This window comes from uncultured Tenacibaculum sp. (genome assembly GCF_947498805.1).
Taxonomy (GTDB): domain Bacteria; phylum Bacteroidota; class Bacteroidia; order Flavobacteriales; family Flavobacteriaceae; genus Polaribacter.
In genome coordinates this window covers 230,687-288,357 of record NZ_CANMLT010000001.1, presented here as the reverse complement: position 1 = coordinate 288,357, position 57,671 = coordinate 230,687, and the positions used below count along the sequence as shown (strand labels likewise).

Sequence of the window (57,671 nt, the reverse complement as noted above, 5' to 3'; positions counted from 1 at the left end):
AGTGACACTATAAACAAATTATTTGGATAAATTTTAATTTTGTACAACATACATTTTGTATTAAAAAAAGGTTTACATTTGAATTCTTATGAATAGGCAAAATGTTAAGTTTTACTTATTTCGTTTCCAACTTTTTATGGAAGTCTAAAAGTTGTGAGGTGTTTCAGAAGCACAACGAAAAAATTACGATTACTTCATTATCATTAGACCAATTACAAAACCTTAGATTAAGGGGAGTATACTTAGAATTACGAGTTTAGTTTATTATTTCAATTAGGATTATATAAACCTAGTTATTAGATAACTGTTGGGTTTTCAATTATAATTTTATTGAAATAAAATGAATACTAAATACAAAGACTTAATAGAACAAACTTTTGATTTCCCACAAGAGGAATTTCAAACAAAAGACAACAACCTATTGTTCCATGATATAGATATGATGCAATTGGTTGAAGAATATGGTACGCCATTAAAATTCACATACCTCCCTAAAATTTCAGAAAATATAAATAGAGCTAAAGGCTGGTTTAAAAAAGCCATGTCAAAGCTTAACTATGAAGGAGAATATCATTATTCTTACTGTACTAAAAGCTCACATTTCAGGTATGTTTTAGAAGAAGCTCTTAAAAACAATATACATATTGAAACATCATCTGCCTTTGATATTGATATTGTAAAATCCTTAAAGAAAGAAGGTAAACTAGATAATGACTCCTATGTTTTATGTAACGGTTTTAAAAGAGATCAATACATAGCAAACATCGTAAGTTTAATTGATAGTGGACACACAAATTGCATTCCTATAATAGATAATTACGAAGAACTTAATTTGATTTTAGAGGAAACTAAGAGCAAGATTAAAGTAGGGATTCGAATAGCATCAGAAGAAGAACCTAAATTTGAATTTTATACAAGTAGGTTAGGAATTGGCTATAAAAACATTGTTTCTTTTTATGAAAGAGAAATTGCCAACAACCCGCAGGTTGAACTTAAAATGCTTCACTTCTTTATCAATACAGGTATTAAAGACAATGCCTACTACTGGAATGAGCTCTTAAAATGTATAAGTGTATATATCAAATTAAAAAAGATATGTCCTACACTAAACAGTCTTAATATTGGTGGTGGTTTTCCTATTAAAAATTCATTAGCTTTTGATTATGATTATGAATACATGATTGAAGAAATAATCAATCAAATAAAAATAGCTTGTAATGAAGCTCAAGTAGATGTACCAGATATTTTTACTGAATTTGGAACGTTTACTGTAGGTGAAGCTGGAGGAGCGATTTATGAAGTATTATATCAAAAAAAGCAGAATGACCGAGAAAAATGGAATATGATTAATTCATCTTTCATTACCACACTTCCTGATTCTTGGGCTATTAACAAGCGATTTATAATGCTTCCTATTAATAAATGGAATGAAAACTACGAGAGAGTTTTATTAGGTGGATTGACTTGTGATAGTGATGATTATTATAATTCTGAACAACACATTAATGCAATTTACTTACCAGTATATGAAAAAGATAAACCTTTATATATAGGTTTTTTTAATACAGGAGCTTACCAAGAAACCATCGGAGGTTTTGGAGGATTACAGCATTGTTTAATTCCGCATCCCAAACATATTTTAATAGATAGAGATGAGAATTGGGAAATAACAACAAGATTATTTAAAGAACAACAAAAGAGTAGTGAATTACTTTCAATTTTAGGATATGAAAACGAATAGAACTTACGCAGGTATTCCTGAACAATTTGGAAAATTAGAAACATCAAAAGTAGTATTGATACCTGTTCCTTATGATGGTACAAGTACATGGCAAAAAGGAGCTGACAAAGGTGTAGATGCTTTTTTAGAAGCTTCTGAAAACATGGAACTATATGATATAGAAACAAACACAGAAGTATATAAAGAAGGAATTCACTTAACTGATTTTGTTACAGAAAATTCTTCTCCTGAGAGTATGGTTGAAGCTGTTCATTCAGTAACTAAAAAATACATTAACAAAAATAAGTTTGTTACCATTTTAGGAGGTGAACATTCTATTTCTATAGGTACGATTAGAGCTTTTAATGAATGCTATAATAACTTAACTGTTTTGCATATTGATGCTCATGCCGATTTAAGAAAAGAATATGAAGGCAGTACTTGTAATCATGCTTGTGCAGTTTACGAAGCAAATCAAAATACAAATTTGGTTCAAGTAGGTATCCGCAGTATGGATATCTCTGAAACTAGAGTAATGAATAGAGATAAAGTATTCTTTGCACATGAAATGGCAACTAATGAATATTGGATGGATGATGTTATTGACCAATTAACAGACAATGTTTTTATAACATTTGATTTAGATGCTTTTGACCCATCAATTATGCCAAGTACAGGAACACCTGAACCAGGTGGGTTGTTTTGGTATGAGACTTTAAATTTTCTTAAAAAAGTGTTTTCTCAAAAAAACGTAGTAGGATTTGACTTGGTAGAATTATGCCCAAATTCTAATGATAAATCACCTGATTTTTTAGCAGCAAAATTATACTACAAAATGCTTAGCTATAAGTTCTTCTCAAATGAAGACGAAGAGTATGTGGATGAAGAAAATGATGATACTTCTCCATTTAGTAAACTTTCAAAATTTAAGAACAACGAAGAAGATTAAATGTTAAGAGAAACAATTATAGAACCTAATAACTTTTCGTACCAAAACCATTGGTATGAAAAGGTTATTAATGCAACTATTCACCCAATAGTAAAGCATTTTTTAAAGATGACACAAGAACAAGTAATTACTCGTTACTGCCATTTAAACCCTAAAGCAGACAAAAATAAATTAAGAGAATTATTAAACTATAAGAGCAAATACTTTCTATGGGGAGGGGCAGATTTGGTTAATGTAACCTCAAGTTCTGGAAAAAGACAAATGGTTGTTATTGAAAATAACTCTTGCCCTTCTGGGCAAAAATCAATGCCTTTATTACATGAATATAGTGAAGAAACAACATATCATCAACTAATAGAAAGCACCTTTAAAAACAACCTTAAAAATGTTCGTGTTAAAGGAATTCTTGCGGTAGTATATGATAAAAACGAAATGGAAGCTTCTGGCTATGCTTCAGCTATTGCAGATATTTTTAAAGAAAAAGTATACCTAATTCCTTTTAAAAACAATGAGAACATATCTAAAGTGAAGTTTGAGAACGATGTTATGCATGTAAACTTTAATGATGAATGGTTAAGAGTAAGAGCTTGTTTTAGGTACTTAACACAAAAACCTTGGAATCGAATCCCAGTTGTATCTAAAACAAAAATTGTAAATCCAATTATAAGCTGTCTAGCTGGAGGTAGAAATAAGTTAGTTGCTGCCAAGGCATACGAAGTATTCAATACCGAACTTAAAGAGTTTGGACTTAAAATAAATATACCTAATACTATTTGGGAAGTTCGAAAAAATGAAGTTCCACTATGGGTTAAACAAATGGGTGGTCACGCCGTAATTAAAGTTCCTTATTCAAACGCTGGTCAAGGAGTGTACACTATTGTTACTGATGATGATTTAGATAAATTCATGGAAACAGAATTCACCTATGACATGTTTATTGTTCAAAGTTTAATAGGTAATTCAAATTGGAGCAGCACATTTAAAAATCAAAAGTTATATCATGTAGGTACTATTCCTAATAAAAAGAATGAGACTTATGTATGCGATATAAGAATGATGGTAAGCTCTACCTCTAAAGGACTTAAACCTGTTTGTACTTATGCAAGAAGGTCAGAGAAACCTCTTACAAACGAGTTAAATTCAATAACAAATAGCTGGGAAATTTTGGGTACTAATTTATCTTATAAAGATACTCAAGGAAACTGGAAAAGTGATACTAGTAGACTTTTACTAATGGACACCAAAGACTTTAATACATTAGGAATTGGTATAGATGATTTAATTGATGGATTTATTCAATCTGCTTTATCCATGATTGCAATTGATAAAATGAGTCAAATGCTAATAAGTTCTAAAGGAACATTGAAAAAGAAACTCTTTAAGAGTTTAAATAATGACAAAAACCTAATTAACGAAATTCTATGATTAATATAAATAGACAGCCTATATCAGAATTTATTGAAAAATATTTTCTACACTTTAATGCTGCTTCATTAGTAGATGCAGCGAAAGGATATGAAGCCCAATTAGAACAAGGCTCAAAAATGTTGGTATCATTAGCAGGAGCTATGAGTACAGCAGAATTAGGTAAAATATTCTCTGAGATGATACGACAAGAAAAAGTTCATATCATTTCTTGTACAGGAGCTAACTTAGAGGAAGATATTATGAATTTAGTAGCTCATTCTCATTATAAACGAGTACCAAATTATCGTAATTTAACCCCTTCTGATGAATGGGATTTATTATTAAAAGGTTTAAATCGTGTAACAGATACTTGCATCCCAGAAGAAGAAGCCTTTAGACGTCTTCAAAAACATATTTATAAAATCTGGAAAGATGCTGAAAACGAAGGAGAACGCTTTTTTCCTCATGAATTTATGTACAAACTCTTACTATCAGGAGTGCTGGAAGAATATTATGAGATTGACATTGAAGATTCTTGGATGTATGCCGCAGCCGAAAAAAATTTACCTATGGTTGTCCCAGGGTGGGAAGACTCAACAATGGGAAATATTTTTGCTTCTTATGTTTTAAAAGGAGACTTAAAAGCATCAACTATGAAGTCAGGAATTGAATATATGACTTTTTTAGCTGATTGGTATACTGATAATTCTATTGATGGTATTGGGTTCTTTCAAATAGGAGGAGGAATTGCGGGTGATTTTCCTATATGTGTAGTTCCAATGCTATACCAAGATATGGAAAGAACAGACACTCCTTTTTGGAGTTACTTCTGTCAAATTTCTGACTCTACGACTAGTTATGGTTCTTATTCAGGAGCAGTACCTAATGAAAAAATAACTTGGGGTAAACTAGATATTGAAACCCCAAAGTTTATTATCGAAAGTGATGCAACCATTGTTGCTCCTTTAATATTCGCTTATCTTTTAAATATGTAAATTATGAAAAGAGTTATTGTTGATTATGAAAAATTAACCTCTAAAGTATTAAACTTATTAGTTGAAAAGTTTCCAGACGGTTATGATTATGAAGATATTATTTCATTTAATACTAATGATGGAAGCTATGTAAAAGCCGTTGAAGTTAGAACTGATGACACTATTTACTTAGTAAAAATAAGTTCTCAATTAGTAAAGACTATGGAAAGATATTTTCTAGATGAAGAGAACAACTCTTTGGACATCATTGATGATTAAAACCAAAATATGAAAGGAACATTTCACATTTCTTTGCCTTGTATAAATTTAGAAGACACTGTGTCTTACTATAAAAATGACCTTGGTTTAACAATTGGAAGAAGCTCTTCAAATTGGGTAGATGTAAATTTATTTGGTAGCCAATTAACTTTTGTTACTATTGAAGAATTTAAATTTGAATGTCCAATGTATCTTTTAGACAAAGAAGAATTGCCGTCATTTCATTTTGGAGTGGTGTTAAACAATGATGAATGGGATGATGTTTATGATAGAATTAATAGATGGTCTATAGACACCATTATTAAAAGAACTTTCTTTAAGGATAAAAGCGGTGAACATAACTCATTTTTCGTTAAAGACCCTAATGGGTATTATTTAGAATTTAAAACCTTTAAGCTACATGATGAAATATTCATGTAACTATTAACCAAAAAAACAAAAATTATGAACTATTATAGCGCTAAACAAAACATTACAATTACAGGTACTTTTATTGGTTTTATAAATGGTACATATACATTTCATTTAGAAAATAACGATATCATAGATTTTGATGAAATCAATACTAAAATCTTTGAAAAGTTTGATTTAAAATCAGCGTCATTAAAAAACAAAGTTTTTGAAATTACGTATTCAGAAAACTTCGATGATTTAGATGATGAAGATATTGTGTTATTCAAATTAGAACAGATTAAATCATTATAAAATTTTGATTTAGGAATATCTTCTATGAATGTAATCCTTAAATCTAATTTTGTTATGATTACTATAAGCCTTACTATGACAGGTAGGGCTTTTTTATTATGACAAAAAACTATAGTTTATTGACTATCTTCAATAAAAGAGCTGCAGTTGTAGTAACGGTAAATCAACAATGCTGCAACAATTTTACAAAAACTAAAATTGGACTATATAGAGACAAAACTCCTGTTTTACTTGCGTGTAGAGGTGTTATAATAGGTTTGTAACAAAACTGCAACTGAAAATCAACAGCTTAGTGTTAAACTATGGCTATTATAGTTATCTTTAATAAAAATTCATGTATGGTATTTTTTATATCGGGTATTTTATAAGCAATCAGATATACCGTAAAACAAATTTATTTTTAATTTAAAGAATCACTAATGAAATTATACATAAAATATATGGTAACTGAGCGTTGTAAGGTGTTAGTGAAAAAAGAGTTAAAAAAAATGAATTTAGCTCATTTTACAATAGAACTTGGTGTAATTGAGTTATATGAAGAAATTTCAAGAAATAAAAAAACACAACTGAAGAAAATACTGCTTAAACATGGATTAGAAATATTAGATGATAAAAAAAGTATTTTAATAGAAAAAATTAAAATCGTAATTATTGATATGATTCATTATTCGGAAGAAATTCCTAAAATAAATTATTCTGGTTATATAAGTCAAGAATTAGGTTATGATTACAACTATTTAGCTAATATATTTACCGAAGTAAAAGGTATTACTATTCAGCAATATATTATAAGCCACAAAATAGAAAAAGTCAAAGAGCTTTTATTATATAATGAATTACAGATCAAAGAAATTGCAAATAAACTTCATTACAGTAGTACTGCTCATTTGTCTAATCAATTTAAAAAGATTACTGGAGTTTCGCCTTCTTTCTATAAAAAAATGCAGTTACAAAGAAGAAAAAATTTAGAAAACCTGTGATATATGTAACTATTATATAACTACATGTAACTTATTAAGGATGGTCATTATATATCTTTATGTTCTCTAATTATTTGAGAAATTATGGCAAATGAAATCTATAGGTGTTGTAGTTTAAATAAAAGATATAAATATGGGAAATAAATTTAAAAAAGGAGATTTTGTATGTGCTAAAGTTAAGCCTTTAGAAGAATTAATTGTAAGAATATTTGCAAGGAAAATTTATTACTGCATAATTGTAGAAACTGGTAAAGAGGTAGTCTATTTTGAAAAAGAGTTGGAATTATACAATAAGTAAGTAGCAAAATTTAAAACAGAGAAAAAATGAAACTTGATGCATTAGTATATTGTGAGAATGAGTTTGGTAAAATAGATGGAAAGACTGCTAATGGTTTGGTTCGTAAATCTGACAAGTATAATATAGTAGGAATTATAGATAGCACCAAAGAAGGCTTAGACGCAGGTGAATATCTTGATAATAAGATTAATGAGATTCCTATATTTAAAAGTATAGATCATGCTTTAGAAAATTTAAATAATGTGCCTAACTATTTTATTTATGGTATTGCTCCCCTTATACCTTTTTTGAATAAAAAACAAAGGGAGGTGATTTTTTTAGCTATGAAACGAGGAATGAATATAATAAATGGTTTGCCAGAATATTTTAATGATAACCCATTATATACTGATATAGCAGTTAAATATGGGGTTACCATACAAGATGTAAGAAAACCACCTAAATTAAAGAAACTTCATAATTTTACTGGAGAAATTAGAGATGTTAACACCCCTGTAGTACTAATACAAGGCACAGATTGTGCTGTAGGTAAAAGAACAACCTCTTTACTTTTGGTAGATGCCTTAAAAAAAGAGGGAATTAAAGCTGTTTTTGTAGCTACAGGTCAAACAGGACTATTACAAGGTGCTAAATATGGAATAGCCGTAGACGTATTAACATCAGGTTATGCAGCTGGTGAAGTTGAAAATGCAATTTTAAATGCTTATAAGAAGGAGAAACCAGATATTATAATTGTTGAAGGACAAGGGGCTTTAGGACATCCTGCTTTTACATCATCCGCAGCAATTCTTAGAGGAGCTATGCCAGATGCAGTAATTTTACAGCATTCACCGCATAGAAATAGATATAGTGATTATCTCAATATTCCAATTCTATCATTAGAAAAAGAAATAGAAATGATACAAATATTTTCCACCTCAGAAGTTATTGCTATTACTATTAATCATGAATATATGACTAATGTAGAATTAAAAAGAACTATAGATAATTACGAATTAGAGTATGATATTCCTACTACAGATGTTTTAAAGTATGGGTGTGATAAGTTAGAAATAGCATTATATGAGAAATTTCCTAAACTAAGAAAAGAAATAGAATTAGTTTGAAGTTTCCTAGATTAGATATCAGTTTAAAAAAAATCTCACATAATGTACGTAGCTTAAAAAAGTTGTATGGTTCTAAAAAGCTTGAAATTATCGGAGTAACCAAACTTATTTGTGGAGACCCTGTATTGGCTTCTGTTTTGATTGACAATGGGATTAAAATATTGGCAGATTCAAGAATTGCAAACATAAAAAGAATGAAAGAATCTGGTATAAAAGCAAAATTTATGCTTCTTAGGTCGCCAGCTTGAAGTGAAATTAATGAAGTTATTAGAAACGTAGATATTAGTTTAAATACTGAAATTATAGTTTTAAAGGAATTATCAAAAGTTGCAATCAAAAATAATGTAATCCATAAAGTAATTTTAATGTTAGAAATGGGTGACTTAAGGGAAGGTATTATGCCTGTTGATATTGACAGAATTGTTAAAAAAGTAATTAAACTGAAAGGGTTGTTTTTAATTGGCATAGGAACAAATTTAGCTTGCTTTAATGGAGCGATTCCTAATACAAAAAAAATGAATGAACTATCATTAATAGTTTCAAAATTAGAAATAAAATTTAATATAAATCTTGAAATTATTTCTGGTGGAAACTCTGCTAATTATTATTGGTTTATATTTTCAAAAAACATAGGAAGGATTAACAATTTAAGGATTGGAGAGTCATTTTTTTTAGGAACTGAGCCCATTATGTGTAGTTCAATATCTAATCTCTATACAGATGCTTTTGTATTGGTAGTTGAAGTAATTGAATCAAAAATGAAGCTTATTAAAAAAAAATTAACAAAAAGAATTATAGTTGCAATAGGAGAGCAAGATGTTTTGGTGTCCGGAATTTCTCCAATAAAAAATTTAATGATTATTGGAGCTAGTAGTGATCACCTTGTTTTAAGTTGTGATAATTGTAACTTAAATATTGGTGATACCGTAAGTTTTAACTTGAATTATAAAGCACTATTAAGAGTGTTTAATTCAAAATATGTTATAAAAGAATATAATTAGTTAATATGAGTGTGGATATAAAGTATGGAAAAAATGATTATAACATATAATACAATATCAACAGATATATTAGATTTACTAATAAAGATGTATCCTAATAGCTATGATTACGAAGATATTTATTCATTTCAAAATTTTGAAGGAAAAACCATAAGTGTTATAGAAGTTATATCATTTAGAATTATCTATCTAGTAGAAATTAGTTCTCAATTAGAAGAGATAATAAATAAACATATAGAGAACAAATCTAGAGTTAATAAATTAAGAAGGTCTAATTAGTTGTGCATCAATATTAAAACATTGGTTTTGTCATAATCTAGTATGTAGCTGATTTCATGTTATTTAGAAAGTGTAAACAATACAATTTTTATATAACGAAATTTTAATAATGAACCTTGATTTTACTGTATTAAAAAACTTGGGAATTGCACTTATTGGTAATATGTCAATGGACTTTTATATACTAGGTTAATCAGGTCACACACACACGCAAGAACCGTAAATTATTAGTTATGAATCAGTTAAAAATAAAAAAACAAATAACTAATAGAGACTCAAAATCTTTAGATAAGTATTTACAAGATATTGGTAAAATAGATTTAATTACTGCTGAAGAAGAAGTTGATTTAGCTCAAAAAATTAGAAAAGGGGATAAATTAGCATTAGAAAAATTGGTAAGTGCCAATTTACTCTTTGTAGTATCAGTAGCAAAACAATATCAAAATCAGGGGTTAACTCTTTCAGATTTAATAAGTGAAGGTAATCTTGGATTAGTTAAATCTGCACACCGTTTTGATGAAACTCGCGGTTTTAAATTTATTTCATATGCAGTGTGGTGGATTCGTCAAGGAATATTACAAGCATTAGCTGAGCATTCTAGAATAGTAAGATTACCTTTAAACAAAATTGGTAACATTAATAAAATTAATAAAGCAGTAGCACGATTAGAGCAAGAAACAGAACGAAATCCATCTGCTCAGGAAATCTCAGTCGAATTGGATATGACTATTAATGTTGTTAAAAATTCTTTGGAGATTTCTGGCAGGCATCTTTCTATGGATGCCCCTTTAATTAATGGAGAAAAGTCTAGTTTATATGATGTTTATAGTTCGGTAGTGTTACCAAACTCAGATCAAAAATTATTACTTGAGTCTTTACAAATAGAAATAGACAGTATATTAAAAACTTTAGCAACTAGAGAAGCGAAGGTTATAAAATTATTTTATGGGTTGGGAAAACAGGACGCGATGAGTTTAACAGAAATTGGAGAAACTTTTGATTTAACTAGAGAAAGAGTAAGACAAATAAAGGTGAAAGCAATTAAAAAAATAAAAAATAAATCAAATACTTTAAAATCTTTTTTAGGATAGAATTATGATGATGTCGGGGGACATCATTCAATATGTCATGTATTGATGAAAAAAGCACAGGTATTTCACCTGCGCTTTTTAAATTATTTTAAATATAAAACTACAGGTTTATTTATTTAATTACATAGTGCAACCCATTTTATTACACTTATATTTGCATTACTTAGGAGACTTCTTGAGCTCTTATTCATTGCAATCTTCTTACTCAATCTCTGAGTGGGCTTTTTTTTATTACTGATTCTAAAGGTTTTTATTATTTATTCATTTTCAAGATGTAACCCATTTTTATTAACCGTACCTTAAAAGAACATATAAAATAAAAGTTTGTCCGTGCTTAATTTTATATTATAAGTTCAATGTGGGAGTTCTGTGGTGAGCTGCTTTTTCTATAGTTTCTTTATTAGAAAAAGAAAATGTTCTTTTATCAAAAACATCAACCATTTAAATGGTATATTTGATTGGATATAACTAATTGCAATCCATAAACCCCAAAATACATTATCGTGTTATGAAAAATTTCTTTTTTATATTCTTTTTATTGTCGATCTATACAAAATGTTCAAGCCAATCCAAGACAGATGCCCTTCTATCTTTGGGTAAAAAAATAGATATACATAAGTTAATTGATCACAAAAAAAACTACAACTACTTACTTGAAGAAGTTAACTTTAATAACAAGAAAACTATTAAGTTTATACAATTCTGTACAGATGGAAAACTTTGTTCAACAGCATATTATTTGACTGCAAAAGAATTTTCAGAAATAACAATCAAGCAAACAGAGAAAAGTAAATTCATTCAAATATTTTTTCCAAATAACTCTATTGAGACTAAAAAAATCAACATAAAAACCGAAGAACATTTCAGTGGAAAAACCACATCTAGTATAACAGTTTTTTTAGAAAAGAATACACCACAAACTGAAGTGAATAAAATAAAAAAGGGATTTGTTGATGTTTTAGAAATGTATAATATTGAAAACAATAGCGGTTTGAACTAAAATTCAATTGTTAATTACTTCTATAAAAACTATAGTTTTTCTTTACTTATTTTACGGGTTTCTTTACTAATAATAACTCCTAAATTTATATGTTGCAGCTCAGACTATAGCTTTTTGATAAAGAAAGACAAGGTGTTCTGTTATCCAGAGCTATTAACCTGATAAACAACATGTTTATTTTTACATAACTAGTTGTAACCAATATGAAGAGAGTATCGTCTAAAATTGAAAACGATACTAAAATGACAAAAACCAAATTTTTAACTATTGCATTAGTAATAAGCACCTTTTCTCTTTTTAGCCAACAATTATCTCAAAAACTACATAATATTCATCGGGACTCTTTATACAAGCAATCGTATGTTTTAAAGGACATAAACCAATCTATTGACTCTTTATTTAAGCTTTACCTGAATAAGGAAGAACACATTCAAGGTGCTGTGATCAGTATTGTTTCATCCGATTCAGTTTTACTGTCAAAAGGGTATGGATTTGCTAACATTAAATCAAAAACAGTTTTTGACCCAGCTCAAACAAATGTCATGGTGGCATCTGTTTCAAAACTATTGACCACTACAGCAATTCTTCAACTTGTAGAGCGAAGTAAGATTCGCGTAGATCAGCCTGTATCAGAATTAATTGGAGATTTAGAAATAAAAAATCCTTTTAATCAACCCGTTTTAATTAGACACCTATTAACACATACTGCTGGTTTCGATGACACTACCATAGGAAGTGAAGTAATGACCGTTGATGAGTTAGGAACGCTAAAAGATCATCTTAAAAGACGACTTACACCAGTAGTGTGGGAACCAGGAAAGTACTTTAACTATTCTAATATTGGAATGGTTTTGTTAGCATATGTTGTTGAGACTGTTTCAGGATTGACTTTTGATGAGTATTTAAATAAAAATGTGTACGCTCCATTAGATATGGGTAGCTCTGGTTTTAGTTATAAAGAGGCTTCTATTAAGAATATGATGACTCGATACAAATGGAAGGAAGATGAAAATGATGTTTTGTTTTTAGATGATAGCTATGGAATTAAATATACCAATCAAACAGGAGCTGGAGGATTTCAAACTACTGCTAGTGACATGAATAATTTCATGCAGATGTATTTAAAAAATGGAAAATTTAAGAATCGCCAAATTCTAAAATCCGAAACGATTCAAGCTGCTTTTGATCCTCATTTTTATTATCATAAACTAATGAATAGGAAACAAGGACTAGGCTGGAAAGTAAGAAAAAGTAAAGGTGTTACCTATAGTTATCATAGTGGTGACGATACTGGCATAGAAAGTATTGTAGTGCTATTTCCAGATTCAGACATTGGCTATTTCTTCGCCTCAAACAACAATGAGGCTAGTGATCTGAAATTTCAGATTAGAAATTTAATTATTGATAAAATAAAAGATAAAGAAAATAAAGAATCATTGAACCCTTTTCAATCGGAAACCGACTTAGAAGCTTTGGCGGGAACTTATCAGTATATGAATGACGGACAATCAACTATTGAACGCCTCTTTTCCTATCTATTTGGTGATGTCTATAAAATCACAACGGATAATAATATGCTTTCAATAAATGGTATTAAGTATAATGAAATTGACAGCCTACTTTTTCAAAGAGAAGAAGGAGGTGATTTGTTTGTAAACTTTATTATCGATGAAAATGGAAGTCATTATTCTACCGGGTATTCAACGTATACAAAAATATCACTTCTAGAAAAACCTTCGTTACACTTAATATTATTGATTGCCTGCTTTGTGATTTTTCTTATTAGCATGGTTATTTGGATTATAAAATACGTTAAAACAAAGAAAATATTTATGCCGAGGTTATACCTTGGACTTTCGATGTTTTCGTTAGTTTTTTTCTTTGGTTTATTAGCTATAGCAACAACTGGAGGATCTGCAAAATATGGCGTACCTCAAATTTTCTACTTTATTTTCACCTTTCCATTAATAAGTATCTTATTTGGTATTTTAGGGTTATTAAGAATACCAAAAGTTATTTACAATAGCTCAATTAGTCGTTTTAATAAATTACATTTTGTGGCAGGTTTAATGGCAATAATAACATGCCTTTTAATTTATAATTACTATAATATCATTGGGTATAAATTTTAAAAGAAAACTAAAAATACTGGTTACAACACGGTATATAAAAAATAGTAGTTAAGGGCTAAATTTAAAGCTTAGCTCTTCTCTGCTATCTTTGTTTGATAATCGAAGAATTAGTACATCAAGGCCCGCTACTTTTCATACACAAAACAGTTAACTATAGTTAAAATGAGATTTTCAACTCAGGATATCTGGTTAGTTACTAACAATTCTTTTAAAGATTAATACCCTATAGTTTTTTGATTAAGAAAGATAAGATGTTCTGTTATCCAGAACTATCAACTAGATAAATAATATATTTGTTTTTATATAACTAGTTGGCTATAATTTCAGAATGAAAAGGAGGTACTACATAATAATTTTGGTTTTTAGTTTATTTTCCTGTGTAAAAGGCGAATTGTTTGATCCTAAAAAATCAAAATCTTATTTTATTAAGAATAATAATATTTATTATTCGCCTAACGGAAATTGGTTTGAATTAGGGTATAATAAGTCTGAAGCAGATGCTAAAACATTTGAAATTCTATCAGAAAAAATATCTAAAGATTCTAAATCAATATATTTAGGTTATACAAAGCAAAATCAAATAGATTATTCATCTTTTAAGTTAGATTCTAATGGTATTCCTAAAGACAAAAATAATGTTTATGAGTATGGAATTAATCATCTTGAACCTGTTGAAATAAATGGTATTGATGTTGAAACATTTGAATATCTACGTAAAAATAAATCAAGTCAATATTCTTGGACAAAAGATAAAAACAACTATTATTTCAAAGGAAAAAAACTGAATGTCAATTATAAAACCTTAAAATTTCTAAATGATGATTTTTTTTATGACAACGAACATCTTTATTCTGATTTAAAAGGTTGGAAAATAATTACAATTTCTAAAACAGAAAATTATCCTAAAAAAATCAATGAAAAATATATTTTATCTAACAATACTTTATACTATGTTGGGGAAAACGAAGAACGTAGAACTTCTTTATTTTCAGAAAAAATAGAAAAATATGAAAAATTTATTTCTATTTCTAAAAATGTAGTTTTGATAGACTCAATAATTTTCTCATTTGGAACAAAATACGAACCTTTAAATCCTAAAACATTTGAAAAAATTAAAATAGATTATAATAGTTTCGAAACTATATACGAATCTCACTCCAAAATAAGTTTTAATTATTATAAAGATATTAGAAATATCTATTTCAATAATTTTATAATTAAAAAAGCCAATCCAAAAACATTCGAAGTATTAGATTTAGGTTTTTCGAAAGATGACAAATATGTATTTTATAATACAGAAATATTAAAAGGTGTTGATTCTAAATCATTTAGGAAAAATAAAATTGGGCTTACTTGGAAAGATGATTTTGGAAATGAATTTGATTACAAAGGAAATAGAATTAATTAAAAAACCTATAGTTAAAATGAGATTTTCAACTCATGATAATCAACCCAATTTATGATATCTGGTCGATTACTTTCAACCATTTTAAAGACACCCTAAAGGACTAAAAAGCCCTACACTCAGTTTTTCTGAAAGAAAAATAGTTGTATTTGATAAATGATGTAGGGAGCCATAGCAATCCAAATGAGTACAAAAACCCAAACTTTTCCTTCTAAAATATTGTAATCACTTAGTAATTTATTCCAAGAATTCCCCATAGCATAATACCCAAATAAGAATTCAAAAATTACGGTAAACAATAACCAAATTAGTCCAATTAATATGGATTGATTGGCAGAAGTTGGGAAAAAAACCTTGAATACAAACCAGATATACATACCCAACAACATAATCATGGATACAGATGATAATTGATGTGCTTGAAGGCTATTAAAATAGTTTGCTAAAAATTTCTCACGAAAAAAACCATTTATTATCGCTATCATAATCATTGGAAACCATGCCAATATATACTTCAACATTTCAATTATTTTTTAATGAAACCACTTAACTCAATTGCTTATAAAAGTAATACACCAATAGTTCTACTTTTATGATTTTTATCACTAAATAATTTTGATAAAACTCATTATATTTGAAGTAAAACAAAAGTAATTAGTAACATTTCTACCAAGTTTTCTACTAATAGATAAACGCTATGCTATGAAACCAAAAAAAGAAAAAAGGATTTCAGATTATGATACTACTGGGCAGTTAGGGTTTAATGAAATGTTAGGTGCTATCTTTTACCAAGTATTAGACAGATGCAAAAAAGAGTACAATCATTATCATCAGCTAAAATTTCAACGAAAAAATATCATAACAGGATACTTTTTGAATATCATATTAACTTTTGGTTTCGTTATTTTAGTCTTTTATTTACTTACTGTTTTATCTTAAATAGTGAATATTTTCAGTTTGTTTTTTAAATAAAGTCAACTATCTTCACTTTTATTTTTTGCTAATGGAATTCCTAGACTATATCCCTTTCATTATTATCCTAGTTATATTTATTATCATTATCTCTATTAAAGGAGATTCAGATGGTGTTGACATTGATTTTGGTTGGGATGACGATCATGATACCGATTCATTTTCCGATTGTGATTCTTCAGATACAGATTCTTTTGATGATGATTAATAATGAAAAAACAAGAATATGATTGGGAAAATATTAGTTTTAGTATTCACTTTTTTTATTTCAAAGCTATATGGAATAAAGTAAAAAAAATAACCTTAAACATATAGGTACTCCAAAATATAATACCTACAAAATACCTTAAAAATTTCTGTAACCTTTAAAGGGTTAACACAATAAATAAATTACTTTGTTCAGAAAACTACTCTTTAATGAATACAATACTCATTTATTACCTGTAAACATTAAAGAATTGTTAGCTAATATGTTTCTATTATCAATATTTTTTAACAACTAAAAAAGCTCTTTCTTTTAACCTATAATTCGTAACTGTATCTTTAACAACCTTATAACTCTTAGCTAACACATCTGAACCTTTTAAACATAAAGAGTCTCTTAAATATACAAGCCAGTCTTTCCTTTCTACTTCAACACTATCTATTGATTTTAAATCTTTTAATTTTGCTTCTTTTAAAATAGCATCTCTTAAACTCGCTCCTGTTAAATCAGCTCCAGTCAAATCAGCTCCGGTCAAATCAGCTTTATATAGATTTGCCCTTGTTAAATTAGCATTTTTTAAATGTGAATATTTAAGATTAGAATGTTTTAAAGATGCTCGACTTAAATATGCTTCATCCAATTTAACTCCTCTTAAATATGCATCTGTAAATACTGCTTCCTTTAAGTAAGCTTTATTAAATAATGTTTCATTTAAAAGGCTCCACATCGAATTTTCATTTATTCCTATATTCACCAAAGATGAAAGTAACAAGCCTCTTTCAGGACTATATAGATCAGTTAATACTAAACTATCGCTATTTTTCAAATGCATAGGTTCGTAATTAATAAGTTTGTATGGTTCAAAACCTTGCCCTAAAGAACGTATTCTAGCCAATAATGCACCATCCAATTCACCAAGATTATTCTTATTTAAATTTTCCCCTACCTTATTTAAAACATTATCCATTAACATTACTAAGTTATTTCTCCTATTTGAATCTTCTAAAAAAACTTGAACTTTAATCTTTTGATTTTGCTCTGTAATTAATCTATTCTGCTTTTCTATTTTACCGTTTTGTATACTCAATAGTACTGTTTGAGCGATTAAAATAAAAGCGGGAATCACAGCTATTAGAAAAGTAAAAACACCGATTCTGGTAAACCGTTTTATCAAATTCGTTGAAAGATCTACAAGCGTATCCTTCGAAACCTTACCATTCTGACTAAACTCATTTAAAGTATTTCTAATACTTTGTTTTAAATTTATTCCTAAAAAAAGTCCTATTCCTTTTTTAAATATCCAAGCTCTCCTTTTCGATTTATTCTTATTTTGTTTTTCATGGTCTTCCAGTCTAGCTCTTAAAACTTTATTCTCCAACTCGAGTTCTTTTACTTTTTTATCCATTTTTTCAATATTACTTTTATAAAATACATGAATCCGAATCTCTTTTAAAATTACCCCATAGATGAAAATTTTAATCATCCATATAATTCAAGATCTTCTTTTTTCACAAAATACTAATTACCAGATCATTAAAATTACTGAAACCCGTATATCAAAATCATATTTTAAATATTTATCCTTTCGTATTCATTAAAAACTATATTTTTTATTACAATAAATAATGATATTTTACATTTAAAAAAATGAAACATCCACTAAGACAACATATAGAAGAACTTATTGAACTCACAAATGAGGAATTTGCTTTTATCTTAAGTCATTTTGAAAGTACTACCAAACGTAAGCATCAATATATTTTACAGGAAGGTGAAGTTGCAAGCAAAGAATATTGGGTGGTTAAAGGGTGTTTAAAAAGCTATTTTTTTGATGAAAATGGAAAAGAGCATATTCTACAATTCGGAATGGAAAATTGGTGGATAACGGATTACGAGTCTTTTGTAAAACAAACCACTTCTAAAATAAATATTGACTGTTTAGAAGATTGTGAATTGCTCTATATCACCTATGAAAACAGAGAAAAACTCACCAAAGAAATGCACAAAATGGAACGTTTTTGGGCTAAAAAAAGTAAGTATGGTAGAATTGCACTTCAAAACAGAATCTTATCGCTATTAAAAAATTCTTCCAAAGAACGCTATGAGTTACTTCTTGAGCAATATCCGAAGCTTTTCCAAAGAGTTCCTAAAAAACTAATCGCTTCTTATTTAGGGATTAGTAGAGAAACTTTAAGTCGCTTAAATAACTAACATAGCCTTCATTTACGTGTGATATATATCACAAATTATTAGTGATTATCGTCCTGTGGTTCAGTCAGTCATTTTTTGACTTTTGTATCGTATTAATTTTAAAAATTATCCGATATGAGTACCACAAACAAATTTCTAAACAAAGACCTAGGACTATTATTACAGCGATTAAGCATTGGTCTGCTTATTTTATTTCATGGAGTTGCAAACCTAACTTCCAATTATTCATTTATCAAAAGCTTACTTAATGGTATTGGAATACCAGAATTTGCTGCGTACGCCGTTTTTATAGGGGAGATAATTGCTCCAATATTGATAATCGTAGGTTGGAGAACTAGATTGGCTAGTTTAGTATTAGCTTTCAATATGCTAATTGCCATTCTAATGGCGCATACAACTCACATTTTCACTTTAAATGAATATGGTGGCTGGGGAATAGAACTACAAGGTTTATATCTATTTGGAACTATCGTTATCTATTTTTTAGGAGCAGGAAAATACGCCATATCTACAAGATCAACTTGGGATTAAAACACAACTTTAACTACTAAAATTAAAAAAATGCCATACATCAATATCAAAGTTACAGACACGAATATAACCACAGACCAAAAGAGATTATTAATTGAAGGCGCTACAGAATTAGTCGTTCGTATTTTAAATAAAAATCCAGCAACAACTCATGTGGTTATTGATGAAATACCCTTAGAAAATTGGGGATTCAACGGAACACAAACAATAGCAACTAAGACATAAGGAATGCATCAAGAGAATATTAAAGAAATTGAAAAACTAATCAACACCTATTTTGAAGGAATCTTTTATGGAAAGATATCAAATCTTTTAAGCTGTTTTAGTAACAATGCAATTATCTATGGTGATATCAATTCAAACGAGTATATTAAAACCTTAAGTGAATATATTGAAACTGTGAAGACAAGGGAAAGTCCGAATGATTTAGGAGAGACTTTAAACATGTCAATTATAGGCATCGATATTCTTGGAAAAGTAGCCATGGTAAAATTACATGTACCCATGTTGGGTTTTAATTACTATGATTATTTATCCTTATTTAAAATACAAGGCGAATGGAAAATTGTGAATAAACTATTTACCCATGTGGTTTAGATAGATTCTGTAAACTTATTTTAAAATAAACCTCATTAGCAAACACTAATGGGGGTTATTTTTGTTTATCTTCATTTTATCAAAAAGAATAAAAGTGACACTCTAAATAAACTATTTAGACAACAATAGTTATTTTGTTTTTCACAAAATACGGATGTCCTTTTTGACGATAACATATGAATTTATATTTTCGCTATAAAGCACGAAGAATGAAAGGAAAGTACATATATCTTTTGTTTACATTATTGTTTCCTATTTGTTTTCTAGGAGCACAAACAGGACCAGGAGGTGTAGGCACCGTTGGAGGTGGTACAAGTTTGGTTTTGTGGTTAAGACCTCAATCGGCAGGAAATACGAATTCTTTATGGGTTGATAGTTCTGGTAGAGGGTTTGATTTTGGCGATGGAAACGGAGCGGTACTAAATACAGCAGATATAAATGGATATAATTCATATAGTTTCAATGGTTCGTCAAATTACTTTGAAAAATCATTTGAAAGTGTCTTAAACCCGAATACCTTTAGTGTTTTCTCAGCTACGAATGTAACAAGTTCAGGTGGATTTAAAGCTGTTGTTTCTAATAGAGATGATCCTTCAGGAGCACCAACTAGAGGGTTTATATTGTACTCAAGACCTGGAACTAATAGATGGGATTTTTGGACAGGAAGAGATGCTGGTCCCTGGCAAACAACAGGTAATTCTTTATCTACCTCAGGAAGTTGGGCTGTTCAAAATTTGTTTTATGAAAATACTGCTTCTAACAATAAACGATTGTTTATTAATAATACTTTAAACCAAACAAGTAGTCATTCAATGACACTCAACACCATAAGGCCTTTTCGTGTAGGAGCCGGAAGGAATGAAAATCTAACGCCAAATTATTATTTCAATGGAAGAATAGGTGAGATAATTATGTTTGATGTGCTTCTAAATGATGCAGAAAGAACAATCATAAACAACTACTTATCAGCAAAATACAATTTCACATTAACATCAAATGATCTATATAACGAAGACACATCTACAGGTGATTTTGATCATAAAGTTGCAGGAATTGGACAAGCTTCTGACGGTAGTAATCATACAGATTCGCAGGGGACTGGTATAATAAGAATCAATACACCAAGTAACCTGAATAATAATGAGTACCTGTTTTGGGGTGAAGATCAAATAAATTCCGGTTATACATTTTCAACAGTAGCCCCAGCGAATAAAAGGTATAGAGTGAATACTAAATGGCGAGTAAGTGAAACGGGAGATGTAGGCACAGTAACTTTTTCAGTTAATGAGACAGATCTAGATTTAACTGGAGTGCCTACAGGAGTTTTTAAGCTTCTAAGGAGTACTCTTTCAGACTTTAGTTCTATTGTTGAAGAATACGACTTAAATTTATCTGGAGGTGTGTATTCAGCAACCGTGTCCTTTAATGATAATGATTATTTTACATTAGAAACGGTGCCTACCGTAGATTTAAAACTAACTAAAACGGTCAATAATGCAATTCCCAAAGTAGGAAATGTAGTCATTTTTACATTGTCTGTATCCAACGCTGGTCCACAGAATGCTACAGGAGTTGTTATTAGAGACTTATTACCATCTGGTTTTACGTATGACTCTGGGAGTTCTTCTATAACAACAGGGACTTATGATGATGCTACTGGAGATTGGGACTTGTCTGGAGTTACTATCAATGCAGGGGCTCCTCCAATAACAATTCAAATTGGAGCTACTATAACCTCAGCAGGAATACTTATTAACACAACTGAAATAATTAGTATTGATCAAGAAGATATTGACTCTGAACCCAATAGTGGGAATTGATAAAAACTATACTTAATACAAAACCTTAAACTTGGTATAATCAACTTATTTATAAAGTTCTATTCTAATTACAATTCTTTTATGTTTTGTTAAATTTAGTTAAGTAAGACAAAACCTTACTTTTTTTACGGTTTTTAAATTATCTACTAATCTTTATCTATTTAATTTTAAGAAATTTAAAATTTCAAATCATGTTAAAGAGTATTTCAAACTTAGGCTCAGTTCTAAACAAAACACAACAACAATCTATTAACGGAGGTAATCCACCTTGTGAGGTATGCAAATCTTCAGACTTTCCTTGTGGGCCAACTAATAATTGCTGCTACTGTAGGTAATAAGCATAAATCACTTATTAAATAAAGGCGGACTTAGATTCGCTTTTTTTTATTCTCTTTATTCTACAGTTAAAACTGTCATTTTCAATTCAAGGGAATCAATTCTAATTGTGATATCCGAATGATTGCCATCCTCTCTTTTAAATATATCTTGAGAAGCAAATAAAAACTTTAAGCTTAGATTTAGTAAATGAATAAAGTAGTTATTCTTTTAATTAATTTTAACCAAAAAAGAGAAAGTACTACCCTAAGTATACTATTGGAATAAAATTACTCAGTATTAACTTAAATTAGCTATTCTATTTGTTTTTCAAATTTTTGAGAATACCCTTCATTTGAAATAAAATTTAAGATGAGATACTCATTCTCAAACTCGAAGTAAATTTTACTAATATTTGAATTTTCACAACCAGTACGAATTACTTTTTCAGTGAAATCATAGCTTCCAGAACCTATTACTTCTTCAGAATAAGGGTTACAAAGAGAAGTGTTAGTTATAACTATTCCATTTTCTTTAAATTCTAGTGTTTTATCACTCATAACCTGTTGAAAAACTCCACTTCCATCTCCTGGATCTGCCAATATTTCAATTAATTTCCATTTTCCATAAACAGTACTTTTAGACGCTATTGCATTATTATCACTACAAGCATATAGTAATGTTATAAACATCAGTAATAAAAATTGATTTTTCATAGTTCTTTAAATTAGTTTTTAGTTAGATGTAAAATTTCATAAATAGTTGCGTTGCACATTGGCTAAACTTTAGTATTAGTTCTTTATAACAGAATAACTGGTTTTTCAACAGAGAAAACTATGTTATTCAGTCCTCACCTCTATTTACTATATGGAATAAATAAGTATTCTAACTCATATTTAATAGTTTGTATTTAGTAATTGTTTCTTTTATTTAAATCAAAAAAGGAATATTAATAATGAACGTTCTGAATAAATTATAGAAAAAACAATAAAGAGTTAAACTCCCTCTTATTCTTTATTTACTCAGGATAAGTTGTTATTTTGGTATTTAGACAACAAATTAACAATCGATAATGAAATCACTTTTTAAATTATTCTTTTTACTCTTCTTTATCATTTTCAGTATAGAATCTTTTTCACAAAAAATAATTGAAGATTATCAACCAGTAAAAAAGGATAGTTTTAAAATTGGAACTGGAGAAAAAGATTTCTTTCCTTTTATACAAAAGGGTTATACTTTAATGCTTCCCAAAAACCAGGAGATTAATGGTGTACTTATCTTCTTAGAAGACTCAAAGTATGATCAAAAGAATAGAAGTGCCAAACAAATATATACTCAGGCATCGGAAAATAACTTTGCGGTATTGTCGATTTCAACCGAAATTCCGCTCGATTTTTTTTTCTCTAAATCATCTATGAATTCTGCACATGAACATATTCAAGCAGTATTTGATAAATATGATTTACCAAATAAGAACATTTTCTTTTTGGGTGCAAGTTTAGTTGGACATAGAGCAATGAGATATATTAAATTCACAAAAGAGAATGACTTCAAATTTCAACTTAAAATAGAAGGTATTGTTATTTGTAATTTCACAATGGATTTTACTAGAAAATGGTATCAACATAAGCGTGATATTAAAATTAACAGAATTGACCTTTGGGAACCAAAATTCATAAACTATCTATTAGAAACATACTTGGGTGGAACACCAAAAACTAGTCCAGAAAATTATCACAACTTCTCTTCATACAGTTACCTTGATGAAAAGAACGAAAATATTAAGATTTACAAAGATTATAGTATTCGAGCATATATAGAACCCGCAATAAAATATAAGTTAACAAAACAATTAAGAACCTTATATGAAAATAATTCAACAGATATCGTTGGCTTTTTAGCTGAATTGAAATTAACAGGAAATGAAAATACCGAATTAATTGTGTTACAAGCCCAAGATAATCCTTCATCACAAAAGACTTCTCAATTAACTTGGGATGCAATAAACAAAGATGAGCTTATGGATTGGATTAAAAATCAAATAAAAAAATAATACGCATAACCGATACCGTTGGCTTTAACACACAACATATTTAGGCTAGAGAATAAAAAACGTTTAACTAATTTTTGTTTCTTTAATTACTTCTTAAAAGACTGAAAAGTTCGAAATTCAGATTGTATTAAAAAGAGATTCTAAAAAAGAAGTTGGGAGTAAAACCTTGTGATTTAGTATCGTTTTTTGTGAGTACAATTCTATTATCTGTTGTTCTCTTATTCTCATATTCTCTTCGTAAAATATTTTGTCTGTCAAAAACATTTAAAAGAGACAATCCGATCTTAGCTTTGATATTCTTGCCTAAATTAAAATCATAGGTTGCAGAAACATCAAATCGATGGTAATTGGGCAAACGGCTATCGTTTATCCCGTTTCTTACAATTCCAAAATTTGGATTTTGTCCCGATGTAGATGAAAAAGGAATCCCTACTCTATAGGTAAAACCAGTAGATAAGGTGATTTTTTTGAAAGTAAAATTGTTTGACCAATAAAAAGAATGGGAAACGTCAAAGTTTCCATTAAATTCTTTATCATCATTAAAATTATCAAAACGAAATTTAGAAGTTCCTGTGGTGTAGCTCAACCATGTATGATAATTCTTCCAGTTTTTCTTAATCAATACATCTAATCCTAAAGTCGTTGCTTTACCAACATATATTTCTTGAATAAAACTTTCAAAACCGGTTGTAAGCGTTGTTAAGCCATCAATATTTCTTTTATACAGATCTACATCTACTATCCAATTGTTTTTCTGGTATTGAACTCCAAAAGTAACTTGATCGCTTTCTAACAACGGAATTTGATCTCCATCTGATAAAGCCCATAATTGATTCTCTAGTCCAAAATCTATTGTATCAAACTCTAATATCTTACTTGTGTTTTGCTGCTTTTTTTCAAACGAAGCATTTAGCCATAATTTTGGAATGACTTTCATTTGAAGAAAAATCCTTGGTTCTATCGTATATAAATTAAGTAAGGAAAAGTAATTCCCTCTTAAACCAATACTAATCGTATACTTATCTTTTTGACTATAAAGATACTCTCCAAACAAAGTATGTGTAGTATTTCTATTACTACCATCTGTTACTTTATTTCCTAAAAAAACAGGTAAGTTTTCTCTATTGAGCGAGTATGCTATATTTTGAAACGCATACTGATACCCATATTTTATACTTTGATGGTCTTTAAATCTGTAGGTATGATCTAGCTTGAAGTCAAAATTGTCAACCTTATTTTTCTTTTTGATTGACGCATATTTCGTATTGGTTGAGTTCTTATAGTTATCATACAACAACTCATATTTTGAATAGCTTACATCTACACTTTGCGTAAACTTATGAGTGATTTTTTTATCCCAAGAAACATTGTATCCATAATTTTCTAAGCTTAAATTATCATTTCTTTCTTCCTCTAAATCTAAGTTTAAAAAATTATAATCAAACTTATTTTTAATTGCAATTTGACTAAATGTAACTAAATCTTTATCAGAGATTTTATAGTTTACTTTAGTGTTATAATCTATAAACTTAAAAATGTTTTTTGTTCTAACGCTGTAATCTTTCCCTTCAACTAAATCATTAGAAACAGCTGTATGCTGGAAAGCTTTATTTGCCAGTTTATTAAATGTTGGTGTTTCTACAATATCTGAAATAGACCTTCTTACAGAAAACAATGCACTCATTTTACTACTTAGAGGTACTTTTATATTCCCGTCTACATGGGTAAAATTGAATCCTGCCGAAACTGCTACTTTTTTTGGAATTTCTGAAGATGTTTCAACATCGACTATTCCTGCTATATGATTACCATATTTACTATTGGATACATTTCGATACACTGTTGCCTTATCTATTATATAGGGATTTAAGGCTGATATTGTTCCAAAAAAATGTCCTGTATTAAACAATTTAACCCCATCGAACAAAATTAAATTTTGATCAGGGGTTCCTCCTCGAATATGTAAACCTGAAGCCGTTTCATCTGTACTCAAAACACCTGGCAATTGTTGTGCACTTTGCAAAATATCTGGTTCTGTAAGACCGGGTAAAACGTTTTGATTTCTAGGTCTAAAAACAATGGCTCCATCTTTTGTTTTAGATATAGAATTTGTTAGATAATTGGTAATCACAATTTCTCTTAAAAGAGCTATTTCTTCTTTGACAGGAATGGATAGGCAATCTTGAAAAAGAAAGTCTCTAACACTAATTAATACCGTTTCAAAACCAATATAGCTAATTTCTAAAAAGGTATTCACAGGAACTTTCTTTAATGAAAAGGTTCCTTCTAAATTTGAAATACTACCTCTATCGCTATTTAAAATTTTTACGGTAGCTCCATACAGTTTTTCTTCTTCATTACTATTCAAATACAATTCACCGCAGATATCAATGGTCTTAGGAGGCAATACAACTGCATATCTTTTATCACTAATTTCTCTAATTTCTAGTTTAATCTTTCTTTTTATTTCTAAGATAACCTGTGCCAAACTTTTATTAGAAATACTCACATCTAACATCTTAAACTCAATTAGCTCATTAGAGTATGCAAACTTCACATCGAACTCTTGTTCAACAGTAGTTAATACTTGCTTTAGAGGTCTAAGATTATTTTTACTGTCTTGAGCAAAGATTTTGGTAAAGCAAAACAGTATGAATATAAAACAGTATGACTTCAAATTATTATTTAATTTTAACGTATTCCTTATCCTTTGAAAGTTCATAATCTATATTCATAGGAAGTAAAACAGCCTCTAGAGCTAACTCAATATCTGAATGAACAAAACTACCTGTATAAATCTTATTCTCTTCTATTTTATTGCTTTCAATCTTTACTTGATATTGCTTTTCAAGTGATTTTAAGACCACTTTTAAAGGAGTATTTTGAAAACTACTTTCACCTTTTAACCAATCAGGTTCACTTTTTTCTATTACAACTCCTAATGGTTTTGCATTTTTATATTGTGAAAAAGTTTTCCCTTCGGTAAGAATAACAACATGACCATTTCTCTCCACTTTTACTTTTCCTTCAAAACATTTTACTTCTAAAAAATTCTCTGACTCTAAAACTGAAAATTGAGTTCCTAAAACACTTATACTTCCCTCATCAGTCTCTACTTTAAACGTGCTTCCTTTAGTTACTTTAAAATAAGCTTCTCCTTCTAATCTTAAAACTCTTTCTTTTGACCAAGTCCTTTTGTTGTAAGACACACTCGATTTTGAGTTTAAAATAACTTCCGAATTGTCAGGTAACTTTATTGCCAATTGCTCTCCAAAATCAGCTTCTTGCTGAATAGTAGCACTATAAAAGTAAAACCCTACTAGAAAAACCGCTATAGAAGCCGCAATTGCAATTACCGATTTTAAATTTATTGAACTCATGCTAAAAACCTTTCCTTTTTTAGTCTTTTTCCTTCTTTTTTCCTGTATCTGCAAAATGTTCGAATACACCTCTTCTTTGTTAACAGAAGGTCTTTTAAACAAACTTGATTCTTTTACGATTCTTGAAAACAATTCATAATCTTCTGTTTTCTTAAAAGCACTTAATTCTTTCTCTGACATTTCTCCCGAAACCCACTTGGCAAGTAATACTTCTGATTTTTCTACATCCATAACTTTAGATTCCTTTAATATGTGTTCGTATATTTTTTAAAGCTGCTGTCATTCGTTTTTCTACTGTTTTTACAGAAACCCCTAATTCTTCAGCAATCTCCCTGTATTTTTTTTTATCAATTCTATTCATAAGAAAAACAACTCTTTCCTTTTCTCCAAGATTAGCAATAACCGATTCCAATTTCTTTAAAAACTCTTGTTCTTCCATAATATATTCTGGAGTTTCATTTGAAAATTCTTTCTGCGGAATTTTTTCATGTTCTAAAACCACTTTTTTGTGTCGGTAGTCGCTTAAAAACAAATTGTTTGAAACCATGAAAAGATAGGACTTGGCTTTATTATAAATTATCTTTTTGCAATTTTCCCACATTCTTACGAAAGATTCTTGAACGAAATCTTGAGCTAAGTCCTTATCTCCACACTTATAATACATAAAGCCATAAACATCGTCAACATACTTATCATATAGCTTTTCAAAAACTTCAGAATTACAAACTGATTTAGATACTTCCATTACTTTTTAAAGTTTTACAATAGATATAACGCCTAAAGATTAGAATACCCTACGAAAATAATAGAAACAAAAAAAGCATAGGGTATTCCAACCTTGGGGAGTTTAATGTCTAGAAAATTAAAAATATTTAACAATCATGAAAATTACTGGAACTTCTATAACCAAAACAGCCTTCAACCTAATGTTAACAGCTGTATGCATTTTAGCTTTTATATCGTGCTCTAAAGATGAACTCAATAACATTCAACAACCACCGAATATTTCTATTAAAGTTGTTGAAACTGTATATTTACCTAACAATTCCGTTGATATTAGCGCCACATTAAGCGATAGCGATGGAAAGATAAAAAAGATTCTATGGACAAAAGTAAAAGGAGGTACTGCGGACTTTAAAAATGATGAAGCTTCAATTTCTATCTCTAATTTAGAAAAAGGAGACTACCAATTTAAAATAACTGTAACTGATGATGATAATCTTACATCTGAAAAAACAGTAAGTTTTAAAGTTGATGATAGCAGAATACTTCATAAAATTGACTTTGATACTTCTAATGAGGATTTTAAAACCAGTATTAGAGGAGATTTCCCAATAGGTAAAGCTTTAGTGAATGTTAGTGAATCAACAAATCATTGCGGTAGATCTTTTAGAGGAAAAAAAGAAGACTTTTTAGATTGGAAAGGGTATTCTTATAAAGGAAATGATACTTTTTTCTTAGCTACTAATATGGGAAGCTGTGGTGGTATATTTACTTCTAGTTTTGAGAAAGAAATTACTTTTTCAGAAGATCATAACAAAGAAGAAATAGAAATTCAATTCGATTACTATATGCCTGGAGACTTTTCTAAATGGGGTGCATATGACTTAAATGTGTTTATTTTCCCTGCCGACAAGGTTTTTAACACTACTCCAATAGCTAGGTTAGATCCTAAAATTGATAGCAAAGGCTGGACGCGATTTAAAGGTAAGTTTAACGCTAAAGTTCTTAAAGGAAAATACAAACTAGTTATAGTGCAAAAAGGAGCTCAAACTGCTATCGACAACATTAACATATACAAAACAAAGTAATAAAAGAGTTTTTATAATTGAAGTGGAGATGTAATCATCTCCACTTTTTTGTATCTATGGTGTTATGCTTTTCAATATCCTCTGAGATTAAAGATCAATGGAATTTAACCCTTCTTTTGTTTTGCTATGCTTAACCCTTTTTTCATTTCTTTTTCAAAGTTAGAATTCGGATATTTTTTAAGTCCGTTATTAAAATAAGTACTAGCATTTTTATAATCTTTATGCTTTAAATAAAACTGTCCAAATCGATTTTGCCAATATGCAGAATCATATCTTTTTGTTTTCAATACGTCTTTAAACTCCTTCATAAAAAGACTAAAATATTCAAAGTTATCTCTCCTCCAAGCAAGCCATATCAAGGCATTTTTTGTGCTATCATCTATTTTTCCAGTCCCTCCAAATCTTTTAGCACGCTCTTTAAAAAAAGTGCTTAGATAGTCCATTCCTCCAGCGTCTATATAATGCTGAATACTTTCAAAAACAAGAGAATCATAATTGTGATAATAATATTTTAACCCTTTAAACATAGCAAGGTGTGCCAATGATTCATGTACTTCGTCATTAAACAAAGTGTATTTCCATTTTAAATTCTTCGGGCTGCTACTCTTTAAGATCTTATGAAATGCTTCTGTTGAATTGATATAGTAAATGTCTTTTTTAGAATTAGCCATAAACAAATAAACATCTTTGTTCGATTTGAAATTCTTGACTAAATCTTCCGAAGCATATCCTCCATCAGTTATAATTGCACCATCAAATAGCTCACTTCTTTTTAAAATTAATTCACTGATATAATAGGCTGCTGCTTCCCAACCAAAAATGACACGCTCTTTTGTAGTTCTATAATTCGTATCTATATAGTTTATAACCTCATCTACTAAAAAACTAGTAAATGCATCTTTCTTCTCTCCAAATAAAGACCATCGTGATTGTTTGCTATCATTAATTCCTACAACAATCATTTCTGGAATAACTCCGGGCGTACGTAAAGATTTTTGAATAGACACTCCGCTATGAAAATACCACTGACCATTTAAAATGTACAATACAGGATAGTCCTTTTTGGAATCTTTGTATCCATCAGGCGTATAAATCTGAATCGTTCTATCTTCATTTAAAGCTATTGATTGTATCGTATGATTTATTCCAATTGTAATAGGAATACTTTCTTGGGCTCTTGCTGCTATATTTATAAAACAGACAAGAATTAAAATTTGTAGAGATTTCATGTTTTTCTATAACTATATATTTAATAGGCAACCATTTGGTATACTGTCACTAAAATTACTATTTATCATATGAAATGATTCTAAAAGAAATCTTAATTTATACAGTCAACACGAAATTTTCAAAATAGAATCTTACGAATCCAGAATTTAGTGGTACCCCATTATAAAAGAGAAGGAGTGCTAAAAACACTCCTTCTCTTTTATAATTTTGGCTCTTCATTTTAGAATTTGATTTGACAGCTTAGACTCTAGTTAAATCAAATAAATGCTTATAACCACTATATTATTTTTACTGGTTTTTTATTTTCATCGATGGCAACAAATGTAAATTCACCAGATACTGCTTTTTCTCTAAAGTCAGTGTACATTTCTTCTACAAAAATATCTACTTTTACCTTCAAACTTGTATTTCCTACATGTGTCACGCATCCATCAAGTTCCACAATAGTTCCAGCAGGAATAGGCTTTTTAAAGTCTATTTTATCACTACTAACTGTTACCATTTGTTGTCTACTAAATCTTGTTGCAGTAATGAAAGCAGTTTCGTCCATTAATTGCATTGCTGTCCCACCAAAAAGCGTGTCATAATGATTTGTAGTATTAGGAAAAACCGCTTTAAAAATTGTCGTTCTAGACTTTTCTATTTTTTGTTCTATGTTCATTAAATAATTTGTTTTTCAAAGGCTATAAAATGTGTTGTTTCATTGTTATAAAGAGGTATAATCTTTACTTCACATTTATAGGTTGAGTTGTCTTTTCGATGGTTTATTATAATGTCTTTAAACGGTTGGTTAAGTGCAATTTTGGACTTAATTTTTTCTTTTGTTTTCATCGAAGTTTTTTTGCCTTGTAAGAATCTCGGTGTTTTGTTTAGAGCAAATGATTTAGAATAACCGGTCATTGCACTAAAACCATCATTAACCCAAATGATGTTTTGATCTTTATCAGTAACAATCAACGCTTCATAATCATTTTCTATAAAGGCACGCTCAATATCATTTTGCCAATTGAACTGTTTTGCAAGAGAAAGTACTTTTTCTAACTCTACTCTCTTTCTAGCTTCAACAACTCTTTTGTGGTAATCATCCATAAAGATATCCCAGCTTAACAATAACAATGGATTTAAGTCTCGAACACCAATGTTGTGCTTGATTTTGTCGTATTTCTCATTACTTAAACTTGATAGATAAATGTCTAAGGAATTCATTTGAGCAAGGCTATACTTCATAATTCATCATTTTTAATATTGTCGCTACCTCTAACAAAGAGTATTGTAATTATTCAAATATAGGGAAAACATATAAGGAACATATGAATAGTTTTAACATTGAAGCAAAAGCAGGTCCTTTATCAAGTTTTTGTTGCTAATAATTAAAACTGCATAGCCAAAATGATCTTTTCTTTAGAACATTCAATAATTATGAATTTTACATGTTGTTATAACACGTTTTTTTAGCAACCATCTAATAAAGCCTTATACATTGTACGACTTAAAGGCACAATTTCACCACTCATTAATTGTACTTCATATTTCCCAGCACCATGTTTAATAATATTATTAATTTTTGATTTTCCTACTATATAAGAACGATGTACTCTCATAAAATCATCGGGAAGTATTTTTAGTAGTTTTTCTAAGTTTTTATCGTGTAAAAAATTACTGTTGTTCACTGTATATACTTCAGAATAATTACCAGAAGCCTTTATAAAGGCTATATCTTTAATAGCTATCAAACTAATTTTTCCTTTAGATTTAATCGTTAGGTATTTCAATTTTTCACGATGAGAACCATTCCCAACAAGAAACCTATCAATAGCCATCTTAAATCGTTCTTCTATGATTGGTTTGCATAGAAAATCTAAAACGCCAAAATCAAATGCCATAGCTGCTTTTTCTCTATTAGCGGTAATTATAATTGTTTGAAAAGATGCCGCTGTAGCAGATTTAAGGAGTTCAAAACCACTTTTACCATTTAAATTAAGGTCTAGAAATAGCAAATCATAAACTTCCTCTGTAATACAATATTGTGCCTCTTCTAAGGTATATGCTACTGTAACTTTACAACCTTTTAAATACGTTTTTGTTAAATCAATAATCTTGTCGGCAACAAGCGTGACATCTTCTACAATTAAAACTCTCATAATGTATGTTTAATTTCTATAATGGATTCCCAACCATTCTCTACCTTATTCGAATACAGTTTCCATTTTTTTGGATAACATGCTTCTAATCTCGCTTCAATATATTTTAAACCCGTACCTGATGTAAGCGTGAAATCTTCCATTTTTTCCTTACTATCATTAAAAAGGCGATATACTACAGAATTAGGTGTTTCTTGCTTACTTAATTCAAAATTTGCGTCTTGTTTCCCTGAATAGCCATGTGTAATTCCATTTTCTACAAGCGTATGAATGATAATCGGAGGAATCATTTCATCTCCTAAAATACCCTTTACATACATCCTATAATTTGCATTTTGCTGAATACTCATAATTCTAAGATGCGCTTCACATATACCAATTTCTTGATATATTGGAACAAGTTTCTTTGTACTCATTTCAGATAATAAATGAAATTCTTCAGATAGTGCTTCAACCATTTTACTTGCAGTTTTAGGTTCTCTAGACAAGAGTTGCTGCAAAGACATTAAAGAGTTTACTACAAAATGAGGTAAAATACGTTTTTGTAAAAATTGATATTCAAGTTGTGCTAATTTAAGTTTTGCTTCATTAAGTGCTTTCGTTTTGGAAAGGATTCCTTCTGCAGAAATATAAATCATTACCATAGCAAAACTAATCATACCAAGGTTATCTAGCTTATAAATGAGAGAGGTAATTATAAAGTTGCTATGTACAAATTCGTAACTTTCAATAAGATTGTTGTCATCCAAATAATTAAGAGTAAATAAGATAAACAGTGATATTGTAATTATACGACTGTTCTTTATTCCTTTTAATAAAGCAAATATGCTCACTCCAAATGGTATTAAACTTAGACTTACTGCTGTGTTACTATTAGTTAGTATAGAAACAATGTAAGTTAGTACAAATGCTAAAATTGAAATATATAGCACCTTCTTTTCATAAGCATATTCATAGTATAAAATGAAAAGTAGTACAAAGTAAGTTATATACTCTAAACCGCTTCTTAACATGTAACTATGAATTAAAGAAGCTGATGGTACAAATCCGTTCCAATACAATATTTCATAGGCAACCAATAAACTGTTCACTAAAAACAATGTAGCAAGTAAAAGGAATACTCGTTTCTTTTCAAGAGAAAAATACAAGACTATGTTTATAAGCAACAAAAACATAAAAATTCCAAAGCATAAAATAGGCGCTGTAGTCATTACCTGTATATGTTTTTGAAAGTCTTCTAATTTTCCAATAGATACATCTCGAAATATTGTATTGGTCCTATTTTTATAATTTGTAAACGCTATTGTTATTTTGTTATGCCCCTCTAGTATGAACTCTTTTGGAATTTTTTCTAGCACCAAATTCTTACCTCCAATGTCTGCTTCAGCTTCATTTTTAATGATTCCATTTTTGAAGAGTAACTTGTTATTTAAATATATGCTCGCTGCATTGATATTGGTACGAAACTGCAACCAAATATCATTCCCATTAATAGTTTCTTTACTAATCGTAAAATCTAGAGTTAGATACCAAAGTCCACGTTCTTTGCTCGCAATATCACTAATGTCTTTGGCATTCAGTTTTTCTGCTATGAATTGTTTTGAGCTTCCTTTGTATAAGGTTGCAATATTATAAGTACTTAAATCAACAACATTCTCGGAATAGTTAGGAACATCATTTACAACTATTTGGTTAAAGAGAAAGTTTAGTATTAGTAGTAATTTCAATTTATTATTTGGATTCGATTTATGATAAAGATACTGTATACTTATTGATAGGTTACCATGTTTATTTACTTTGTTGAGAAGCGAGCAACAATGATGTCAAATCGTCCTCCTAAAAAAGTATTTTGTAATGGATTTACTAAGGGAAAATCAGTAGAGTTTGATCCTCCTGATACGGTTAAGGTACCATTAGTTCCAATAGCTAAACCTTCAAAAAAATCATCACCATTTCCACCAAATAATCTAGAATCGTGAAGAAATGCCCCCTTTACATCCAATTTAGTCATGAATGCATCTTTGCTACCTCTAATATAGGTTTTTTGGCTATTCACAATAGGAAAATCGTTTGAACCTGTATAGCCTATAATAAAAGCATTTCCTTTTTCATCTATTGCAAGATTTCTTGGATTGTCATCTTTCTTTCCTCCTATATAAGTAGAGTACTCCATTTTTCTTTTTTCTAGATTTAACTTAGTGACAAAAACATCTCTTTCTCCAGCAAATTTAGGTTGATATGCTCCATCAGTCGTTGGATAGTCGGATGAATTTGTAAATCCCATAATAAACACATTTCCAGAAGCATCAAGATCAACACTATAAAGTCTTTCTACTTTATTCCCTCCAAAATAACTCGCAAACTTTATGACTGATTTAGTGGGATCTATAACTGCTAAGAAAGCATCATCTTCTCCCTTATTTCTGCTTTGGATAGGGTTTTTAAGAGGAAAGTTTATTGAGTTCGTAGTTCCTCCAATATACAATTGACCAATACTGTCTGATTTGATAGCAAAACCAATATCATTACCAGCCCCTCCTAAATATGTTGATGCTAAAACATTTCCATTAGTGTCTAAACTCGTCACAAAAGCATCTATACCTCCATTTGATTCAGGCTGTATAGCATTATTTGTAGTAGGGAAATTTTTTGAGGCAGTTCGACCAATAACATGAATATTGTTTTGTTTATCAATTACAATACCTCTACCATCTTCATCTTTTTTTCCGCCAAGAAAGGTAGACCAAACTACTTTTCCTTTTGGATTGAGTTTAACTACAAAGGCATCACTTTTACCTCCAAACTTTGATTGAAATGCATTTGATTTGATAGGAAAATCAGAAGAATAAGTTGTACCAACTGCATAAATATTCCCTTTTGAATCTGATACAATTCCTTGAATTGCATCCCATTTCCCTCCTCCGAGATGAGTTAAATAATCAACCTTAGTCCCTTGATTATCGAGTTTTATTATAAAAGCATCCATACCTCCTTTTAGCTTATATGAGTGATTAGGAGTTCCCGGTAAGTTTTTAGAAGTTGAATGACAACCTAAATAGATATTCCCCATTGGATCAACAGTAACAACATCGGCGTCATCTGTTCCAACGTTTCCATAATAAGATGCATATAGTGTTTTTGCAATGTGCTCTTGGCTATACAACACATTTTGAATCAATAATAAAACGATAATTGAAATAAGTAGTTTCTTCATAAATATGATTTGTTTTAATATCAAAACTACCCGTAAAAAAGTCTTCTCTACTTAAATAAATCTTGAGATGCACAAGACTCTTGTAAATAGCACTTAATACTATAAAACAAAAAAGTGTATTGTGAAGTTTCCTTTTAAAAATCCGCTAATACAAATAAAACAAGTTATTACTCCGCTTATTATACTAATACTATTTTAACACTTTGTACCCCATTATTAACTTAGGTTATAGTTTTTACATTTTTTCCTATATATTTAACAAGCAATCGGATAATAATTTTCCTTATTGCATTCAAAAAAATAAAAGCTCTCAGAAAATATACCCCTTACTTATATTTAATATATCCCCTAACTTTTTTGAGAGTTTTTCTATTCTATTTTTCATCTTTGTGCATGTCATTTTATTAGTTAATAGTACTTCATAAGAATTCAGGTTTCCAGCACCCTATTCTAATGATTCTTTTATATAATTACCTTTAAAATCACCTTGCTCAAACAATAACTCTTTTCCATCTTCAGAAAAAGTAAAAGATATAGAGCCACCATACATTTGATTAAACAAAAAACGTCTATCTCCCTTATATATTAAAGGTTCTCTGTACTCCCCCATAATGACATGAATCAACGTATTTCCTTCTCTTTCAAAAACAGCTTTCTCTGATGGATTTTCTTTAGCCGCATAAGTACCAATATATGTTTCTAGTTCTTTTTGGGAAATTTTAACTTTAGATTGACCTAAGTACAATTCTAACACTTTAGCATATACTTTATCAACTGACTGCTTAGAAGCATTGGATGTAATAGATACTGCTAGATCTAGTTCTTTAAAATAAATAGCAGTAGCTGTAAAACCATCTATATTTCCTCCATGCCCAAATCCTGATTGATCATTTAGTTTATAGTTAAAAATACCCATACCGTGATTGCGAACTATAGTAGTCATCTTTTCTAAGTTTTCTGAACTAATAAGCCTCTCCTTGAACAAGCTTCTATAAAAGTTATTTAAATCTTTTGGTGTTGAAATAATAGATCCACTTCCCTTAGCTAATGATATATGTGTTTCAGGAAACACTTCCCATTTATCTTCTTTAAAAACAAAAGAAAGACTTTCATTTTTTTCTGGCTGTATCTTTTTCCCTTGAGAAGTATGGTTTAATTCTAATGGAGAAATAATGTATTTCTGTAAAATGTTTTCATAACTATCCTTGAAAACTACTTCAAGTATTTCCGTTAATAAAAAGTAATTTGAATTACTATATGCTGTATGCTCTCCTGGCTTAAAAGTTCTTTCTAGATTAGAAATAGCATTAATTAAAGCTTCAGAGCTTTGTTCTTTAGTACGATGTTCCCAAAAATACTTGTCTTTTGTATAGCTCTCAATACCACTTTGATGATGTAACAAATGTGCAATGGTAGTCGTGTTTCCATTTTTTAATTTTGGAAAAAACTTGTCAATAGTCTGATTTAGTTGAATCTTGTTTTCTTCTATAGCTTTAAATACAAGAACTGCTGTAAAAGTCTTTGAAATAGAACCAATCCTATACTTTGTATCTATATTTACTTTATTGTCCTTAGCAGCATTAGAAAAACCAATAGCTTTTGAATAAACCAATTTGTCTTTATCGGAAATTGCGACACTTCCCATAAATGTTTGCTCCTTTTCTAACGTTTCTAAAAAACGATCTATTTTGGTTGTATATGATTCGTCTTTTTTTTGTGCTGAATTGTCTGACTTTAATTCCTTTTTACATGAAAATAATAATGTAGCTATTACTAAACAGATTACTTTTCGTTTCATATATCACAGTTTTTAATGATCTTTTTTAATGTTTTATGCAGATTATTTAATTCGTTATTAGAAATTCCATTCATTGCATTTTCTCGATTCTCTTTTATAGTTGGAGTTAGTTGATTAATAGCTTCTTTTCCCTTTTTTGTAATGTTTAAAACTGCTACTCTTCTATCCTTTTCATTTATCTTTTTAACCACATATTTTTTCTTTACTAAAAGATTTACAATCCTTGTCATAGAGGCATAATCTTTAAAAATCAGATCTGCAATTTCAGTTTGAGTAAGATCTTTTTCTTCTATAATCTGTAGAATTAACGCCTGATCAATTGTAATATCAGATATCACTGTTTTTATATTTTTCAGACTCATTTTTCTATAAGCCTTTATAGCTTCTTCTATTGAATAAAGAATTGTTGTGGATGGGTTTGTTAATTGCATATTGTTTGATATATCAAACAAATAAACACAAAATACTTGATATATCAAATACTTTATGTTGATTTTCATAAGAATACCTACATAAGGGTATAGAAACCAAACCTCATATATAGCATCTTTACTTCTATAAATTAGACCTATATAATATGAAAACTACACAAAACATAATATGCTTAGCAACTATCTTCTTTTCTCTAAATTGTTTTTCTCAATTTCGTTTAGAAGGAGTTCCTAGTGGAGATTGTAATAAAAAAGAATTGACGTTGATTGATCGAAACGATAACCCTTATACTGTTATCTTAAATGATACTAATAATAAAGACAGATTATGTAAGTGGATTGATTGGACAGCTAGCAAAAGAAAAATTACCAAACAGGTGATGCTTTTTATTGGACTGAAAAGTACTACTAGTAATTACGCTTTACTATCCTTTGAAGGAGATTGTAATAAACGAACTTTTAGAATCTATAACAAAAACACAGATGAAATATTTGAAAAAAGTATTGAAAATAACTGTGAGATTATAGATTTCAATAAAAACCCAGCAGAAATAGTAAATACTATATGTAAGAAATATAAATGCGAAGAATCGGATTGATTACCAATCCGAATAGTTTAAGTAGGACACAAAAACACTTTGTTTCCCTTTAAAAACATATCACACAGTGTTTAGTCTATAAACCTGATTGCCTCGGCTTTTTTCCCTTGTCTATAGATAACAGCATCTATTTTACCCTTTCTAAAACTTTTTCTTAGTTTTTTAGCAAACCTTTCTAAGTCTTGTTCGATGCTATTATTCAATAATCCTCCAGTAAATGCTGATTTCCATTTTATACCTCCTCCAACTTCTTTTACTAACTTGTACTCTTTTAACGGTTCACTTAAAACATAAAATGGCATTCCGTAAATCTTATAAACCATAGCCTTTTTATTGTTCTCCTCTGTTTTTTCGTCGAGGTATTGAATAGCACTTACATTTTTACCATCTGAATAGATAACTCCATCAATGGTAATATTATCTTTTTTAAGCTGTTTTACTATGCTCTTAACATACTTACTCAGCTTGGTTGAAATACTCTCATTTATCAATCCTCCAGTAATAAAAGATCCCCATTGTATTCCTTTTCCTGTTCCTGAAACCACTTTATAATCTCTAACAGGTTCACTTAAGATATACGCATCTACACCGTTAATAGCTCTTACTCTAGAATACTCTTGAGCAACTGTATTTATTGTTAGTACAAAAAGAAAAATAGTTGTTAGCAGTCTCATTTTTTTGATTTTAATAAAGCAATTTTACAAACCACCAAACTAATACTTTTGTTTAAATATGTAAAATAATGGGTTCTATTTTTTCTCTATACCTAATGTTACTCTTTTCTTTTTTGAAAATTTAGCTGATATTATTCTATAAGACTTTTCAATATAGTATTCCCATTCTTCTTTTGATAAACGATTGAGATCATCAACATATACCCATTTATATCTAGCCAAATAAGGTGCTGGCTTAAATCCTTCTTTAAGCGTTAATTCCTCAAAATCTTCATCGGTTACTTTAAAAGATGCCGTTGTAGGGATATTTTCTAACGAAGTAATAAAAAACATCTTTCCTCCTATATTAAAACATAAATGATCCTCCCATTTGATATCGGTTGTAACCGAAACCAGTTTATTACAAATATTTGAAATTTCTTCTATGTTCATTTAAGCCTTTGTTTCTTTAATTATTAATGCTACATCAACATAGTAAACTTAGCTGTTTTTCTTGAATATTCACTTTTATAACAATAAATACTTTTCTTCTTCTAATAAGTTCTAACGCTTGTTTCTGTTTCTTTATCTAAGCATATGGTGATATTTATCTAAATATTTAAAATTCAAAACTTTTATACAGTAAATTTAAGAAAAGCACTAATTATGATATCTAAACCTACCTTAGTAAAGCTTGTAAAAGCGTACGGAAATGTATTTGAAGTTAAATTTCCAGAATGTAATTTAAATCTTACTATTGATAAATATTACTACATCAAAATGTCCAATAGTCCCGAGGAATACAGATTTATATAGTTTGTTTAGATTTATTATTAAAGGAATAATTCTGATTTACATTATCCCTTGTTAAACTTTAAATAAAAGAAAAAATAAAACTGACTCTTTATTGATTGCCAAAAAAGAGCCAGCTATTCTAATCTTATTTAATTAGTTTTCCTAAACACTGTCTTACTTTCATTAATGTTGGATGATTAGGATCTTTAACAGGGTCATTCCCTACTTCAAAATCTATTTTTACATCTTTATTAAATGCAAGAACTATTGATGAGCCTCCGTAACCAAAGTGTCCCATATAATCTCCTTGTTGTAACGTAGCTTTTTCTCCTACAGCATTAATAATGCTTCCTACTCCCCAAAATCCAATCGCTACCATAGCAACTAGTCCAAATTCTTCTGTATCAATAATCCATACATAACGTTGGTGTTTTCCTAACTTTTCATACCAACCTACTTGATCACTATCTTTTGGTAAGGTAGGTGCATAAAAATCTTTTGGATTATAATCTCCAAAGTCATAATTATAGGATCCATGATACATTCCTTGATGAACCACTTTACCGTTTACTGGCGAATGAAAATGATGATAATCTGTAAACCATAAAAGAATATCTAATAAATCTCCTCCCAAGAAATGGCTTCCAAACCCAGGCAATGCTTCCATGATTCCGAAACGATCTGATTTTCCTGGTAAATCATAAGTTTTACTTTTCAGCGTTTCTTTGCTTTCTGATCCTCCTGCTTTATTCAGGAAGAAAATTCCTCCATCACAAGGAGCCACAATTACACCATCTGTTTGTGCTTCATTACACATAGGACGTTGTCCTGGTTTTAAGTTTCTTAGAAAAAATTGATTAAAAGATTTAAACCCTCCAGTTGGACTTGTTGGATCAGGTCTTTCATAGTCATTAATATCAAATGGATGTGCTGTTGTTCCTTTATAAGTCATCCATTCAGCTAAAGTTCCTGTTGAAGAGGTACTATTAATCCAATCTCCATGAAAATTTAAAAAGGTTCTAAACCATGTTTTAAAACTATCTTCATTGGCTAAACGTAATCCTGAATCGGTATTCACCAAATAATCCCAATACTCAATATACTTCCCTGGACTTTGACATGTAGGTGTATAGGTTAACCAAGCTGTGAAGAAATCTTCTAATTTTGCTTGACCTTTTAAATATGGAAACCAGTATTCTACCGTTTTTTTAGATCTATTATCCATAAAAACTTCCACGCTTAACTCAGCTAAAGCAGCTATATAATTTAATTTATTAGCTGGCTTATTTAGGATTGCTTTTAAACTTTCAATATGTGCCGTTGCAGCACTTTCTTTAGTACTCCACTCTATTGCAGTTGGTAATTCAATTGGTGTAATTGGTTTTGATGGTTTAATTGATGTAATTGCACTCATACTTTATGTTTTAAGGTTAGTTAATACGTCACTATGTAGTTATAATGACGATTCAAAGTTCCTTAAAAGAAAGGCTTGCCATCAAAAAAATGCAATAAGAGTACACTTTTTAAGCATAAAAACAGAAATAGCTAGAACAAGGTTAAAAGAAGTTTAAACGATACATTCCATTTTAAACAGGTAGTTATCTCATCAAGGCTTTTACAAGCATTTGATTGCCTGGTGTATTTATACATTGGAAAACTATGTATTTAGCACTACTTCATTATCTATACAATTCTTTTATTTTTTCTTTCTTACAAGGTTTAAACCCTTTTACTAACAACCATAATGGTAATAGTAATTGTACGAGTCCTATAGGTAGTAACATATTCATACTTATACTGTTTCCATAAATTGAAGATAATTCCTCAACAAACATTATTACTACAGCAATGAGTCCAAAAATCGAAATGACTCTAGGAACCACCTTAGTAACATACAATCCATAGTAAAAAACAAATACAGGAAAACAAGAGATTAAAAGGTAAAAATAATGAGTCCAAAAATGTCTTTGATACACTAAATTCTTGAAAACCTTCAAAGTATCATCATTTCCTTTTTCAACAAACTCTTTACTTAGTTCTAACATAGAAATCACACTAACATTATCTATCATAATGCTAATAAAATTCAGAATACAAAAAGCGATATATAAAAGTCCCAATCGAATACTATATTCTTTAAATATTGGAAATACTACTACAGAAATAACAATAGATATAATACCACTTGCAATTCCAAGAACGGTAGAACTTACAATTGAATTAGCATTGGCAAAAGCCGAACTAAGAAAGTTATCTGAGAAAAGATAAGGCCCTTGTAAAACTTGAAAAACTACAACTCCTGAAACAAAAACAAATAGTAGTAAGATTCCCGTGATACGACCGGTATTTTGAAGTGAATTCATATTAAATAGTGTTTGGTTAAAGTATATACTCTAAATTCAAAGACGCATTTTATTCATAAAAAGTTGCCTCAGTTTATCTAACAGTTTATCTAACTATTCCAAACTTCTTTAATCTGTTATCTTTCTCAATATCCACTCTAAAGGACCTGCACTAAAATACCTTCTCCAAACAACGGCAAAAAACACGCAACATAAACTAAACCCCAACGCATAGATTAGAGAAAATGTAATGGTATATGTTCCTAATTTATCAGCCCCAAAAACTTCTACAATTCCCATTCCTATAATTACATGTGCTACATAAAAAGTAAGTGCCAATTGACCCGTTTTATTTAAAGCTTCTATGATTATACTGTTTTCCCATTTTCTTGAAACAAGTATGCAAATAGTAATGATCATAAACGCAACTGAAATACCATTAAACATATAAAGTGGTAACGGTGGCATTGGATTGGTTCCTAAGACTTCTGTTAGATCTTGTACTGTTTTTTCATTTCCTTCTGACAATATAGAAATCGTTGCGTAAGAAAGTACTTGAATAGTAATAAAAACAATAGTACTTATCCAACATATTTTCTTCACAAGACTATTATTATTCAAATCTTGTCTACCCAACCAATACCCAAACAACATAAAGGAAGTCCATGGAATTACGGGATGAAACCCATTAAAGAACAGATTTCTTACAAAGCCTTTTATTGTCCAAAAATCCTTATATACTAAGTTACTAAAATCCCAACCTGCTTCATAATTTAAAAACAACAGTAAGATTGGAAAAGTTAAAATAAGTATCGTAGCTACTATTAATATACTTCTCAAATTATTAGTTAATAGCAAAACTGTAAAAATCATGTATACTCCATAGAAATGTAATATATCTGCCGGCCATATTGCTATATAAGAGATTCCGATAAGAAATAAGAACATTGCTCTTTTAATAATTCGGTTTCGTATTTTCTTTAGCTTGTCTTGGTTCTTGTTTTTAATAGAGGAATTTGTCATTAATGCTAGTCCAACCCCTGCTAAAACCACAAAAGTAGCCGCCGCTTTTCCATCAAAAAAACTTGCAAAGGTTGAAATCCAATTAGGATTGGCCTGTCCAAAAACAACTTTGAAGTTGACAATTATCATTCCAATTACCGCCAATGCACGTGCTACATCAATTCCTACAATTCTTTTTTTCATGAATAACTCTATTATTCTTAAACCTAACGAATATAGCTAAAAAAGTAATTGCAAAAACTGTTAGTTGCTTTGTATGACTAGACAAAAATTATCTGATAATAATAAAATTCTTGTAATTTATAACTCTCCTATTTTTTTATTGGAAAGTTTATTAGAATATTTATATATTCGCCCTGCGAATTAATTAGCCTCGGGGGGCTAGTTTATTTTAAAAAGGGACTTTTCTAAGTCCCTTTTTTATTTGGTTACCTTACTTAACACACAATTTACCAACTCTCTAGCAATATGTTAATCAACAACCTATTGTAACCTATTTAACGGAAGCATCGTCTTATATCAAAAACTAACCAATATGCTTTCAAAAATTTCCAATGAAAAAAATCAAAAAGGATTTCTATTCGATATAATCATTTATATCTCAGTCATGTTTTTGATTAGAGAAATATACTTTCCTAATCTTCATTTTATAGCAAATGGATTGTTCTGGTCATTTACAACCCTAATCGTTGCTAGCTGGCGAATGAAAGTTCGTAATATCACATGGAAAGATCTAGGTTTGCGAAAACCAAAAAGTTTTATAGTTACTTTTTTAGTAACTATTGGCATTCTAGCAACCATTCCTATTCTTATCATTATTTTTCAACAGCTTACAGACATTTTTGGGCTTAATCTAGCTCCTGATACTTCTTCTCAAGATGCCGTATCTAAATTTGGAAACTTAAAAAACAATTGGTCTCATTTTTTTACCATTATTCCATTTATTCTCATTCAATCTGCCTTGGAAGAACTACTTGACAGAGGTTTTTTAATTACTTGGTTCGAGCGTATCTTTTCAAAAACCTCTTTAGCTACTGTGTTTGCCGTATTACTACAAGCACTCATCTTCGGATTTAGACATTCCTATGATATTTCTGAAAGATCAATTACAGTTGCTATTATTGGTTTAGTAATGGGAATAGCTTATGTTACATTTGGGAGAAATCTATGGCCCTTAATTATCGCGCATTGTATACTTAACACAGCATCTATGCTAGGTAGAATATAAGTTGTCTTTCTATTCTACAGATTAAGATTTACAGCCTTGAGCTGTACAATCCTTAATTTCTGTCAATTTATTTTTTTTAGTATATTTAACCTCAACTAATTAAAAACAAATTGTTATGATTTTTTATGGAACTAAAGGTTCTCACTTACACAGTGAAAGGGTAAGTGGTATTAAATGTAATCATTGTGAACAACAAACTTCTCACACTATTAGCATTTTCGGTAAGTACTTCTACATTTATTGGATTCCAATTTTCCCTATTGGTAAAAAAGGAATTTCTGAATGTAACCATTGTAAAGCTACTTATGAAAGAAAAGAAATGAGCGAACAACTTAAACTTGCTCATGATAACGTAAAAAGACAAACTAAAACTCCCTTTACGCATTGGGTTGGTTCTTTACTCATCGGTGGTTTAATTGCTTTTGGAATTTATGCCGCTAATCAACACGAAAAAGATGTTGTTAATTACATAAGTGCTCCGCAAGTAGATGATGTTGTTGAATATAAATCATCTGAAAGTGCTTATTCAACTTTAAAAGTTACCAAAGTAACAAACGACTCTATTTTCTTTGTTGCTAATTCAATGGAAATCTCTAGAAAAAGTAGAATCTATAAAATAGATAAGGATAAAAACTATAACGCTGAACGCTATGGTATTTCTCTTGCAGACTATAAAAAAGCTTTTGATGACAATACGTTTTTAGACGTAGACAGGTAACATAAAAGAACTTATACATATATTAAATCCAATGTCTTTGTACGTTGGATTTTTTTTGTTTCAGTTTCTACAAAAGCTTCTATAAAATGAATTTCTTTTGGTACTTCATATTTAGTAAGTACAGTACTGTTTTCTAGTTCATTTTTTAAATCTATCTCTAAAGATTCATCAGCAACACCCTCAATTAATAATACCAGCTTCTCACCCAATCTATTGTCTGGAATTCCTGTAACAAAAAACCGATTTGAAATCATTGTTGAAAGCTTCTCCTCTATCTTTTCAGGATGTAGTTTAACTCCTCCAGAATTAATGACATTATCATATCTCCCTAACCACATAAAACTTGTATTTGATATTAAGTTAACAACATCATTAGTTACTATTACTTCTTCAGCTACTTTAGGTGCATTAATTACCAAACAACCTCGTTTATCTTTTGATACCTCTACATTTGGAAGTGTATAATAATTCGATACTTGCCCTTCGTTGGAAACAATAAACTGGTTCAGCTGTTTTACAGCAATATGTGTAACTGTTTCGGTCATTCCATAAGTTGCAAAAATGGCGGTATCAATCCCTTGAATTTGAGCAATTAGCTCATTAGACACCACTCCTCCTCCAACGATCAACTTTTGTACTTTGTGTAAGTCACTCAAGGAGTTTTGCAATTGCATAGGTACCATTGCCGAAAAATCATAGTGTTTGGTTACATTCTTTAATGGATTCGAATCTGTAGTTACGACGTCTAATTTCCACCCTAATACCAATGCACGTACCAACATCATTTTTCCAGCTATATAATCGGTAGATAGACATAAGAGTGCTGAGGTATTCTCTGGTAAGTTAAAAAATGCTCCTGTTGCCTTTGCCGAGTTTATCATAAACTCTTTTCTTAATTGCATGGGCTTAGGCTTTCCTGTAGAGCCTGAAGTATTGACAATTACATAATTTTTTTCATCAAACCAATCTAATAGAAAATCATGTATAGATGAGTTGATATCCTTTGTATACGCTAATAATTCTTTGATCGATTTAAACGATTGCTTATTTAGCTCAAAGTTTACATGAATTTCATTTTTCATACTTCAATGGTTCTTTCTTAACCTCTATATATTTCAGTTATATTAAGAATTAGCTACAGGTTCTTCTATAGCCCCAAATAACTTTTCTTTCCAGTTTTTCCAACCGTACTTTTTAGAGAAAAACCACAGTAACAGTGGATATAAAACAAATACTGGTAAAAACATCTCTATTCCTACTGATGGCTCTGAAGTATCCACAAATAAAGCATCTGTTTGAAACACGGTCCAATCTGTTGTTACAAAGATTGCGGCCATAATATTATTAATCGCGTGAACTCCTAAAGCTAGCTCCGTTCCTTCATCCATAAGCGTTAAAATACCAAATAAGAATCCTGTTCCTATATAAAAAACCATAGAAATATATCCAAGCTTCGCTACTTCTGGGTTTGCTCCATGTAATAGTCCAAAAGCCACTGAGGTAACAATTAATGGTACCCATCTATTTTTTACCCAAGTACCTAACCCTTGCATAAAATATCCTCTAAACAGTAATTCTTCAAAACTCGTTTGTAATGGAAGAAATAAAAAAGATACGGCTAGTAGTATAAAAAATGGCACTGGTTTAAAATTCCAAGTATAACTATCTGGTTCTAACAAAATACCAAGAGAAATTACAACAGCCGATACAATTCCCCATACAACAAACGCCAACCAAAAACGCTTCCAATCAATACGTTCTCTACTTGTTACAATAGTCTTAATTGGTCTTTTATGAATAAACTTCACTCCTAAGAACAAAAACAATAAGCCAATGGCAAACATGAGTATCATCACAAACAGATACAAATTACTATCGATTCCTAAACTCATAAAGTTATCATTGGCCGCTCTACTTAACTCAGCAGTATTTTCTGAATGTAAAATAGCAGTGACTAAAAGAGGTAGCACTCCAATTAATTGCCATCCAAAAAATGTAATAGCAATAACCAAAACATAATAAATCCAATTATTTCTTCCTTTATACGCCTGTTGAATAAAATTCATATCCTTTTGTTCGTTTTATTTAATTTCTATAACCTTATCTAATAGTTTCTCTTTCACATTTTTCCACTTGTACATTTTCTTCAATATAAAAAAGTATAGCGGAAAAAACACCAATATTGGAATGTATACAATAAACAACACCTTAGGTTCTGAAATATCTAAGAACAATGCATTGGTTCGTAATCCAGTCCAATTTGTTGTAATATACAAGATTGCAAAGATATTATTAGCCGTTTGTAAGCCCATAGCTAGTTCTACACCATCATCTATAGTGGTTATAATACCAGTAAACATACTAGATGCAAAATAAAACAGTAATACATGATATCCAGCCCTTTCAAAAATCGGACTCATTCCAATGGCAAACATATATATAACAGAGGTAAGTATAATTGCTACCCACTTTCGTTTGGTAAGTAAACCTATACCTTGCAATAGATAACCAGAGAAATAGAGTTCTTTAAAAACTGCTCCTAATGGAACAATAGTGAAACTTATGATAAATAATATCAAAAACGGAACTAGTTTAAAATTCCATTCATAATTATCTGGATAGAAGTAATAATTCAATGAAAAGTATACCACTATGCATAATCCCCAAGAACTCACTCCAAAAATATAGCGCCACCAATCTATTTTTTTCTTAGAGGTAAATACCGTTTTAATTGGCCTCTTATGCAAATATCGTACTCCTAATAATAAGAGTGCTAAATACAACACATAATGAGACAAGCCTTTTGCAAGCAAAAAATTAGAATTTACTACACTTGGTGTTTTCAACGTTGGAATTCTTACAAACAAATAATGATAAATTCTCAACGCAAATGGAGTAAATGCTACTAACGAAAGTAACAACCATATGTACCAACTATTTTTTCCTTTATATACCTGTTGAAAAAAATCTAGGCTTTTTATTCTATGTCTTTTTCCTATATAATCGATAATTTCCAGTCTTTATGGGGGTTATACTTAAGACTTCCTTTTTCTACTTCTAACGGACTTTCTATATTATTTGTAAATAAACTTCCTGTACCTAACCCTTGTGGTAATGGATTATTCAAGGTATAAGTCCATTGTGCAATTGCATTTAAACCAATATTACTCTCTAGTGCTGAGGTAATCCAATTACCTGCTTTGTGATTTGAAGCAATCTCTATCCACTCATTACTCCCTTTAAATCCACCAATTAAGCTAGGTTTTAAAATAATATATTGAGGTTTAATTGTTGCAATACATTTTTTCTTTTCTTCGGAAGAAAACACGCCTATCAACTCTTCATCTAAGGCTATTGCTAAAGGGGTTTTCTCACATAAGCTGGCCATTTCTTGCCACTGTCCTTGTTTGATAGGTTGCTCTATGGAATGCATATCGAGCTCTGATAAATATTTCAATTTCTCTAATGCATTTTCTGCACTAAAAGCTCCATTAGCATCTACTCTTAATTCTATTTCATCTGAAGAAAATTCTTTTCTTATAGATTTTAACAGGTTTAATTCTGTATCAAAATCAATAGCTCCAATTTTCATTTTTATGGTTGAAAATCCTTGTGCTAATTTGTCTTTTATTTGCTTTTGCATAAAAGACTTATCTCCCATCCAAATTAATCCATTAATGGAAATAGCTTTCTCCCCTTTTGAAAATTTTGATGGAAATAATTCAAACGGATGATTCCCTTCCAAAGACAAAAATGCTTGCTCTAATCCAAATTGAATTGACGGAAACTCTATTAGTTCTTCTAATAATTGTTCCAATCCAAGATGAATATTATCACATACCCATGCTAACTTTTCTTCATAATCGGGTCTATCATCTGCACTTAATCCTCGAAACAAGCCGCATTCTCCTATTCCCTTTTTGCCCTCTTTGGTCAGCATTAAAAAGTAGGTTTCTTTCGTTCTAAGAATACCTCTTGAAGTTCCGCTTGCCTGCTTAAAATTTAAAATGTATTGTTGATAGGTAGCTTTTATCATCTTATTTTTCTGCAATAGCTTTAAATCTGTCTAAATATTCTTGACTCATTTTTTTAAAATGCCCTTTAAACCAAGGAAAAGTACAACCTAACATATACGATTTCGCGGTTACTTTAGAGTCTTGAGAAATTACAGTTTTACCTCCTTCAGAAGTAAAGTTATAATCATCTGTTTTAAACATTTGTTCTGCATCAAATTGAAATGTTACTTTTTCATTTTCTACAAAAGCTAATACTTTTTCAGTCATTGCAACCTCTTGTCCTTGATTTTCAACAACTACTTTATAAGTACTTCCAACTTTACCTGGCTTCTCTTCAATTATATCAACAGATTTCACTTCTGGAATCCATTGTTTCAATAATTCAACATTTTGAAACTTTGTAAATACCTCTTCAATTGGCTTATCGATTTCTACCTTTACTGAGTAAGTTGTTTCTTTTACAATTAACCCTGTTGCAAAAAAGATTAACGATAATCCTATAATAATTCCTAAAACTATTTTTACTGCTTTCATTTGTATTATATACTAATTGAAGTTCCTATTTCTAAAATATTTAATTCTTTATTTTTTGCTAAAAATTGTTGCTTTGCCTCTTCAACATCTATTTCTATTGGAGGAAATGTATTAAAATGACATCCTATAACTTTATTACATTCTACCAAATCACTTGCAATAATAGCATCTGCTACTCCCATTGTAAAATTATCTCCAATAGGTAAAATAGACGCTGTTAACTTTGTTGTCATTGGAATTAGCTTCATATCCATTGTAACAGCGGTATCTCCTGCTATATATAAAGAGGTATCTCCTGCTGTAATTACAAAACCACCTGGTTGACCTCCATAACTTCCATCAGGAAAAGAAGAAGTATGAATTGCATTTACATATTTTGCTGAAAATTTTTCTGTTTTAAAAATTCCTCCATGATTTAAAGGATGTGCCTTTAATTCTTTTGCGGTATAATGCATGTAAATTTCATAATTAGAAACAATGGTTGCACCAGTTCTTTGTGCAATCGCATCTACATCCAATATATGGTCTTGATGTGCATGCGTTACTAAAATATAATCTGCTTTAATTTCTTCAATATTAATCTCTGATGCTAATGGATTTCCTGAAATAAATGGATCCACTAAAATATGAGTTCCGTTAATCTCTATACCAAAACACGCATGACCGTAAAATGTAATATTCATTATTTTTTTCGTTTAATTCGTTTTCTTAATAAATAAATCCCTCCCACTAGCAATAAAATAAATGGCCAAATATTAACCAGTCCAATAAAAAACCATTTAATATTATCTATACCATTAAAAAAGGCATTTCCTAATCTTCTCCAAAAACCTTTCGAAGATGATTTTGTCAATTCCACTTTATAGTATCGTATACTTAATGTTGAATAGGATACTTGATTTTGTAAATATTGTAAACGCCCTTCCATTGATTCAATATCTGAACGTACACTTGCTAATTCTTTCTCTATTTCTAATATCTCTTTTACTGATTTTGCTTTTTGTAAAAGTTGATTGTAGCGTTGCTCCAAAGCTTTTTTTACTCCCAATCTCGCTTCTATATCCAAGAACTGTTCAGTAACGTCATTTACTGAAACATTTTTATGATCAAATTTATCGACCTCAGTAGAAAGTTCATTTAAGAAAGCATCAAAATTTTGAGAAGGAATTCGAACCGTTAAATTATTGGTTATATTATTCAACGACTTGTATTGATTATCTTCAGAAACATATCCATTAAACTTTTGTAAAGTTTGTTCTATATGGTTTCTCGTCTTACTTAAATCGTTCGTTTCAAAAGAAATATCTCCTCTTTTAATTAGTTTTCTTTGAATTGCTTCGGAAGGATTACTTGGTTTTGAAAATTCTTTGGTAGCACTTGCTTCTACCTCAAGTATTTCAGCATTACCATAATCTACAGATTCTGGAGACGTAGTATTGCTGTTACCTCCTCCACATCCTAAAAGAAAAACAAATGAGAATAGTAAGTAGGTTAGTATTTTCATAAGAGAATCATTTTATCGGAAAGTTACAAAATTTGCCCTAACCCAAACAAAATTGAAAATAAAAAAGTACTTAATGCTACTTTTTTCAATTCTCCATCTAACAATCTCTCTTCCTTATTATTATACACAAAAACAAGATGTTTTATTAGAGGTAAATAGGCTATGATAAATAAAAACTGATAAGGTGATCTGTAATTAATTACCACATACAATAAAGCGAATAAAAAAGAGGCAAATATTAAGTAATAATGATAGTACTTAGCAAACTCTGCTCCTATTTTTACTACGATAGTATTCTTTCCTGATTTTTGATCATTTACTCTATCACGCATATTATTTAAGTTTAATACCGCGGTACTTAACAAACCAATAGTAAATGCTGGTAGAAAAATAACAAAATTAAGTTCTTTTGTATACAGGAAATAAGTTCCGACAACTGCTAATAAACCGAAAAACACAAACACAAAAATATCTCCAAACCCGCTATAACCATAGGCCGATTTACCCACTGTATACTTGATTGCCGCCACAATAGACGCAATACCTAACCCAAAAAACAATAATGATAATCCAAAATTATCCTTACCAAAAGAAACATAAATCAACAAAATTGCTACAATTAAAGTAAAAATAGTAGTAACAGTCATAGCCGTTTTCATTTGCTTTGGAGTAATTGCTCCTGAAGAGACCATACGTGCTTCTCCTTCTCTATTATCATCCGTTCCTTTTACTCCATCACCATAATCATTGGCAAAATTAGAAAGTACTTGAAATCCTATGGTAGTTAAAATGGCCAACCAAAAAATTGAAGACCTATATAAAGGTGTCCTTACTACACAAATAGTTGTGTCTATGAATTCCTCATAAATAAGCAAGAATTTATCAACTGAACCTAAGTACGCTCCAACAATAATTCCAGATAAAGAAAGTGGTAATGTTCGTAAACGAGCTGCTTTTATAAAGTTTTTCATTTATTTTAGAATAATTGTTCAAAAGTACTATTATTAAATAAAAAAAAGGAAGACAACGCCTTCCTTTTTCTTTTACTTCTATTTATAAAAGTATTTTTTATAGATTATTTGCTTCAGCAATTAACTCAGCAATATCTTTTACTACAATTTGATCTTCTTTTAAATGGAACTTTACTCCATCTGTCATCATAGTATTACAATACGGACATCCTGTTGCTATTATTTGAGGATTGGTTTCTAAAGCATCTTTCGTACGTAAGATATTTATATCCATATCTCCTCTTTCTGGCTCCTTAAACATTTGAGCTCCTCCTGCTCCACAACATAAAGCTGTTGACTTATGACGTTTCATTTCTGTCATACGCACTCCTAAGCGGCGAATTAAATCACGTGGAGTTTCGTATACATCATTTGCTCTTCCTAAGTAGCATGGGTCATGATAGGTTAACCTTTTGTTTTTTAAGACTTCATCTCCTACCTCTAAGCGACCATCTGTAATTAACTTGTTAATATATTGTGTATGATGGTAAACAGTGTACTTTCCTCCTAAACTAGGATATTCATTTTTTAATGTATTAAATGAATGTGGATCACATGTAACAATTGTTTTTACCTCATATGCATTTAAAACTTCAATATTGGTTACTGCTTGCATTTGAAATAAAAATTCATTTCCAGCACGCTTTGCAGCATCTCCCGTTGAGCTTTCTTCGGTACCTAATACTGCAAAATCTACGTTAGCCTGTTGTAAGATTTTTACAAAAGCTTTGGTGATTTTTTTTGCTCTATCATCATAACTTCCTGCTGCTCCGACCCAAAACAACACTTCTGGTTGCTTTCCTTGAGCCATCATATCTGCCATTGTTGGTACGTTCATAATTAAGTTTGTATTTTATAATTATGGATTACGAATGATTCGTAATGTATAATTGAGAATTAATAATTAGTTTTTGTTCTTTTTATAATCTTTCTTCTTTAGAAAAATTACTAGAACCGACATTTAGTTAATAGATTAGATTATTCATCTTTCCAGTTTAATCTATCCATTTGGCTATATTGCCATGGTGCACCGTTATTTTCAATATTGGTCATCATCATATTTAACTCCTGTGGAGCTGCTGATTCTTCCATTACTAAATAACGTCTCATATCCATAATTATAGACAACGGATCAATACCAATTGGACATTCTTGAACACAAGCATTACAACTTGTACAAGCCCATAATTCTTCTCTGGTAATATAATCGTCTAATAACTGCTTGCCGTCTGGTTTAAACTCTCCTCCATTGGCATCTATATTATTTCCAACCTCTTCCAATCGATCACGAGTTTTCATCATAATCGCACGAGGTGATAATTCTTTTCCTGTTAAGTTCGCTGGACAAGATGATGTACAACGTCCACATTCAGTACACGTGTATGCATTCATTAACTGTACCCAATTTAAATCAGCTACATCTGAAGCTCCAAACTTTGCTGGTTCTTCATCTTCCGCCCCTTCTTCAGGCATTGCATATGGATCTGCATCTGGATCCATCATCATCTGTACTTCTTTAGTAACCGCTTCTAAGTTATCCAACTGCCCTTTTGGTTCTAATTTAGCATAAAACGTATTTGGGAATGCTAATAGGATGTGTAAGTGTTTAGAGTAGTATAGATAATTTAAGAAAATTAAAATTCCTACGATGTGTAACCACCAAGCAGCTTTTTCTATAATGTGTAACTCCTCAAGAGAAAACTCACTAAACCATGGTGCTATAAATTGTGAAACCACATTTCCAGCTCCTGCTTCTTGAAAAGGTACATCTGTTGCGTTCATTACTAGGAATAAACTCATTAAAACCATTTCAAAGTATAAAATGATGTTTCCATCATTCTTTGGCCATCCTGTCATTTCTTTATTCCAGAAACGCTTCACTCTTTGAATATTTCTTCTTAACCAAAAGATGATTACGGCTACAAAAACTAGCGCTGCTAATACTTCAAAATTCCCAATTAAAAACCCATAAATAGTATTTCCTAGTACTGGTTGAAACACACGGTGTGTTCCAAAAAGTCCGTCAATAACTATTTCTAACATTTCTATATTGATTAAAATAAAACCAACATATACTACAATATGTAGTATTCCTGAAAGAGGACGACGAACCATTTTATACTGTCCTAAGGCTATTTTAGCCATATTCTTCCAACGTTCAGGTTTTCGATCGTTTCTGTCGATATCTTTTCCTAATTTAATATTTCGGATAAGCTTTTTGACATTCATTACAAAATATCCAATACCCGCAATTAAAATAATTGCAAAAAAGATGTTTGGTAGGTATTTCTCCATTGTTTTTAAAAGTAAAATTGTTTAACTGTAATTGATTCTAATCTTCTTCTTTATAGGTTTTAATGAATTAATATTTAGTTGTTTTAGTTTTATTAGTTGTTGCTTGTATTTTTCTTATTGTTCTCCTCGTTATATGGTTTTGGCTTTTTTCCGAATAATGAAAAATGCACAAAACGCTTTGGATTCAATTTCATTTCTCTTAATAACTCTTCCATTTCTTTTGAAGCATTGGTTAAGTTAGTATACATTTTATCGTCCGTCATTAATTTTCCTAATGTTCCTTTACCAGACTTCATATCGGCTAATAATGTATTTACGTTGGTAAGTGTAGTTTCAAGCTTTTTAACCGTCTCTCCCAAATTGGCCTTCGCCAAATCTTTTGAAACTTTTGAAAAATTACTAGTAATTTCCTTAGCATTAATTAAGGTCGAATCTAAGTTTGTCTTATTGTCTGCCAATAACTTATTTACTGATGATAGAGTTTTACGAACATCAGTTATTGTTCCTTCCAAACCAAGAATACTCCTATTTAAACTCTTTCTTGATTTTTTATCTAAGACTTGATTGAATCCTATTAATAAAGAGTCAGCTCCTACCAATACATTTTCAAGTTTCGCTTGCAAAGGATTTAACTTTTCTCCTACTGAAGAGAACATATCCGATTCAATTTCTCCTTTTAAATAATCACCAGAAACAGCCTGAGGACCTTCATAACTTGGTACAATTGCCAAGTTCTGTCCTCCCATTAAACTCGCTGAATATATTTTTGCGATACTATTTTTAGAAAATTGAAAATCGTTATCTAAAGAGATACGTACTAATAAACTTCCTTTTTTTTCTGGTTTGCTATTAAACGTAATATCATCAACTCTACCAACTTTTAACCCATTAATAGTTACTAAGCTAGCTTCATTAAGTCCATTGATGTTGTCATATTCTACAAAAAAATGTCTTGAATTTGGGCTAAACAAATCTTGCCCTTTTAAAAAGTTATAACCCCATATAAAAAGTGCTATAATGACAACAGATACGATTCCAGTTTTTAATTCTTTAGACATAGAACAAAATTATTACGAGCGAAAATACTAATAATTTTGTTAGAAATTCTTAGAATTCATCTAAATTACTGGCTTTTTAATGCTTCTTTTAGCGAAATCTTTTGTCCATTTTTAAATGCTACAATCCAAGCATCTTTGAATCCTTTTGGTTTTACTTCTTTTAAAATCTCTTTAATCTTCTTAAAACTAGGAGTTTCACCATAAAAGTATTTGTAATAATCATCTATTACTTTCATTTTTACATTCTCCAAGCCTTTAAAGTTAAAGCTTTTTGTACTTAGTTTCTTTTTAGATGCAGCTATTTGCACTCTAAAAAGAATTCCTTTTTCTGTACTAGATTTTTTTACTGAAGTTTTGCTTACAATTGGCTTTGATTTTGGTTTTTGCTTTGGTGTAGTTTTAGGTGTTTTATTTTGAGCTACAACTTTCTTCGTTTCCTTCTTCTTAGGAGGTGTTACTTTTGCAACCTCTTTTTTAGCAGGCTTTTTTACAGTTTGCTTCTTAGGTTTTGGTTTTGGTTTCTTCTCTTTATCCTTTACAACTGTTACCGCTATTGGTGCAGATCTGTTCACTGTATTAACCTTTAATCTATCTACATATTTTTTAATAGCTTGTGCAATGGCTTTTGCCATTTTTATTTGCCCTTGACGCGTATTTAAAAAGCGTCCTTCAGCTTTATTTGTAAGAAAACCAAGTTCTATTAAAACACTTGGCATAACAGTTTCTCGAAGTACTAAAAAGTTCGCTTGTTTTACTTTACGATTATATCTTCTTAAAGACACAAAGTTATTCTGAATTAATCCTGCAATTCCTAAGCTATTATCCAAATTCTCCTCTTGAAGTACTGATAATCCAATTAATGATTCTGGAGAGTTCGGATCATAATCATAATTCTGTTTATAATTATCCTCGAGTAAGATTACTGCATTTTCCTTTTTTGCTATCTCTAAATTTTCCTTATTTCCACTTAACCCAAGCACAAAGGTACTTGCTCCATGAGGATCTGATCTTCTAAATGCATCACAGTGTATAGACACAAATAAGTCAGCATTTTTATTATTTGCTATTTTAGCTCTATTATGTAACTCAACAAAAACGTCTTTTTTTCGAGTATATACGACTTCAATATCTTTAGCTGTTAATAATTCCTTTCCAACATCTAAAGCTACACGTAAGGCAATGTTCTTCTCTCTATACCCATTACCCAAGTTCCCTGGGTCTTTACCTCCATGTCCAGCATCAAGTACTACAACATATTTTTTTTGCGCGTGTAATTCTTCTGAAAAACTGCAAAATAAAGTACTAATAATACTCGTTATTAGAATTAAGTTTTTAAAATTATTTTTATAAAAATTTAAGAATTGCATCAATAAAAATTTAACTATTTTTGGACTTCTAAAACAGGCTAGTTCAAATAACACGCCAAATCTTAAATATAACACAAAAATAGTATTTATAGTATTGCGAACAAATCTAACTTATATACTTTTATTCTGCTATCTTTTTTGCATTCAATTAAGTAATGCTCAAGAACTTGGTAAAAAGGAAGTAATTCCTATCAAAGCTAAAAGCAATACTCGTCTACCACAAAAACGAGATTCTATTCCTAGCTTGAAAAAGGATGTCCTTATACAAAAAGATTCTATCGCCAATGATACTATAAAGCCTAAAGAGGTTATCGATGGTATTATTACTCATGATGCAGAAGACTACACTATCCAAGATGCTAAGAATAAAACACTAACTTTATACAACAAGGCACGTGTAACATATACCGATATTGACCTAAAAGCCGGAATTATTATTTTGGATTATAAGAATAATTTGGTGTATGCAAAAGGAATAAAAGATAGTACTGGTT

The 57,671-nt window shown here is 29.9% G+C and carries 60 protein-coding genes and 1 pseudogene (2 of these 61 running past the window's edge); 30 read left to right on the top strand and 31 right to left on the bottom strand.

What is annotated here, in order from left to right; all coding sequences use genetic code 11:
* The 17 genes and pseudogenes from Q0873_RS01445 to Q0873_RS01360 form a co-directional block, all read left to right on the top strand.
* Positions 1 to 30, top strand: partial view of a site-specific integrase gene (locus Q0873_RS01445; RefSeq protein WP_299103957.1) — the final stretch only. It extends 1,161 nt beyond the left edge of the window; the window shows 30 of its 1,191 coding nt (coding positions 1,162–1,191); its start codon lies beyond the left edge, outside the window; its stop codon occupies positions 28 to 30.
* Between the two features lie 310 nt (positions 31 to 340).
* On the top strand, positions 341 to 1,741 hold the full coding sequence (locus Q0873_RS01440; protein ID WP_299103956.1) for an arginine decarboxylase: 1,401 nt from the start codon (positions 341 to 343) through the stop codon (positions 1,739 to 1,741).
* Entirely contained in the window at positions 1,728 to 2,669 is a 942-nt protein-coding gene (speB, locus tag Q0873_RS01435; RefSeq protein WP_299103955.1) for an agmatinase, read from the top strand. Before Q0873_RS01440 ends, speB begins: the two co-directional genes overlap by 14 nt.
* Entirely contained in the window at positions 2,670 to 4,094 is a 1,425-nt protein-coding gene (locus Q0873_RS01430) for a hypothetical protein (protein WP_299103954.1), read from the top strand.
* Positions 4,091 to 5,071, top strand: a complete 981-nt coding sequence (locus tag Q0873_RS01425) for a deoxyhypusine synthase family protein (protein ID WP_299103953.1) — start codon at positions 4,091 to 4,093, stop codon at positions 5,069 to 5,071. Before Q0873_RS01430 ends, Q0873_RS01425 begins: the two co-directional genes overlap by 4 nt.
* Before the next feature lie 3 nt (positions 5,072 to 5,074).
* The gene (locus tag Q0873_RS01420; protein ID WP_299103952.1) at positions 5,075 to 5,329 is read left to right on the top strand and encodes a hypothetical protein; all 255 of its coding nucleotides are present in this window, start codon (positions 5,075 to 5,077) and stop codon (positions 5,327 to 5,329) included.
* 9 nt (positions 5,330 to 5,338) lie between these two features.
* The gene (locus Q0873_RS01415) at positions 5,339 to 5,749 is read left to right on the top strand and encodes a VOC family protein (RefSeq protein WP_299103951.1); all 411 of its coding nucleotides are present in this window, start codon (positions 5,339 to 5,341) and stop codon (positions 5,747 to 5,749) included.
* Positions 5,750 to 5,773: 24 nt separating this feature from the next.
* Positions 5,774 to 6,034 carry a hypothetical protein gene (locus Q0873_RS01410; RefSeq protein WP_299103950.1) on the top strand — a complete coding sequence of 87 codons (261 nt, stop codon included), beginning with the start codon at positions 5,774 to 5,776 and terminating at the stop codon, positions 6,032 to 6,034.
* Between the two features lie 419 nt (positions 6,035 to 6,453).
* On the top strand, positions 6,454 to 7,014 hold the full coding sequence (locus Q0873_RS01405; protein WP_299103949.1) for an AraC family transcriptional regulator: 561 nt from the start codon (positions 6,454 to 6,456) through the stop codon (positions 7,012 to 7,014).
* Positions 7,015 to 7,147: 133 nt separating this feature from the next.
* Positions 7,148 to 7,312 (top strand): hypothetical protein, encoded by a 165-nt coding sequence (locus Q0873_RS01400; RefSeq protein ID WP_299103948.1) that lies wholly within the window; start codon positions 7,148 to 7,150, stop codon positions 7,310 to 7,312.
* Between the two features lie 26 nt (positions 7,313 to 7,338).
* Positions 7,339 to 8,418, top strand: a complete 1,080-nt coding sequence (locus Q0873_RS01395) for a DUF1611 domain-containing protein (protein WP_299103947.1) — start codon at positions 7,339 to 7,341, stop codon at positions 8,416 to 8,418.
* A pseudogene (locus tag Q0873_RS01385) lies at positions 8,415 to 9,419 on the top strand (alanine/ornithine racemase family PLP-dependent enzyme). The gene Q0873_RS01395 and the pseudogene Q0873_RS01385 overlap by 4 nt, the downstream one beginning before the upstream one ends.
* A gap of 33 nt (positions 9,420 to 9,452) precedes the next feature.
* On the top strand, positions 9,453 to 9,698 hold the full coding sequence (locus Q0873_RS01380) for a hypothetical protein (RefSeq protein WP_299103945.1): 246 nt from the start codon (positions 9,453 to 9,455) through the stop codon (positions 9,696 to 9,698).
* 233 nt (positions 9,699 to 9,931) lie between these two features.
* Positions 9,932 to 10,789: an RNA polymerase sigma factor RpoD/SigA gene (locus Q0873_RS01375; RefSeq protein WP_299103944.1), complete on the top strand. Its 858-nt coding sequence runs from the start codon at positions 9,932 to 9,934 to the stop codon at positions 10,787 to 10,789.
* Positions 10,790 to 11,297: 508 nt separating this feature from the next.
* Positions 11,298 to 11,789 (top strand): hypothetical protein, encoded by a 492-nt coding sequence (locus Q0873_RS01370; RefSeq protein WP_299103943.1) that lies wholly within the window; start codon positions 11,298 to 11,300, stop codon positions 11,787 to 11,789.
* 242 nt (positions 11,790 to 12,031) lie between these two features.
* Positions 12,032 to 13,921: a serine hydrolase gene (locus tag Q0873_RS01365; protein ID WP_299103942.1), complete on the top strand. Its 1,890-nt coding sequence runs from the start codon at positions 12,032 to 12,034 to the stop codon at positions 13,919 to 13,921.
* Between the two features lie 391 nt (positions 13,922 to 14,312).
* Positions 14,313 to 15,329 carry a DKNYY domain-containing protein gene (locus Q0873_RS01360; RefSeq protein ID WP_299103941.1) on the top strand — a complete coding sequence of 339 codons (1,017 nt, stop codon included), beginning with the start codon at positions 14,313 to 14,315 and terminating at the stop codon, positions 15,327 to 15,329.
* A gap of 116 nt (positions 15,330 to 15,445) precedes the next feature.
* Here Q0873_RS01360 and Q0873_RS01355 read toward each other — a convergent pair whose 3' ends face one another.
* A complete protein-coding gene (locus Q0873_RS01355) occupies positions 15,446 to 15,847 on the bottom strand; it encodes a hypothetical protein (protein ID WP_299103940.1) in 402 nt (133 codons plus the stop codon).
* Between the two features lie 181 nt (positions 15,848 to 16,028).
* Here Q0873_RS01355 and Q0873_RS01350 point away from each other — a divergent pair, with 181 nt between their 5' ends.
* Together Q0873_RS01350 and Q0873_RS01345 are read left to right on the top strand one after the other, a co-directional pair.
* Positions 16,029 to 16,265, top strand: coding sequence for a hypothetical protein (locus Q0873_RS01350; protein ID WP_299103939.1), 237 nt, complete (start codon positions 16,029 to 16,031; stop codon positions 16,263 to 16,265).
* Positions 16,266 to 16,329: 64 nt separating this feature from the next.
* Positions 16,330 to 16,506, top strand: coding sequence for a hypothetical protein (locus Q0873_RS01345; protein ID WP_299103938.1), 177 nt, complete (start codon positions 16,330 to 16,332; stop codon positions 16,504 to 16,506).
* Between the two features lie 274 nt (positions 16,507 to 16,780).
* Here the strand turns inward: Q0873_RS01345 and Q0873_RS01340 are convergent, their stop codons facing one another.
* On the bottom strand, positions 16,781 to 17,908 hold the full coding sequence (locus Q0873_RS01340) for a pentapeptide repeat-containing protein (protein WP_299103937.1): 1,128 nt from the start codon (positions 17,906 to 17,908) through the stop codon (positions 16,781 to 16,783).
* Between the two features lie 242 nt (positions 17,909 to 18,150).
* Here Q0873_RS01340 and Q0873_RS01335 point away from each other — a divergent pair, with 242 nt between their 5' ends.
* From Q0873_RS01335 to Q0873_RS01315, 5 genes are all read left to right on the top strand, one after another.
* Positions 18,151 to 18,714, top strand: a complete 564-nt coding sequence (locus Q0873_RS01335; protein WP_299103936.1) for a Crp/Fnr family transcriptional regulator — start codon at positions 18,151 to 18,153, stop codon at positions 18,712 to 18,714.
* Positions 18,715 to 18,828: 114 nt separating this feature from the next.
* A complete protein-coding gene (locus Q0873_RS01330; protein WP_299103935.1) occupies positions 18,829 to 19,245 on the top strand; it encodes a DoxX family protein in 417 nt (138 codons plus the stop codon).
* Between the two features lie 30 nt (positions 19,246 to 19,275).
* A complete protein-coding gene (locus Q0873_RS01325; protein WP_299103934.1) occupies positions 19,276 to 19,470 on the top strand; it encodes a 4-oxalocrotonate tautomerase family protein in 195 nt (64 codons plus the stop codon).
* Between the two features lie 3 nt (positions 19,471 to 19,473).
* Positions 19,474 to 19,842 carry a nuclear transport factor 2 family protein gene (locus Q0873_RS01320; protein WP_299103933.1) on the top strand — a complete coding sequence of 123 codons (369 nt, stop codon included), beginning with the start codon at positions 19,474 to 19,476 and terminating at the stop codon, positions 19,840 to 19,842.
* Between the two features lie 176 nt (positions 19,843 to 20,018).
* On the top strand, positions 20,019 to 21,662 hold the full coding sequence (locus Q0873_RS01315; RefSeq protein WP_299103932.1) for a hypothetical protein: 1,644 nt from the start codon (positions 20,019 to 20,021) through the stop codon (positions 21,660 to 21,662).
* Between the two features lie 629 nt (positions 21,663 to 22,291).
* Here the strand turns inward: Q0873_RS01315 and Q0873_RS01310 are convergent.
* Entirely contained in the window at positions 22,292 to 22,693 is a 402-nt protein-coding gene (locus Q0873_RS01310) for a hypothetical protein (protein ID WP_299103931.1), read from the bottom strand.
* 356 nt (positions 22,694 to 23,049) lie between these two features.
* Here Q0873_RS01310 and Q0873_RS01305 point away from each other — a divergent pair, with 356 nt between their 5' ends.
* Positions 23,050 to 24,030: a hypothetical protein gene (locus Q0873_RS01305; RefSeq protein WP_299103930.1), complete on the top strand. Its 981-nt coding sequence runs from the start codon at positions 23,050 to 23,052 to the stop codon at positions 24,028 to 24,030.
* Between the two features lie 127 nt (positions 24,031 to 24,157).
* On the opposite strand, the gene Q0873_RS01300 is transcribed toward Q0873_RS01305, so the two are convergent.
* Genes Q0873_RS01300 through Q0873_RS01290 form a run of 3 tightly spaced genes read right to left on the bottom strand, consistent with a single transcriptional unit; the run spans position 24,158 to position 28,155 of the window.
* On the bottom strand, positions 24,158 to 26,707 hold the full coding sequence (locus Q0873_RS01300; RefSeq protein ID WP_299103928.1) for a carboxypeptidase-like regulatory domain-containing protein: 2,550 nt from the start codon (positions 26,705 to 26,707) through the stop codon (positions 24,158 to 24,160).
* 4 nt (positions 26,708 to 26,711) lie between these two features.
* A complete protein-coding gene (locus Q0873_RS01295; protein WP_299103927.1) occupies positions 26,712 to 27,641 on the bottom strand; it encodes a FecR family protein in 930 nt (309 codons plus the stop codon).
* Positions 27,642 to 27,645: 4 nt separating this feature from the next.
* Entirely contained in the window at positions 27,646 to 28,155 is a 510-nt protein-coding gene (locus Q0873_RS01290; protein WP_299103926.1) for a sigma-70 family RNA polymerase sigma factor, read from the bottom strand.
* A gap of 136 nt (positions 28,156 to 28,291) precedes the next feature.
* Here Q0873_RS01290 and Q0873_RS01285 point away from each other — a divergent pair, with 136 nt between their 5' ends.
* Positions 28,292 to 29,221: a hypothetical protein gene (locus Q0873_RS01285; RefSeq protein WP_299103925.1), complete on the top strand. Its 930-nt coding sequence runs from the start codon at positions 28,292 to 28,294 to the stop codon at positions 29,219 to 29,221.
* Between the two features lie 104 nt (positions 29,222 to 29,325).
* Here the strand turns inward: Q0873_RS01285 and Q0873_RS01280 are convergent, their stop codons facing one another.
* The 8 genes from Q0873_RS01280 to Q0873_RS01245 all read right to left on the bottom strand — a co-directional run bounded on the left by Q0873_RS01280 (position 29,326) and on the right by Q0873_RS01245 (position 38,035).
* Complete coding sequence (locus Q0873_RS01280; protein WP_299103924.1) at positions 29,326 to 30,450, bottom strand: alpha/beta hydrolase-fold protein; 1,125 nt, start codon at positions 30,448 to 30,450, stop codon at positions 29,326 to 29,328.
* Between the two features lie 278 nt (positions 30,451 to 30,728).
* Positions 30,729 to 31,112 (bottom strand): acyl-CoA thioesterase, encoded by a 384-nt coding sequence (locus Q0873_RS01275; protein WP_299103923.1) that lies wholly within the window; start codon positions 31,110 to 31,112, stop codon positions 30,729 to 30,731.
* The gene (locus Q0873_RS01270) at positions 31,112 to 31,678 is read right to left on the bottom strand and encodes a PAS domain-containing protein (protein WP_299103922.1); all 567 of its coding nucleotides are present in this window, start codon (positions 31,676 to 31,678) and stop codon (positions 31,112 to 31,114) included. The genes Q0873_RS01275 and Q0873_RS01270 overlap by 1 nt, the downstream gene beginning before the upstream one ends.
* A gap of 224 nt (positions 31,679 to 31,902) precedes the next feature.
* Entirely contained in the window at positions 31,903 to 32,592 is a 690-nt protein-coding gene (locus Q0873_RS01265) for a LytTR family transcriptional regulator DNA-binding domain-containing protein (protein WP_299103921.1), read from the bottom strand.
* Positions 32,589 to 34,319, bottom strand: coding sequence for a histidine kinase (locus Q0873_RS01260; protein WP_299103920.1), 1,731 nt, complete (start codon positions 34,317 to 34,319; stop codon positions 32,589 to 32,591). The genes Q0873_RS01265 and Q0873_RS01260 overlap by 4 nt, the downstream gene beginning before the upstream one ends.
* Positions 34,320 to 34,384: 65 nt before the next feature.
* Positions 34,385 to 35,806, bottom strand: a complete 1,422-nt coding sequence (locus Q0873_RS01255) for an SBBP repeat-containing protein (RefSeq protein WP_299103919.1) — start codon at positions 35,804 to 35,806, stop codon at positions 34,385 to 34,387.
* Positions 35,807 to 36,251: 445 nt separating this feature from the next.
* Positions 36,252 to 37,604 carry a serine hydrolase domain-containing protein gene (locus Q0873_RS01250; protein WP_299103918.1) on the bottom strand — a complete coding sequence of 451 codons (1,353 nt, stop codon included), beginning with the start codon at positions 37,602 to 37,604 and terminating at the stop codon, positions 36,252 to 36,254.
* On the bottom strand, positions 37,601 to 38,035 hold the full coding sequence (locus tag Q0873_RS01245) for a MarR family transcriptional regulator (protein WP_299103917.1): 435 nt from the start codon (positions 38,033 to 38,035) through the stop codon (positions 37,601 to 37,603). Before Q0873_RS01245 ends, Q0873_RS01250 begins: the two co-directional genes overlap by 4 nt.
* A 146-nt stretch (positions 38,036 to 38,181) precedes the next feature.
* Here Q0873_RS01245 and Q0873_RS01240 point away from each other — a divergent pair, with 146 nt between their 5' ends.
* Positions 38,182 to 38,634 carry a hypothetical protein gene (locus Q0873_RS01240; RefSeq protein WP_299103916.1) on the top strand — a complete coding sequence of 151 codons (453 nt, stop codon included), beginning with the start codon at positions 38,182 to 38,184 and terminating at the stop codon, positions 38,632 to 38,634.
* Between the two features lie 71 nt (positions 38,635 to 38,705).
* On the opposite strand, the gene Q0873_RS01235 is transcribed toward Q0873_RS01240, so the two are convergent.
* The 5 genes from Q0873_RS01235 to Q0873_RS01215 form a co-directional block, all read right to left on the bottom strand.
* Positions 38,706 to 39,308: a hypothetical protein gene (locus tag Q0873_RS01235; protein ID WP_299103915.1), complete on the bottom strand. Its 603-nt coding sequence runs from the start codon at positions 39,306 to 39,308 to the stop codon at positions 38,706 to 38,708.
* Positions 39,309 to 39,383: 75 nt separating this feature from the next.
* Positions 39,384 to 39,740, bottom strand: a complete 357-nt coding sequence (locus Q0873_RS01230; protein ID WP_299103914.1) for an MmcQ/YjbR family DNA-binding protein — start codon at positions 39,738 to 39,740, stop codon at positions 39,384 to 39,386.
* A gap of 487 nt (positions 39,741 to 40,227) precedes the next feature.
* Positions 40,228 to 41,496, bottom strand: coding sequence for a phosphatidylserine decarboxylase (locus tag Q0873_RS01225; protein ID WP_299103913.1), 1,269 nt, complete (start codon positions 41,494 to 41,496; stop codon positions 40,228 to 40,230).
* A gap of 265 nt (positions 41,497 to 41,761) precedes the next feature.
* Positions 41,762 to 42,445, bottom strand: a complete 684-nt coding sequence (locus Q0873_RS01220) for a DUF4386 domain-containing protein (protein ID WP_299103912.1) — start codon at positions 42,443 to 42,445, stop codon at positions 41,762 to 41,764.
* A gap of 108 nt (positions 42,446 to 42,553) precedes the next feature.
* The gene (locus Q0873_RS01215) at positions 42,554 to 43,630 is read right to left on the bottom strand and encodes a DUF418 domain-containing protein (protein WP_299103911.1); all 1,077 of its coding nucleotides are present in this window, start codon (positions 43,628 to 43,630) and stop codon (positions 42,554 to 42,556) included.
* A gap of 352 nt (positions 43,631 to 43,982) precedes the next feature.
* Between Q0873_RS01215 and Q0873_RS01210 the strand changes: the two genes are divergently transcribed.
* Both Q0873_RS01210 and Q0873_RS01205 read left to right on the top strand, forming a co-directional pair.
* Positions 43,983 to 44,675 (top strand): CPBP family intramembrane glutamic endopeptidase, encoded by a 693-nt coding sequence (locus Q0873_RS01210; RefSeq protein ID WP_299103910.1) that lies wholly within the window; start codon positions 43,983 to 43,985, stop codon positions 44,673 to 44,675.
* Between the two features lie 115 nt (positions 44,676 to 44,790).
* Positions 44,791 to 45,393: a zinc-ribbon domain-containing protein gene (locus tag Q0873_RS01205; RefSeq protein ID WP_299103909.1), complete on the top strand. Its 603-nt coding sequence runs from the start codon at positions 44,791 to 44,793 to the stop codon at positions 45,391 to 45,393.
* An 11-nt stretch (positions 45,394 to 45,404) separates the two neighbouring features.
* Here Q0873_RS01205 and Q0873_RS01200 read toward each other — a convergent pair whose 3' ends face one another.
* The 12 genes from Q0873_RS01200 to Q0873_RS01145 all read right to left on the bottom strand — a co-directional run bounded on the left by Q0873_RS01200 (position 45,405) and on the right by Q0873_RS01145 (position 57,177).
* On the bottom strand, positions 45,405 to 46,475 hold the full coding sequence (locus Q0873_RS01200) for an AMP-binding protein (protein ID WP_299103908.1): 1,071 nt from the start codon (positions 46,473 to 46,475) through the stop codon (positions 45,405 to 45,407).
* Between the two features lie 42 nt (positions 46,476 to 46,517).
* The gene (locus tag Q0873_RS01195; protein WP_299103907.1) at positions 46,518 to 47,459 is read right to left on the bottom strand and encodes a CPBP family intramembrane glutamic endopeptidase; all 942 of its coding nucleotides are present in this window, start codon (positions 47,457 to 47,459) and stop codon (positions 46,518 to 46,520) included.
* Positions 47,460 to 47,474: 15 nt separating this feature from the next.
* Positions 47,475 to 48,239, bottom strand: a complete 765-nt coding sequence (locus Q0873_RS01190; protein ID WP_299103906.1) for a CPBP family glutamic-type intramembrane protease — start codon at positions 48,237 to 48,239, stop codon at positions 47,475 to 47,477.
* A gap of 149 nt (positions 48,240 to 48,388) precedes the next feature.
* Positions 48,389 to 49,429, bottom strand: a complete 1,041-nt coding sequence (locus Q0873_RS01185; RefSeq protein WP_299103905.1) for an o-succinylbenzoate synthase — start codon at positions 49,427 to 49,429, stop codon at positions 48,389 to 48,391.
* Position 49,430: 1 nt separating this feature from the next.
* The gene (locus tag Q0873_RS01180; protein ID WP_299103904.1) at positions 49,431 to 49,943 is read right to left on the bottom strand and encodes an SRPBCC family protein; all 513 of its coding nucleotides are present in this window, start codon (positions 49,941 to 49,943) and stop codon (positions 49,431 to 49,433) included.
* A gap of 5 nt (positions 49,944 to 49,948) precedes the next feature.
* Positions 49,949 to 50,626 (bottom strand): metal-dependent hydrolase, encoded by a 678-nt coding sequence (locus Q0873_RS01175; protein WP_299103903.1) that lies wholly within the window; start codon positions 50,624 to 50,626, stop codon positions 49,949 to 49,951.
* Positions 50,626 to 51,447, bottom strand: coding sequence for a DUF4349 domain-containing protein (locus tag Q0873_RS01170; protein ID WP_299103902.1), 822 nt, complete (start codon positions 51,445 to 51,447; stop codon positions 50,626 to 50,628). The genes Q0873_RS01175 and Q0873_RS01170 overlap by 1 nt, the downstream gene beginning before the upstream one ends.
* A gap of 23 nt (positions 51,448 to 51,470) precedes the next feature.
* On the bottom strand, positions 51,471 to 52,418 hold the full coding sequence (gene menA / locus Q0873_RS01165; RefSeq protein ID WP_299103901.1) for a 1,4-dihydroxy-2-naphthoate octaprenyltransferase: 948 nt from the start codon (positions 52,416 to 52,418) through the stop codon (positions 51,471 to 51,473).
* 97 nt (positions 52,419 to 52,515) lie between these two features.
* Complete coding sequence (locus Q0873_RS01160; protein WP_299103900.1) at positions 52,516 to 53,295, bottom strand: (Fe-S)-binding protein; 780 nt, start codon at positions 53,293 to 53,295, stop codon at positions 52,516 to 52,518.
* A 140-nt stretch (positions 53,296 to 53,435) separates the two neighbouring features.
* Entirely contained in the window at positions 53,436 to 54,752 is a 1,317-nt protein-coding gene (locus Q0873_RS01155; protein WP_299103898.1) for a (Fe-S)-binding protein, read from the bottom strand.
* Positions 54,753 to 54,844: 92 nt separating this feature from the next.
* Positions 54,845 to 55,810, bottom strand: coding sequence for an MlaD family protein (locus Q0873_RS01150; protein WP_299103897.1), 966 nt, complete (start codon positions 55,808 to 55,810; stop codon positions 54,845 to 54,847).
* 65 nt (positions 55,811 to 55,875) lie between these two features.
* Complete coding sequence (locus Q0873_RS01145) at positions 55,876 to 57,177, bottom strand: N-acetylmuramoyl-L-alanine amidase (RefSeq protein ID WP_299103896.1); 1,302 nt, start codon at positions 57,175 to 57,177, stop codon at positions 55,876 to 55,878.
* A gap of 94 nt (positions 57,178 to 57,271) precedes the next feature.
* On the opposite strand from Q0873_RS01145, the gene Q0873_RS01140 reads away from it, so the two are divergent.
* Positions 57,272 to 57,671, top strand: partial view of a putative LPS assembly protein LptD gene (locus Q0873_RS01140; protein WP_299103895.1) — the 5' portion only. The gene runs 2,300 nt beyond the window's last position; only the first 400 of its 2,700 coding nucleotides appear in the window; its start codon is at positions 57,272 to 57,274; its stop codon lies beyond the right edge, outside the window.

Coding starts and splice junctions, on each gene's coding strand:
- Q0873_RS01420 (WP_299103952.1), top strand. CDS start 5,075: ATGAAAAGAGTTATTGTTGATTATGAAAAATTAACCTCTAAAGTATTA.
- Q0873_RS01250 (WP_299103918.1), bottom strand. CDS start 37,604: ATGAAACGAAAAGTAATCTGTTTAGTAATAGCTACATTATTATTTTCA.
- Q0873_RS01310 (WP_299103931.1), bottom strand. CDS start 22,693: ATGAAAAATCAATTTTTATTACTGATGTTTATAACATTACTATATGCT.
- Q0873_RS01180 (WP_299103904.1), bottom strand. CDS start 49,943: ATGAAAGCAGTAAAAATAGTTTTAGGAATTATTATAGGATTATCGTTA.
- Q0873_RS01325 (WP_299103934.1), top strand. CDS start 19,276: ATGCCATACATCAATATCAAAGTTACAGACACGAATATAACCACAGAC.
- Q0873_RS01365 (WP_299103942.1), top strand. CDS start 12,032: ATGACAAAAACCAAATTTTTAACTATTGCATTAGTAATAAGCACCTTT.
- Q0873_RS01410 (WP_299103950.1), top strand. CDS start 5,774: ATGAACTATTATAGCGCTAAACAAAACATTACAATTACAGGTACTTTT.
- Q0873_RS01280 (WP_299103924.1), bottom strand. CDS start 30,450: ATGAAATCTCTACAAATTTTAATTCTTGTCTGTTTTATAAATATAGCA.
- Q0873_RS01415 (WP_299103951.1), top strand. CDS start 5,339: ATGAAAGGAACATTTCACATTTCTTTGCCTTGTATAAATTTAGAAGAC.
- Q0873_RS01210 (WP_299103910.1), top strand. CDS start 43,983: ATGCTTTCAAAAATTTCCAATGAAAAAAATCAAAAAGGATTTCTATTC.
- Q0873_RS01230 (WP_299103914.1), bottom strand. CDS start 39,740: ATGAACATAGAAGAAATTTCAAATATTTGTAATAAACTGGTTTCGGTT.
- Q0873_RS01245 (WP_299103917.1), bottom strand. CDS start 38,035: ATGCAATTAACAAACCCATCCACAACAATTCTTTATTCAATAGAAGAA.
- Q0873_RS01205 (WP_299103909.1), top strand. CDS start 44,791: ATGATTTTTTATGGAACTAAAGGTTCTCACTTACACAGTGAAAGGGTA.
- Q0873_RS01320 (WP_299103933.1), top strand. CDS start 19,474: ATGCATCAAGAGAATATTAAAGAAATTGAAAAACTAATCAACACCTAT.
- Q0873_RS01425 (WP_299103953.1), top strand. CDS start 4,091: ATGATTAATATAAATAGACAGCCTATATCAGAATTTATTGAAAAATAT.
- Q0873_RS01355 (WP_299103940.1), bottom strand. CDS start 15,847: ATGTTGAAGTATATATTGGCATGGTTTCCAATGATTATGATAGCGATA.
- Q0873_RS01240 (WP_299103916.1), top strand. CDS start 38,182: ATGAAAACTACACAAAACATAATATGCTTAGCAACTATCTTCTTTTCT.
- Q0873_RS01220 (WP_299103912.1), bottom strand. CDS start 42,445: ATGAATTCACTTCAAAATACCGGTCGTATCACGGGAATCTTACTACTA.
- Q0873_RS01405 (WP_299103949.1), top strand. CDS start 6,454: ATGAAATTATACATAAAATATATGGTAACTGAGCGTTGTAAGGTGTTA.
- Q0873_RS01155 (WP_299103898.1), bottom strand. CDS start 54,752: ATGGAGAAATACCTACCAAACATCTTTTTTGCAATTATTTTAATTGCG.
- Q0873_RS01170 (WP_299103902.1), bottom strand. CDS start 51,447: ATGAAAATACTAACCTACTTACTATTCTCATTTGTTTTTCTTTTAGGA.
- Q0873_RS01315 (WP_299103932.1), top strand. CDS start 20,019: ATGAATTTATATTTTCGCTATAAAGCACGAAGAATGAAAGGAAAGTAC.
- Q0873_RS01275 (WP_299103923.1), bottom strand. CDS start 31,112: ATGAACATAGAACAAAAAATAGAAAAGTCTAGAACGACAATTTTTAAA.
- Q0873_RS01215 (WP_299103911.1), bottom strand. CDS start 43,630: ATGAAAAAAAGAATTGTAGGAATTGATGTAGCACGTGCATTGGCGGTA.
- Q0873_RS01375 (WP_299103944.1), top strand. CDS start 9,932: ATGAATCAGTTAAAAATAAAAAAACAAATAACTAATAGAGACTCAAAA.
- Q0873_RS01295 (WP_299103927.1), bottom strand. CDS start 27,641: ATGGATGTAGAAAAATCAGAAGTATTACTTGCCAAGTGGGTTTCGGGA.
- Q0873_RS01145 (WP_299103896.1), bottom strand. CDS start 57,177: ATGCAATTCTTAAATTTTTATAAAAATAATTTTAAAAACTTAATTCTA.
- Q0873_RS01150 (WP_299103897.1), bottom strand. CDS start 55,810: ATGTCTAAAGAATTAAAAACTGGAATCGTATCTGTTGTCATTATAGCA.
- Q0873_RS01340 (WP_299103937.1), bottom strand. CDS start 17,908: ATGGATAAAAAAGTAAAAGAACTCGAGTTGGAGAATAAAGTTTTAAGA.
- Q0873_RS01440 (WP_299103956.1), top strand. CDS start 341: ATGAATACTAAATACAAAGACTTAATAGAACAAACTTTTGATTTCCCA.
- Q0873_RS01335 (WP_299103936.1), top strand. CDS start 18,151: ATGAAACATCCACTAAGACAACATATAGAAGAACTTATTGAACTCACA.
- Q0873_RS01430 (WP_299103954.1), top strand. CDS start 2,670: ATGTTAAGAGAAACAATTATAGAACCTAATAACTTTTCGTACCAAAAC.
- Q0873_RS01380 (WP_299103945.1), top strand. CDS start 9,453: ATGATTATAACATATAATACAATATCAACAGATATATTAGATTTACTA.
- Q0873_RS01175 (WP_299103903.1), bottom strand. CDS start 50,626: ATGAATATTACATTTTACGGTCATGCGTGTTTTGGTATAGAGATTAAC.
- Q0873_RS01235 (WP_299103915.1), bottom strand. CDS start 39,308: ATGAGACTGCTAACAACTATTTTTCTTTTTGTACTAACAATAAATACA.
- Q0873_RS01330 (WP_299103935.1), top strand. CDS start 18,829: ATGAGTACCACAAACAAATTTCTAAACAAAGACCTAGGACTATTATTA.
- Q0873_RS01305 (WP_299103930.1), top strand. CDS start 23,050: ATGAAATCACTTTTTAAATTATTCTTTTTACTCTTCTTTATCATTTTC.
- menA (WP_299103901.1), bottom strand. CDS start 52,418: ATGAAAAACTTTATAAAAGCAGCTCGTTTACGAACATTACCACTTTCT.
- Q0873_RS01370 (WP_299103943.1), top strand. CDS start 11,298: ATGAAAAATTTCTTTTTTATATTCTTTTTATTGTCGATCTATACAAAA.
- Q0873_RS01290 (WP_299103926.1), bottom strand. CDS start 28,155: ATGGAAGTATCTAAATCAGTTTGTAATTCTGAAGTTTTTGAAAAGCTA.
- Q0873_RS01395 (WP_299103947.1), top strand. CDS start 7,339: ATGAAACTTGATGCATTAGTATATTGTGAGAATGAGTTTGGTAAAATA.
- Q0873_RS01255 (WP_299103919.1), bottom strand. CDS start 35,806: ATGAAGAAACTACTTATTTCAATTATCGTTTTATTATTGATTCAAAAT.
- Q0873_RS01265 (WP_299103921.1), bottom strand. CDS start 32,592: ATGAGAGTTTTAATTGTAGAAGATGTCACGCTTGTTGCCGACAAGATT.
- speB (WP_299103955.1), top strand. CDS start 1,728: ATGAAAACGAATAGAACTTACGCAGGTATTCCTGAACAATTTGGAAAA.
- Q0873_RS01350 (WP_299103939.1), top strand. CDS start 16,029: ATGAAACCAAAAAAAGAAAAAAGGATTTCAGATTATGATACTACTGGG.
- Q0873_RS01185 (WP_299103905.1), bottom strand. CDS start 49,429: ATGATAAAAGCTACCTATCAACAATACATTTTAAATTTTAAGCAGGCA.
- Q0873_RS01225 (WP_299103913.1), bottom strand. CDS start 41,496: ATGAGTGCAATTACATCAATTAAACCATCAAAACCAATTACACCAATT.
- Q0873_RS01200 (WP_299103908.1), bottom strand. CDS start 46,475: ATGAAAAATGAAATTCATGTAAACTTTGAGCTAAATAAGCAATCGTTT.
- Q0873_RS01160 (WP_299103900.1), bottom strand. CDS start 53,295: ATGAACGTACCAACAATGGCAGATATGATGGCTCAAGGAAAGCAACCA.
- Q0873_RS01195 (WP_299103907.1), bottom strand. CDS start 47,459: ATGAATTTTATTCAACAGGCGTATAAAGGAAGAAATAATTGGATTTAT.
- Q0873_RS01400 (WP_299103948.1), top strand. CDS start 7,148: ATGGGAAATAAATTTAAAAAAGGAGATTTTGTATGTGCTAAAGTTAAG.
- Q0873_RS01345 (WP_299103938.1), top strand. CDS start 16,330: ATGGAATTCCTAGACTATATCCCTTTCATTATTATCCTAGTTATATTT.
- Q0873_RS01270 (WP_299103922.1), bottom strand. CDS start 31,678: ATGAAGTATAGCCTTGCTCAAATGAATTCCTTAGACATTTATCTATCA.
- Q0873_RS01285 (WP_299103925.1), top strand. CDS start 28,292: ATGAAAATTACTGGAACTTCTATAACCAAAACAGCCTTCAACCTAATG.